General features: G+C 46.5%; 58 protein-coding genes (2 of these 58 only partly in view). 26 read left to right on the top strand and 32 right to left on the bottom strand.

The features are described 5' to 3' along the window. Both EDD67_RS11980 and EDD67_RS11975 read right to left on the bottom strand, forming a co-directional pair. Positions 1-204, bottom strand: the start of a protein-coding gene (locus tag EDD67_RS11980) for an AAA family ATPase (RefSeq protein ID WP_121440221.1). It extends 2,649 nt beyond the left edge of the window; the window shows 204 of its 2,853 coding nt (coding positions 1-204); the start codon lies at positions 202-204; the stop codon falls past the left edge of the window. Continuing rightward, positions 201-1,439, bottom strand: coding sequence for a metallophosphoesterase family protein (locus tag EDD67_RS11975; RefSeq protein WP_121440220.1), 1,239 nt, complete (start codon positions 1,437-1,439; stop codon positions 201-203). The genes EDD67_RS11980 and EDD67_RS11975 overlap by 4 nt, the downstream gene beginning before the upstream one ends. A 168-nt stretch (positions 1,440-1,607) precedes the next feature. Here EDD67_RS11975 and EDD67_RS11970 point away from each other — a divergent pair, with 168 nt between their 5' ends. Beyond that, on the top strand, positions 1,608-1,793 hold the full coding sequence (locus tag EDD67_RS11970) for a YhzD family protein (RefSeq protein WP_121440219.1): 186 nt from the start codon (positions 1,608-1,610) through the stop codon (positions 1,791-1,793). Positions 1,794-1,836: 43 nt separating this feature from the next. Here EDD67_RS11970 and EDD67_RS11965 read toward each other — a convergent pair whose 3' ends face one another. The 3 genes from EDD67_RS11965 to EDD67_RS11955 all read right to left on the bottom strand — a co-directional run bounded on the left by EDD67_RS11965 (position 1,837) and on the right by EDD67_RS11955 (position 4,006). Beyond that, positions 1,837-2,268, bottom strand: coding sequence for a PaaI family thioesterase (locus EDD67_RS11965; RefSeq protein ID WP_121440218.1), 432 nt, complete (start codon positions 2,266-2,268; stop codon positions 1,837-1,839). Between the two features lie 92 nt (positions 2,269-2,360). After that, on the bottom strand, positions 2,361-2,723 hold the full coding sequence (locus tag EDD67_RS11960) for a YlbF/YmcA family competence regulator (protein ID WP_093072800.1): 363 nt from the start codon (positions 2,721-2,723) through the stop codon (positions 2,361-2,363). Positions 2,724-2,848: 125 nt separating this feature from the next. Next, positions 2,849-4,006, bottom strand: a complete 1,158-nt coding sequence (locus EDD67_RS11955) for a DUF445 family protein (RefSeq protein ID WP_158638234.1) — start codon at positions 4,004-4,006, stop codon at positions 2,849-2,851. A gap of 144 nt (positions 4,007-4,150) precedes the next feature. On the opposite strand from EDD67_RS11955, the gene EDD67_RS11950 reads away from it, so the two are divergent. From EDD67_RS11950 to EDD67_RS11935, 4 genes are all read left to right on the top strand, one after another. Beyond that, positions 4,151-4,363: a DUF5342 family protein gene (locus EDD67_RS11950; protein ID WP_121440216.1), complete on the top strand. Its 213-nt coding sequence runs from the start codon at positions 4,151-4,153 to the stop codon at positions 4,361-4,363. Positions 4,364-4,402: 39 nt separating this feature from the next. Continuing rightward, complete coding sequence (locus tag EDD67_RS11945) at positions 4,403-5,305, top strand: PucR family transcriptional regulator (protein ID WP_121440215.1); 903 nt, start codon at positions 4,403-4,405, stop codon at positions 5,303-5,305. Positions 5,306-5,431: 126 nt separating this feature from the next. After that, positions 5,432-6,523 carry an ABC transporter ATP-binding protein gene (locus EDD67_RS11940; RefSeq protein WP_093072736.1) on the top strand — a complete coding sequence of 364 codons (1,092 nt, stop codon included), beginning with the start codon at positions 5,432-5,434 and terminating at the stop codon, positions 6,521-6,523. Positions 6,524-7,040: 517 nt separating this feature from the next. Then, entirely contained in the window at positions 7,041-7,685 is a 645-nt protein-coding gene (locus EDD67_RS11935) for an NAD(P)-dependent oxidoreductase (protein ID WP_121440214.1), read from the top strand. Between the two features lie 54 nt (positions 7,686-7,739). Here EDD67_RS11935 and EDD67_RS11930 read toward each other — a convergent pair whose 3' ends face one another. Next, complete coding sequence (locus EDD67_RS11930) at positions 7,740-8,357, bottom strand: response regulator transcription factor (RefSeq protein ID WP_121440213.1); 618 nt, start codon at positions 8,355-8,357, stop codon at positions 7,740-7,742. Positions 8,358-8,611: 254 nt separating this feature from the next. Between EDD67_RS11930 and EDD67_RS11925 the strand changes: the two genes are divergently transcribed. From EDD67_RS11925 to cydS, 3 genes are read left to right on the top strand one after another with little or no spacing between them, the layout of a single operon-like run. After that, entirely contained in the window at positions 8,612-9,991 is a 1,380-nt protein-coding gene (locus EDD67_RS11925) for a cytochrome ubiquinol oxidase subunit I (protein ID WP_093072739.1), read from the top strand. Beyond that, positions 9,988-11,001: a cytochrome d ubiquinol oxidase subunit II gene (locus tag EDD67_RS11920; RefSeq protein ID WP_121440212.1), complete on the top strand. Its 1,014-nt coding sequence runs from the start codon at positions 9,988-9,990 to the stop codon at positions 10,999-11,001. The genes EDD67_RS11925 and EDD67_RS11920 overlap by 4 nt, the downstream gene beginning before the upstream one ends. Positions 11,002-11,016: 15 nt before the next feature. Next, on the top strand, positions 11,017-11,172 hold the full coding sequence (cydS, locus tag EDD67_RS14005; protein ID WP_154718764.1) for a cytochrome bd oxidase small subunit CydS family protein: 156 nt from the start codon (positions 11,017-11,019) through the stop codon (positions 11,170-11,172). A gap of 46 nt (positions 11,173-11,218) precedes the next feature. Here cydS and EDD67_RS11915 read toward each other — a convergent pair whose 3' ends face one another. After that, positions 11,219-12,109, bottom strand: coding sequence for an NAD-dependent epimerase/dehydratase family protein (locus tag EDD67_RS11915; RefSeq protein WP_093072741.1), 891 nt, complete (start codon positions 12,107-12,109; stop codon positions 11,219-11,221). 176 nt (positions 12,110-12,285) lie between these two features. Here EDD67_RS11915 and EDD67_RS11910 point away from each other — a divergent pair, with 176 nt between their 5' ends. From EDD67_RS11910 to EDD67_RS11885, 6 genes are all read left to right on the top strand, one after another. Further along, positions 12,286-12,675, top strand: coding sequence for a GntR family transcriptional regulator (locus EDD67_RS11910; protein ID WP_121440211.1), 390 nt, complete (start codon positions 12,286-12,288; stop codon positions 12,673-12,675). Further along, on the top strand, positions 12,672-13,544 hold the full coding sequence (locus tag EDD67_RS11905; RefSeq protein WP_121440210.1) for an ABC transporter ATP-binding protein: 873 nt from the start codon (positions 12,672-12,674) through the stop codon (positions 13,542-13,544). The genes EDD67_RS11910 and EDD67_RS11905 overlap by 4 nt, the downstream gene beginning before the upstream one ends. Then, entirely contained in the window at positions 13,537-14,547 is a 1,011-nt protein-coding gene (locus EDD67_RS11900) for an ABC transporter permease subunit (RefSeq protein WP_121440209.1), read from the top strand. Before EDD67_RS11905 ends, EDD67_RS11900 begins: the two co-directional genes overlap by 8 nt. A 268-nt stretch (positions 14,548-14,815) precedes the next feature. Next, complete coding sequence (treP, locus tag EDD67_RS11895) at positions 14,816-16,234, top strand: PTS system trehalose-specific EIIBC component (RefSeq protein ID WP_093072745.1); 1,419 nt, start codon at positions 14,816-14,818, stop codon at positions 16,232-16,234. A 120-nt stretch (positions 16,235-16,354) separates the two neighbouring features. Continuing rightward, the gene (locus tag EDD67_RS11890; protein WP_121440208.1) at positions 16,355-18,001 is read left to right on the top strand and encodes an ABC1 kinase family protein; all 1,647 of its coding nucleotides are present in this window, start codon (positions 16,355-16,357) and stop codon (positions 17,999-18,001) included. Positions 18,002-18,034: 33 nt separating this feature from the next. Further along, a complete protein-coding gene (locus EDD67_RS11885; RefSeq protein WP_093072747.1) occupies positions 18,035-18,352 on the top strand; it encodes a phasin family protein in 318 nt (105 codons plus the stop codon). A gap of 75 nt (positions 18,353-18,427) precedes the next feature. Here the strand turns inward: EDD67_RS11885 and EDD67_RS11880 are convergent, their stop codons facing one another. Both EDD67_RS11880 and map read right to left on the bottom strand, forming a co-directional pair. After that, complete coding sequence (locus EDD67_RS11880; protein WP_121440207.1) at positions 18,428-19,291, bottom strand: STAS domain-containing protein; 864 nt, start codon at positions 19,289-19,291, stop codon at positions 18,428-18,430. 71 nt (positions 19,292-19,362) lie between these two features. After that, on the bottom strand, positions 19,363-20,133 hold the full coding sequence (gene map, locus EDD67_RS11875) for a type I methionyl aminopeptidase (RefSeq protein ID WP_121440206.1): 771 nt from the start codon (positions 20,131-20,133) through the stop codon (positions 19,363-19,365). 257 nt (positions 20,134-20,390) lie between these two features. On the opposite strand from map, the gene EDD67_RS11870 reads away from it, so the two are divergent. After that, the gene (locus EDD67_RS11870; RefSeq protein WP_123875845.1) at positions 20,391-21,707 is read left to right on the top strand and encodes a peptidoglycan-binding domain-containing protein; all 1,317 of its coding nucleotides are present in this window, start codon (positions 20,391-20,393) and stop codon (positions 21,705-21,707) included. 295 nt (positions 21,708-22,002) lie between these two features. On the opposite strand, the gene EDD67_RS11865 is transcribed toward EDD67_RS11870, so the two are convergent. Further along, the gene (locus EDD67_RS11865) at positions 22,003-22,986 is read right to left on the bottom strand and encodes an aldo/keto reductase (protein ID WP_121440205.1); all 984 of its coding nucleotides are present in this window, start codon (positions 22,984-22,986) and stop codon (positions 22,003-22,005) included. Positions 22,987-23,002: 16 nt separating this feature from the next. Further along, positions 23,003-23,317, bottom strand: coding sequence for a hypothetical protein (locus EDD67_RS11860; protein ID WP_093072752.1), 315 nt, complete (start codon positions 23,315-23,317; stop codon positions 23,003-23,005). A 252-nt stretch (positions 23,318-23,569) separates the two neighbouring features. Here EDD67_RS11860 and EDD67_RS14000 point away from each other — a divergent pair, with 252 nt between their 5' ends. The 10 genes from EDD67_RS14000 (at position 23,570) to leuD (ending at position 34,251) form a co-directional block, all read left to right on the top strand. Continuing rightward, entirely contained in the window at positions 23,570-23,794 is a 225-nt protein-coding gene (locus EDD67_RS14000; protein WP_143057136.1) for a hypothetical protein, read from the top strand. After that, the gene (pgeF, locus tag EDD67_RS11855) at positions 23,787-24,599 is read left to right on the top strand and encodes a peptidoglycan editing factor PgeF (RefSeq protein WP_158638232.1); all 813 of its coding nucleotides are present in this window, start codon (positions 23,787-23,789) and stop codon (positions 24,597-24,599) included. Before EDD67_RS14000 ends, pgeF begins: the two co-directional genes overlap by 8 nt. Before the next feature lie 289 nt (positions 24,600-24,888). Further along, positions 24,889-25,797 carry a branched-chain-amino-acid transaminase gene (gene ilvE / locus EDD67_RS11850; RefSeq protein ID WP_121440203.1) on the top strand — a complete coding sequence of 303 codons (909 nt, stop codon included), beginning with the start codon at positions 24,889-24,891 and terminating at the stop codon, positions 25,795-25,797. Between the two features lie 371 nt (positions 25,798-26,168). Next, on the top strand, positions 26,169-27,890 hold the full coding sequence (gene ilvB / locus EDD67_RS11845) for a biosynthetic-type acetolactate synthase large subunit (RefSeq protein ID WP_121440202.1): 1,722 nt from the start codon (positions 26,169-26,171) through the stop codon (positions 27,888-27,890). Next, the gene (ilvN, locus tag EDD67_RS11840; protein ID WP_093072756.1) at positions 27,887-28,408 is read left to right on the top strand and encodes an acetolactate synthase small subunit; all 522 of its coding nucleotides are present in this window, start codon (positions 27,887-27,889) and stop codon (positions 28,406-28,408) included. Before ilvB ends, ilvN begins: the two co-directional genes overlap by 4 nt. A gap of 34 nt (positions 28,409-28,442) precedes the next feature. Next, positions 28,443-29,474 (top strand): ketol-acid reductoisomerase, encoded by a 1,032-nt coding sequence (ilvC, locus tag EDD67_RS11835; RefSeq protein ID WP_093072757.1) that lies wholly within the window; start codon positions 28,443-28,445, stop codon positions 29,472-29,474. After that, a complete protein-coding gene (locus EDD67_RS11830; protein WP_121440201.1) occupies positions 29,461-31,011 on the top strand; it encodes a 2-isopropylmalate synthase in 1,551 nt (516 codons plus the stop codon). Before ilvC ends, EDD67_RS11830 begins: the two co-directional genes overlap by 14 nt. Positions 31,012-31,085: 74 nt before the next feature. Beyond that, entirely contained in the window at positions 31,086-32,192 is a 1,107-nt protein-coding gene (gene leuB, locus EDD67_RS11825) for a 3-isopropylmalate dehydrogenase (RefSeq protein WP_121440200.1), read from the top strand. Between the two features lie 34 nt (positions 32,193-32,226). Next, complete coding sequence (gene leuC / locus EDD67_RS11820; protein ID WP_121440199.1) at positions 32,227-33,648, top strand: 3-isopropylmalate dehydratase large subunit; 1,422 nt, start codon at positions 32,227-32,229, stop codon at positions 33,646-33,648. 15 nt (positions 33,649-33,663) lie between these two features. Further along, positions 33,664-34,251: a 3-isopropylmalate dehydratase small subunit gene (gene leuD / locus EDD67_RS11815; RefSeq protein WP_121440198.1), complete on the top strand. Its 588-nt coding sequence runs from the start codon at positions 33,664-33,666 to the stop codon at positions 34,249-34,251. A gap of 307 nt (positions 34,252-34,558) precedes the next feature. On the opposite strand, the gene EDD67_RS11810 is transcribed toward leuD, so the two are convergent. From EDD67_RS11810 to EDD67_RS11800, 3 genes are read right to left on the bottom strand one after another with little or no spacing between them, the layout of a single operon-like run. Further along, positions 34,559-35,257 (bottom strand): P-II family nitrogen regulator, encoded by a 699-nt coding sequence (locus EDD67_RS11810; RefSeq protein ID WP_121440197.1) that lies wholly within the window; start codon positions 35,255-35,257, stop codon positions 34,559-34,561. Further along, the gene (locus EDD67_RS11805) at positions 35,254-35,985 is read right to left on the bottom strand and encodes a DUF1538 domain-containing protein (protein ID WP_121440196.1); all 732 of its coding nucleotides are present in this window, start codon (positions 35,983-35,985) and stop codon (positions 35,254-35,256) included. Before EDD67_RS11805 ends, EDD67_RS11810 begins: the two co-directional genes overlap by 4 nt. Further along, positions 35,982-36,674 (bottom strand): DUF1538 domain-containing protein, encoded by a 693-nt coding sequence (locus tag EDD67_RS11800; RefSeq protein ID WP_121440195.1) that lies wholly within the window; start codon positions 36,672-36,674, stop codon positions 35,982-35,984. Before EDD67_RS11800 ends, EDD67_RS11805 begins: the two co-directional genes overlap by 4 nt. A 162-nt stretch (positions 36,675-36,836) precedes the next feature. Between EDD67_RS11800 and EDD67_RS11795 the strand changes: the two genes are divergently transcribed. Continuing rightward, positions 36,837-38,384 (top strand): peptide chain release factor 3, encoded by a 1,548-nt coding sequence (locus tag EDD67_RS11795; RefSeq protein WP_121440194.1) that lies wholly within the window; start codon positions 36,837-36,839, stop codon positions 38,382-38,384. Between the two features lie 39 nt (positions 38,385-38,423). On the opposite strand, the gene EDD67_RS13995 is transcribed toward EDD67_RS11795, so the two are convergent. The 18 genes from EDD67_RS13995 to EDD67_RS11710 form a co-directional block, all read right to left on the bottom strand. Beyond that, positions 38,424-38,567: a hypothetical protein gene (locus EDD67_RS13995; RefSeq protein ID WP_154718763.1), complete on the bottom strand. Its 144-nt coding sequence runs from the start codon at positions 38,565-38,567 to the stop codon at positions 38,424-38,426. A 122-nt stretch (positions 38,568-38,689) separates the two neighbouring features. After that, a complete protein-coding gene (locus EDD67_RS11790; protein WP_121440193.1) occupies positions 38,690-38,890 on the bottom strand; it encodes an aspartyl-phosphate phosphatase Spo0E family protein in 201 nt (66 codons plus the stop codon). A 123-nt stretch (positions 38,891-39,013) separates the two neighbouring features. Next, positions 39,014-40,747: a phospho-sugar mutase gene (locus tag EDD67_RS11785; protein ID WP_121440192.1), complete on the bottom strand. Its 1,734-nt coding sequence runs from the start codon at positions 40,745-40,747 to the stop codon at positions 39,014-39,016. 87 nt (positions 40,748-40,834) lie between these two features. Then, positions 40,835-42,499, bottom strand: a complete 1,665-nt coding sequence (locus tag EDD67_RS11780; RefSeq protein ID WP_121440191.1) for a glycerol-3-phosphate dehydrogenase/oxidase — start codon at positions 42,497-42,499, stop codon at positions 40,835-40,837. Between the two features lie 148 nt (positions 42,500-42,647). Continuing rightward, positions 42,648-44,183: a glycerol kinase GlpK gene (gene glpK / locus EDD67_RS11775; RefSeq protein ID WP_121440190.1), complete on the bottom strand. Its 1,536-nt coding sequence runs from the start codon at positions 44,181-44,183 to the stop codon at positions 42,648-42,650. Positions 44,184-44,214: 31 nt separating this feature from the next. Next, on the bottom strand, positions 44,215-45,063 hold the full coding sequence (locus tag EDD67_RS11770) for an MIP/aquaporin family protein (protein ID WP_121440189.1): 849 nt from the start codon (positions 45,061-45,063) through the stop codon (positions 44,215-44,217). Positions 45,064-45,266: 203 nt separating this feature from the next. Next, positions 45,267-45,830, bottom strand: a complete 564-nt coding sequence (locus tag EDD67_RS11765; protein WP_093072771.1) for a glycerol-3-phosphate responsive antiterminator — start codon at positions 45,828-45,830, stop codon at positions 45,267-45,269. Positions 45,831-45,930: 100 nt separating this feature from the next. Next, entirely contained in the window at positions 45,931-47,466 is a 1,536-nt protein-coding gene (locus tag EDD67_RS11760) for a GNAT family N-acetyltransferase (protein WP_121440188.1), read from the bottom strand. Positions 47,467-47,504: 38 nt separating this feature from the next. Further along, the gene (locus EDD67_RS11755) at positions 47,505-49,106 is read right to left on the bottom strand and encodes a Na/Pi cotransporter family protein (RefSeq protein ID WP_121440187.1); all 1,602 of its coding nucleotides are present in this window, start codon (positions 49,104-49,106) and stop codon (positions 47,505-47,507) included. A gap of 17 nt (positions 49,107-49,123) precedes the next feature. Further along, entirely contained in the window at positions 49,124-49,759 is a 636-nt protein-coding gene (locus EDD67_RS11750) for a phosphate signaling complex PhoU family protein (RefSeq protein ID WP_121440186.1), read from the bottom strand. A gap of 118 nt (positions 49,760-49,877) precedes the next feature. Beyond that, positions 49,878-50,333, bottom strand: a complete 456-nt coding sequence (locus EDD67_RS11745) for a chemotaxis protein CheX (RefSeq protein ID WP_121440185.1) — start codon at positions 50,331-50,333, stop codon at positions 49,878-49,880. Positions 50,334-50,354: 21 nt separating this feature from the next. Continuing rightward, positions 50,355-51,059, bottom strand: coding sequence for a DUF2225 domain-containing protein (locus EDD67_RS11740; RefSeq protein WP_158638231.1), 705 nt, complete (start codon positions 51,057-51,059; stop codon positions 50,355-50,357). 159 nt (positions 51,060-51,218) lie between these two features. After that, a complete protein-coding gene (locus EDD67_RS11735; RefSeq protein ID WP_121440183.1) occupies positions 51,219-51,578 on the bottom strand; it encodes a hypothetical protein in 360 nt (119 codons plus the stop codon). A gap of 60 nt (positions 51,579-51,638) precedes the next feature. After that, the gene (locus EDD67_RS11730; RefSeq protein ID WP_093072777.1) at positions 51,639-52,604 is read right to left on the bottom strand and encodes an ABC transporter permease; all 966 of its coding nucleotides are present in this window, start codon (positions 52,602-52,604) and stop codon (positions 51,639-51,641) included. After that, positions 52,605-53,672, bottom strand: a complete 1,068-nt coding sequence (locus tag EDD67_RS11725) for an ABC transporter permease (RefSeq protein ID WP_121440182.1) — start codon at positions 53,670-53,672, stop codon at positions 52,605-52,607. It lies immediately after the preceding gene. Next, positions 53,669-55,195: an ABC transporter ATP-binding protein gene (locus EDD67_RS11720; RefSeq protein WP_121440181.1), complete on the bottom strand. Its 1,527-nt coding sequence runs from the start codon at positions 55,193-55,195 to the stop codon at positions 53,669-53,671. Before EDD67_RS11720 ends, EDD67_RS11725 begins: the two co-directional genes overlap by 4 nt. A 93-nt stretch (positions 55,196-55,288) precedes the next feature. Next, positions 55,289-56,434: a BMP family lipoprotein gene (locus EDD67_RS11715; RefSeq protein WP_121440180.1), complete on the bottom strand. Its 1,146-nt coding sequence runs from the start codon at positions 56,432-56,434 to the stop codon at positions 55,289-55,291. Positions 56,435-56,899: 465 nt separating this feature from the next. Continuing rightward, positions 56,900-57,671: the 3' portion of an ethanolamine utilization protein EutH gene (locus EDD67_RS11710; RefSeq protein ID WP_121440179.1), read on the bottom strand. It continues 305 nt past the right edge of the window; only the last 772 of its 1,077 coding nucleotides appear in the window; its start codon lies beyond the right edge, outside the window — the gene reads right to left on this strand; it ends in the stop codon at positions 56,900-56,902.

Below are 57,671 nucleotides of genomic sequence, written 5' to 3'. Positions count from 1 at the left end.
GAAATTTCCGCCGTTCCGGGGTTTCAAACGTTCAACTTCTTCTTTTACAAATCCGAACAAAACAGCATGAATTAATTGCATAACGGATGATTTGCCCGTTTCATTCTCGCCTAAAAAAACGGTGAAACGTGAATCCGCAGATAAATCCCATTCTGTATCACGCCATTTTCCGAACCCGTGAGCTTTCACCTTTTTTAGCCTCATAAACCGCGCTCCTCATCGATTAAATTCGCGAGAATAAGCTGTTCAGCTTCATCCCAAACAGCTTCCCATTCTTTTTCCGACCATGTTTCTGTTTCACGCATGACCCGCCGGAGCTTGGCGTTTTTTCGCCACGCATCAATTATTTCGATTTTATCCGCTTCTGTAATCTCTTCGCGGATGCGGATGATATCCCCGTAAAGATGATCTTCATTGCGCCAAACTTCACGGTCAATCACCGGCTTTGTTTGAACACGAACTTGATCGACCCATCTGCCGTCACCGCTCAGCTCTTCGCGCAACAGCTCGATCCACTCGTATTTTTTATCTATATCTGAGAGTTGTTCATGAAGGGCCGTTTCACCTGTAACTGTAATTGTGAAAACTGCGGTTTCAGCGCCGAAGCGTTCAGCAGTCAACGTTTCTGCTTTGCTGATAAGTTCTGCTTCTGTTGTGACATCTTCCGCCCCGACAGTGACTTCTGCCCAGACGATGGGCGCTGTCTGAACAAAGGTGCAATGCGCACCGGAACTGTCGAGCCGGACAACGTCAACCCCTTTTGGGCCTTGTTCTTTCCGGTTGGCGCCCTGAATACATCCGGAATAACGAATCGGCGGATCGTCTTGAAGAACCTGTCTGTCATGGATATGACCGAGCGCCCAATAATCGTATTCCAACGCAGCCAGCTCCCGCGCCCGAAAAGGGGCATAAGGTTCATGCCCGTCCAGCGTCCCCTCTTGGCCGTGCAATATGCCGATATGGTAATCGTTGTTTGACCTGGCAGGAAACCGCGCTATAGGGGATTCTGTAAACACCGTTTGTGGATAGCTGAAGCCGGACAGCGCAGCTTTTTCACCTGATTTCCCAGTGTGAACAACCGTTTCACCCTCCGCTGAAAACACCGTGACATTCGCCGGCAGATCGGCTGACGACGAAACGGACGATGTTAACGGATCGTGGTTGCCGTGAACCGCGTAGACATGAATCCCGTATTCTTGCAGGCGGCTGCAAGCTTGCTGAAATTTATATTTTCCTTTTACTGAACGCTCAGCTTCATCATAAATATCACCGGCAATCACGATAAAATCCACTTGTTGATCGATCGCCGTTTCAACAGCATTATCCAAAGAACGGTATACAGCATCAAGCGCTTTTTTTCGCGCATGGTTATCATTCGTTACATTCGTTTGAAAAACCCTGCCAAGATGCAGATCGGCCATATGTATAAACGTGATCATAAATAATCTGATCTCCTTTCTATTTGCCGCTATTATAGCACAACCGTGCGAATATACGTTCTTACACACTGCGATGTTTGATGATTTTTTATATTTTGTTTTTTATCCGCGTTTTCGTGGTATAGCTTGAAACAGGGATAATTTTCTTAAACGAAAGGCCGTGATCAAATGCAAAAGTTTTTTGTTACAGCGTTTCAAGCTGACGGGACAAAGCTGGTAAACGAGTCGTTCCAAGCGGAAACGATCGACGCTGCACACGAACAAGGCATGACGCGTCTTAAGGAAGCACAAGCTGAGTCATCTCCGGCGAGAATTGTCCGCTCGGACGGGACTTGGGTTTATTTCCGCCCGTAGCCAGCGTAAAAATAACGGCCAAAGGCTCAATGCCTTTGGCCGTTTATGTTTTCACTGCATAAAACGTCCCCGTTGTTTCCGCCAAACAATGGTCACTCTCATCGAAAATCCTGCATACAGCAAACTGAACGTTTTTGCCCTTTTTTTGAAACGTCGCAATCGCTTTTAAGCTCCCGTGATTTACGGTACGGAAAAATTGGGTCTTTAACTCTAACGATACAGACGGCTGGTCTAAAAAAGCCGCACATAAATGTCCTAATGCTGTATCTGCCATATAGGTGATCACGCCGCCGTGAATGAACCCGACAGGATTAAACATAATTTCAGAGACCGGTGCTGTTAATACGACGGCTTCTTTTTCTTCATCATAATCAAATGCAAAATCAAGCATCGAATACAAAAACAGCTGCGGTGTTCCTTCTTCGTGGTCTTCCATTGCTTTTTCTAACTTTTCCCGCCACATCTCTTTATCCACTGTCATCACCCTTTCGCTTTTATTATACGCGATCTGCAAAAAAATTAGAAAAAGAAAACTCCGGAGCTGAAAGCTCCGGAGTTTAAATTCGTTTATTGCTCTTCGCCTTGATCCACGCCGTAAAGCGCTTCAAGCGGTTCAGTGATAATTCGGTTCAAGTCGCCGACGAGCTGGCTCATGCGCTGCTCTTCTTCCATCAGCTGAGAAATCGTTTCGTGCTGCTGCACAACTTCGAATTGCTGCTGCGCGTTTTGTACTTCTTCTTCCGTAATTTGTTCACCTTGGCTTTGCTTTTGCTGCAAGTCCATTTGAATTTGACGGAAGTTATCGAGCATACGCTTCGCAACGTCGTCCGCATTTACTTGATTGTGCAAGTCTTGCAGTTTTGTGAACTCTTCAGATTGTTTAAGCTCATTCGCTAGTTCGTGAGCCTTGTCGTAAGGGTTAGCCATAATAATTGATCCTCCTCTAATTTCCCGCGCACGCAAATAAAATACAGAAATCTGCTGTTTGCGTTCGCAGATTAAGTCAATCTCGACTATAACACGAAATTAAATTGAATACACCCGTTCAAAAAAATTTAAATGAAAAAAATTATAACGCCGCCTTGAATAAGCCCGATTAAACCGCCGATAATTGCGCCGAGAAGGGCGATCATCTTTAATTCGCGAATGGCGATCATGACAAGCATTTCTTCGAGTTTATAAATTGGAAAATCATTAACCTGCCTGCGGACAACATCGCGAATCCCGACTTGATGCATCACGGTTGCTAAATAGCGGGAGAGCATCGTCGCCGCTGCCCCCATAACGGCCGGCAACACATGGCGTTCAATCGCATCACGGTATTCGCCGCTCCATTCGTTCAGCGGTTTATTCCACTCGCCGACGATCGGCACCTCGTCAACCACCATTTGCGTCAAACGTTCAATCCGCTGACTTAATACATTGCTGTCAAACAATTCTGCCGGAGCTTTCAGTATCGTTTTGTCCCATTCGCTTTTAAGCAGTTCGCTCAACATTTTAACGGTGTTCGGTTCATTGAGAAACTTTGTGATTTCTTTTGTCACGAAGTTCGCTAACGAAAAACGGCTGGCCATACGGCCGAACATATTGGTCATACTCCCTTTTGACCGAAAGAAATGATCAATCATATTTTGGAGCTGTTCCTGGCCTTCTGGACTGTGCAGGTACTTGTCGACACGGCTGATAATTTCTCCCGACAAGTGCGGAATCCGCTCGTTAATTTTAGTCTGCCATTCAGGCGGAATGGTTTCATTCATCGGCAAGTTTTCGTATTCTTTTACGAAAGCCGTTAATTTATTGCGAATTGCGGTTTCCAGTGCCCGGCGGATTTGTTCCGGACGCCCTTTTGTATCAAAATTTTCTTCAAGCCACTCGTCGATTGTGATTTCTTCCAGCACCAACCTGTTGACAGCTTCACCAATACGGCGTTCTAACTCCGGAAAAATCGCCCCCTCTTCGAGTTTCGTTTGAATGCCTTCGGGGGTGAGAAGGTGTTCTTCCACCATTTTTCCGAGCCGATCAGCGATTTCGCCCCGCCTTTTAGGGATTAATCCGGGTGTGAAAGGCAGGCGGGCTTTGCCGATGTACAACGGCTTGTGCGGCCGAAAGATCATGCGAATCGCGAGTATATTCGTTCCTCCGCCGACAACGGCGCCAATAAAAATCAGGAGCAAAATGATCCAGAAGCCTTCCATAAACAAAACCCTTTCCATTTTCGACATATCCTCTATATCGTTTAGTTTATCATTTCCCGCAAATCTCTTCCCTTCAAACAGCCCGATTGCCGGCTGTCTTTCTTCTCTTACTCCTTCATGATAGTATATGGGCAGACTCTTTCAAAGAAAGGACTCGTTAGCATGCTTGAACATTTCCAGCTGAAAGAACTTAAAAACAACCTTGTCAATCAAGAATGGGAATTTACATTTTACTATAAAAAACGCCGCTTTCGCGGACGGTATTATAAAAACGGAGAGATACGCTGGATCTATCGAGAACCAGCCGACAATGAAGAAGCTGAATTTCTCCATTCAGCTGTCCACGACTTAATGCTTTATCATGTTTATGAATAGCGTTAATAACCATAGAATAACGGAAGGACGGAACAACGAATGTATGAACGACTGAAAACACGTTACGCCCATGCTTTTGCCGAAACTGAATCGATTGCCCGCGAGCATCGTCTAACACTGCAATTGCCTGATGGGAGCGAATGTACGTTAGACCGACGGGAGTTAAACGAAGCTGAAATCGCTGTGTTAAGCCAGCTCTTTGATGAGAATGTACCTTCTGATGTAATCGATGTTGGTGATCAATCAATGTATAACTGGCTTAAAAACAGTCAAGAGCCTCCCGCTTCGATCAATGCTTATTTCCCGCTTCGTTTCGTTTATATTCACATCCCGGCAGGAAAAAATGACATGAACGGGGCCGAAGAAGCGCTTCCAGAAATTTTTCCTGGCACAGTTTCGCTTTTTTGGCTATCCGCCCAAGACGGTGTACTCATCCAGACGATCGATGAAGAGTTCGATGAAACGCCGTCGCTTGCTTCCGTTGTCGATACGCTGGCATCTGATTTATATACAAAATCCGCCATCTGTGCCGGGTCTCCTGTGTCGTCTATGCGCGAGATGTACGACCGTTTTCAGCTGGAAATTCACCTGTATGAGACGATTAAGCCGTGGTTTAACAAAAAGGCCGCCTTTTCTGAGCAAGAAATGACACTTTTTTATTTAATTAAATTTATCCCGGAACATTCGTTGCAAACATCAATGGGCTGGATCCGCGATGTGAAAAATGATCCTTCTCTCACCGATTCAGTGCGGACATATTTACAGAGCAACCTAAACATCAGTTCGGCAGCGAAACAGCAATTTATGCACCGAAATACGATGCAGTACAGAGTCGATAAATTCATCGAAAAAACCGGAATCGATATTAAACAATTTCCCAATGCTGCGGTTGTATACATCCTGTTGAGTGTGCTCGATCTGCAAAAACACGACCATGACTGACTTTCTGACAATGTGCACAACTTTTGCGGACGTATTTTGTGCAAGTTTGCCATAGATTTGCAAGCCTTTTCACGATAGAATGAAAGCAGTTTCACAGAGATGTTCTCATACTTAGGAGGTATTCAAATGGCAGATATAACATTCGACAGCTTGTACAAAATTTACGACGGTGACGTCCAAGCCGTAACTGATTTTAATTTGGATGTGGAAGATAAAGAATTTATCGTATTCGTTGGACCGTCCGGGTGCGGAAAATCAACGACACTCCGAATGGTCGCAGGATTGGAAGAAATCTCTAAAGGCTCCCTGTTTATCGGTGACGATAAAGTAAACGATGTAGCACCTAAAGACCGCGATATTGCGATGGTATTCCAGAACTATGCGCTTTATCCGCACATGAATGTTTATGAAAACATGGCGTTTGGTCTTAAACTGCGTAAATTTAAAAAAGAAGATATCGATGAGCGCGTTCGCGAGGCAGCGAGAATTCTCGGGCTGACAGAAATGCTTGACCGCAAACCGAAAGCGATGTCCGGCGGTCAGCGTCAGCGTGTCGCACTCGGCCGTGCGATTGTCCGTAACCCGAAAGTGTTTTTAATGGATGAGCCGCTCTCGAACTTGGACGCGAAACTGCGTGTTGCTATGCGTGCGGAAATCATCAAACTTCACCGTCGCCTACAAACAACAACGATTTACGTTACGCACGACCAAACAGAAGCTATGACAATGGCGACCCGAATCGTTGTTATGAAAGACGGCTATATTCAACAAGTCGGCGCGCCAAAAGAAATTTATGATTATCCGAACAACGTTTTCGTCGGCGGCTTTATCGGTTCACCGGCAATGAACTTTTTCCACGGTACACTTAACGACGGCCACTTCGAAGTCGGCGAAATGACAATCGAAGTGCCGGAAGGTAAACTGAAAACGCTCGACGGCTATGAAGGCAAAGAAATCATCCTCGGGATCCGTCCGGAAGAAATTCATGACGAGCCGGTTTTCCTTGAAGCACACCCAACATCAAAGTTCACTGCAAATATCGAAGTATCTGAACTGATGGGAGCAGAATCCTACCTGTATTCAAAAATCGGCGATCAGGACTTCACAGCGCGGGTTGATTCCCGAACAGATGTTTACGGCGGCGACAAACTTGAACTGGCTTTTGATATGAACAAAGTTCACTTCTTCGACCCGGAGTCTGAAGAGCGCATTAAATAACTAACCAAACTGACGCCTCCGCGATTTAAAGCGGAGGCGACAGTTTGTAGACAAATTATTATTTTGACGTAAGCCACGCAACCACTACCCTCCGCTTGCCCCGGGCAAGGACTCAGCTAGTATTCGGCGGCCTGAGACCGCCGAATCCGGATCTTCGTCTCTTGCTTTCCCGGAGGCGTCGGAGGCGTGGAGGCGTGGCTTCCTTTATGATGAATACACTCGATTCAAAGAATGAGGATGACCCAGCATCCCGGCTTAATCCTGCGGGATAGCGAGACAGACGAGACCCTGCAGGGCATCAGCCCGAAGCGGCTCGGCGCTCGCCCGCGGAAAGAAGCCGGACGATGCGTCGTCATCCGTTCCTTTTAACTATGACATCTATCGATGTCATGACTTTGTCAACAATCTAGCGCCTCCGCGATTTAAAGCGGAGGCGTTTTTTTACTGCGAACGTTTGAATTTTGTTATTGCGGGAACTGCCCGTTATAATCTTTTATTTTTCGGGAGGGAAAACATCATGAACATCACTGTATTCGGAGGGACCGGACGCACCGGGCGAAATTTTGTAACGCAAGCTATTGCTGCGGGTTACCAAACGACCGTGCTGGTCCGCGATCTTGCACGGGCCAAAAGTTTGCTCCCTGATTCGAAGAAGCTCATCCTAATCGAAGGAGATGTTCTTGACCCGGATTCTATTAAAAAAGCCATTACGCCTGAAACCGAGTTGGTTTTCAGCGCTTTATCAACAGATAAACAAAATGTGTTATCACGGAGCATCGGTCATATTCTCTCCCGTATTGAAGAGGCGACAACGGCTGATTTTGCCGCCATCAGCACTGCCGGCATTTTAAATGCCCGGCACGAAGCTGGCAAATACCGCTTTCAATCTTCTGAATCAAAACGTAAATCGACCGAAGCTGCCAAAGATCATTTAACCGTTTACGAGCGCCTGAAAGAGAGTTCGATCGGCTGGATTTTATTTTGCCCGACTTACATACTGGATGGACCGGCGAAAGGGCCGGTTGTTTGGGAATTCGATCTGCTTCCTGAAGGGGTCAGGCAAATCACACCGGAAAGCATAGCAGCATTCGCTTTTGAGAACATCTGTAATACGTCTTTTCACAGCCGCCGGATCGGAATCGGGGAAAAGACAGAGCAATGACCGTCTAAAAAGAAGGACGAAGGTTGCTGATTTTATTTGCAGTCCGCGGCCGTCTTACAAAAGGCCAAATGCTTTGGCGCGGTCGATCCATTCCTCATTTTTAACGATTTTTAGTTTTTTCTTAATGTTTCTGCGGTGATTATCCACCGTTTTATTTGAAATGTTCAGTATCGATGCCGTATCATAGACTGAGTATCCTTGTACTTTCAGCTGAAAAATTTCAAGTTCCCGCTCAGATAGAGAAATCTTCTCAGCCGGGCCTTCGTTATCTTTTTCTCCGTGCTGCACTTTTAAATACAGACGTTCCCCTAAGATGATTCGGTCAAAAAACATCATCATTTCATCAAGAGACGTTTCTTCATGGAACAGACCGTCAATTTCCTTTTTCTCAAATAGTGATTCCAGCGTCGAGAGCGGTTCAGTATACATAACGACCCGCTTGCATGAACGCCTGTCAGAAAACTCGGGAAAAGAAAAAAGTGTTCGGTAGCTTCCAATTCCTTTTAGCGACGCGTCAAGCAGCACCATATCAAACGGATACTTCCCTGCCGCCGTTTTCAGTTCTTCCTGTGAACGAGCTGTCACCATGTACTCTAGCGAACGGACATCTTTTAATAATTGAATCAGCCCGTATCTGAGCAGTTCGTGTTCCATACCGATCAGGATGCGCATTGATTGTTCCCTCCAATTTTTTGACACATTTTTTTTGCAGCGGCGTATCACAGGCAAATATAGATATAGAGAGGCTTCGCTTTTATTTTTTCACATTTAACTCACACGTCGTTCATTAAATGCTCAAAATTTCACGTAATGATAGGGGTAATCACCTATAAACGCGGATTGAAAATTTTATTACTATATAGATAGTGTTATTGTTCATTCGAACTTCTGTATGATTATTATACCTTTGAAAGGAATGAAGAGCTATGTTTGAATACGATCCGGTCTTATTCAGCCGCATCCTCACATACGTCACGCTCGGTTTCCACGTGATTTTTGCCACGCTCGGTGTCGGGGTTCCGCTGATGATTGCTATAGCTGAATGGATGGGAATTAAACGCGGCGATCCGCACTACACGTTAATGGCGCGCCGCTGGGCACGCGGATTTGTTATCACTGTCGCCGTCGGTGTTGTGACCGGGACAGCTATTGCGTTGCAATTGGCCCTCCTGTGGCCGAACTTTATGCAGGCTGCCGGCCATACAATCGGACTGCCGATGTTTATGGAAACGTTCGCCTTTTTCTTTGAAGCGATTTTCCTCGGTATATACTTATACACATGGGATCGTTTTAAAAGCAAGATGAAACACTTTTTACTCGTAATCCCGATTGTTATCGGCGCCACGGCAAGCGCTTTTTTCATTACGTCAGTCAACTCTTTTATGAACGCGCCGCAAGGTTTTAATATCGTTGACGGTGTTCTTACCGACGTCAGTCCGCTCGCAGCAATGTTCAATGCCGCGACGCCGACAAAAATTTCGCACGTTATCATTACCTGTTACTTAACTGCAGCCTTTATTCTCGGCATGATTGCTGCATATAAAATCTTGCGCGGGAACAAACATGTCTATCATAAAAAAGCTTTGCATATGACGATGGTTTCAGCACTTGTATTTGCTGTCGCTACGGCTGCAATCGGTGACTTGTCCGGTAAATATCTCCATGAGTATCAGCCGGAAAAACTCGCAGCTGCGGAATGGCATTTTGAAACGGAGACGGAAGCGCCGCTTATACTCGGCGGTATATTAACTGAAGATAACGAAGTAGAATACGCCTTAGAAATTCCTTTTGCTTTGAGTATTCTTGCCGGCGGAACACCGGATACAGAAGTCATCGGCTTAAACGAATATCCGGAAGATGAACTTCCGCCGTTGTGGGTTCATTACTTCTTTGACGCAATGGTCTTTATCGGCATGTATTTAGCAGCTGTCTCAGCCTTGTTTGTCTTGTTCAATTGGCAAAACCGGCGCAACCCGCTGCGCAAACTTAATCCGTTTAAATCTTGGATGCTTCGTTTAATTGTATTGGGCGGACCATTGTCCATGTTCGCGATTCAGTTCGGCTGGATTTTTGCAGAAGTCGGCCGGCAGCCATGGATCCTGCACAGTGTCATGACAACTGCTGAAGGAGCAACAACATCCGATCATGTTGATATTATGCTTTGGATCTTTATCTTGCTTTACGCCGTTCTCGGCGTGACAAGCTACCTCGTGCTCCGGAAAATGTTCCTGCACAATCCGGTAGAACATGAATTGGAAAGACGCGGTATTCCTTATCACACCGTTGAAAAGGATGTGGAATCATGACATATGAACTCTTAGGTATCACAGTACTTTGGACATTTCTGTTCGGCTATCTGATCGTTGCATCGATTGATTTTGGTGCCGGCTTTTACAGCTATTATTCGAAGGCGACAAATAAAGCTCACATTATCCACAATATTGTCCAGCGTTATTTGTCGCCTGTCTGGGAAGTTACCAACGTCTTTCTTGTCTTCTTCTTGATCGGCATTATCGGTTTCTTTCCGGACACCGCTTATTATTACGGAACAGCTCTGTTAATTCCCGGCAGTATCGCGATTATTTTGCTCGCGATCCGCGGTTCGTATTACGCCTTTTCAACCTACGGCGCAAAGGACAGTCACTTCTTCTCCTTTCTTTACGGGGCGACTGGTCTTTTGATTCCTGCCTCACTGACGGTTGTGCTGACAGTTTCTCTCGGCGGGTACATCGTCGTTGATAATGATCAGATTCAGCTTCTTTACGGTGAATTATTCGGAAGCGCCTATTCGTGGAGCGTCGTTATTTTGGCCATTGTCAGCGTGCTGTTTATCTCCGCTTCATTTTTGACCTATTACGCGGCGCGCGCTAATGATAACAGAGCATTGGAACTGCTGCGAAAGTATACTATCACATGGTCGTTTCCGACGATTATCATGGGAATTGTAGTGTTTCTGCTCCTCAGTAAACGCAACATAACTCAGTTTGAAAATATGCTTGAAATCGGTTGGGTGTTCGCCGTTTCGTTTATCGCATTTGTTGCCGCCGTTGTGCTCATCTGGAAGCGCCAACGGTACGGAACAGCCTTTACGCTCGTCGTTATTCAATATTTCACGGCATTTTTTGGTTACGGCGTCGCTCATTTGCCTTACTTGCTTTATCCTCATTTAACGATTTATGACGGTTTTACAAATGAATCGATGGCGATTGCGCTGATCATTGCTTTTGTTGCTGGTTTATTTTTGCTGATACCGTCTTTATACTTGCTGCTTCGTTTATTTCTGTTTGATGCAGACTACGTTCAAGGGAACAAATAACTTGGAGGGAAAGCTATGGATTTAACTTATTTTTTGATCATGATCGCGCCGGTACTTATTTTATTTCTCAGTATAGCGATCGTCTTCTTCTGGGCCGGTAAAGCGAAACCGCCGTCGTTTTTGCGCGAAGCTGATCCGGACGAAGAACCGCCGAGCGATGAGAATATTTAACACAACCCCCTTGTGCTTTTCCGCACAAGGGGGTCTTGTTTTGTTGTTAATTCGTTTTTTCGTATTCATAAATCCGTTTTACAAGCGCGGGGAACCATTCGCGCAACCGTTTAAATTGATAGCCGTACGATTCCGCTAATGAGACATCTTGATAATACGAAACAGGGAAGTTCATCGGCGACGGTTTCAGCGTACGTTTTGCCGGCTCGATTGTTGGCGATTCGCCGGTTTTTTCACCGATGATCGTCATCATTTCCTGCAAGGAAAAGTGATCCGGCGATGAAGCATTCACTGGGCCGGTGAACGCTTGATCGCCTGCCCAAAGCAAAAAGGACGCTAAATCTTCGGAGTGAATAAAGGATAAATGATTGTCCGGATAATCAATACCGGCCGGCTGTTGGTTCATCGTTTCCCGCACATGAAAATGAAGCCGTTCTGTATAATCGGTTTCGCCGAGTACAATTGGCGGGCGGACAGCAACCGCCGGGAAATCAGCCGTTTGTAACAGCGCTGCTTCTGCCTGGCGTTTTCCTTCGGCATAGGAAAAATTGTCTTTTCTCCCTGCCCCGACCTGTAAATTATACGGATCAAAATCTTCTTCTTTTTTTGCCGCGTTGCCTTTAAACGGATAAACACTTAAGGACGATGTAAAAATAAATCGTCCTGTCCGGCCTGAGAATATTTCACAAACATCTGTCATATCATCCGGGGAAAACCCAATTTGATCATAAATCACATCCCACTCCCCGTCTTGAAACGTTCGCTCCATTGAACCTCTGTGAAACCGGTCAACATTAAGGTGCTGCACCCGGTTGCCAAACGGCTTGCCGGAGTCGCCTCTTGTGGCAATCGTGACTTCATCTCCCCGTTTTATCAGTTGATCGACTAACTGTTTGCCGAAAAAACGCGTGCCGCCCAAGACTAAAACTTTTCTCATCAATCTGCCTCCTCTTTTCGCCCGAAATATTTGTTACATTGTAATACAAATCACAATGAAAGACACGAAGTAATTTTCTTACCAGATTGACATGCTTTGTTCCCGGATTATAAACTCACAGTGTATGACACAGCGTAAGACAGTTGATTCACTCATTTTTAGCAGGAGGGATACCGGTGTTTTTTCACACTGATTCACAATCTTCGTCCCCGATCTATGTACAGCTGATTGAACAGATTAAAGAACTCATCGTTAAAGGTGTATTACAGCCAGGTGAACAATTGCCGTCCGTAAGGGAGCTCTCAAAACAAATGGTAGTAAACCCCAATACTGTCAGCAAAGCTTATCAAGAATTAGAACGGCAAAATGTCATCTATTCAGAATCCGGTATCGGATCATTCATCTCAGCTCCTTCACAGCAGCAAGCCGCTGAGCAACAAACAAAACAAATCAAAAATGATTTGCGCAAAGTTATGATCGACGGTTTTTATTACGGCATCGAGAAAGAAACATTCCAAAAATGGATCGAGGAGATTGACAGTGAATTTAGGAGGCCGTCCACATGAAGGTAGAGCAGCTGTCAAAAAACATCAACGGTAAATCTGTGTTAAACGATATCAACTTTGATGTGTCCCCCGGAACGATCACAGGTTTAATCGGCCGAAACGGCGCGGGTAAAACGACACTTTTGCGTACGATCGTCGGGATTTATCACCCTTCGTCAGGCGACGTAGCTATTAACGGTAAAAGTGTTTATACTCACCCGGAAGTAAAACAAAAACTGTTTTTTGTTCCTGATTCATCTGACGCGCTTAAAAATTACAGCACAGCAGAACTTATCAGACTTTATCAAAGGGTTTATCCGGACTTTGACGCCGAGTATTTGCATTCATGCATGGAGCGGTTCGCACTCCCGCAAGTTAAACGCATCTCTCACTATTCCAAAGGCATGAAAGCCCTGTTTTCGCTATTCGTCGCTTTTGCGACAAAGGCGGATTATATTTTACTCGATGAACCGACGGACGGATTAGATGTTATTGTAAAAAAGCAAGTTCAACAGCTCTTGCTTGAACAAGTTTCCGAAAACGGGACCTCGGTGATTATCTCCTCTCACCGCCTCGATGAGCTCGAATACATGGCAGAAAATATGCTGGTGATCCGCGACGGCTGTTTAGATGATCACTATGAACTGTCCGACCTTAAAAACCGCTACAAAAAAATTCAAGCAGCGTTTTCAGATCAAATACCTGAAGAGCTGGAAAATAAAGCTAGTATATTGAATCAAACCGGACGCGTATATACGCTGCTGATGGACAACGAGTCTTTTACTTCTCTTGATGAAATAAAAAAATATCAGCCGTTATTATTAGAAGAACTCCCTCTCTCGCTTGAAGATGTTTTTGTCGCTAAATTTGGCGGTGATCCGTATGTTTGATAAAGGACTTTGGCTGCAAAATTATAAACAGACTAAACTCGTCATCGGGTTAATGTTCGCACTTTATCTCGTACATATGCCTTTTCAAGCTGTTCTGGCGATTGAAACCTGGATGGAACGTGAAGAAATGGCTGACAGCATCGACGATTATGTCTATGAAGTCCAGCGTTGGGATGTCCTGCAAGTTTTTTCGGAAGGAATCATCTCGGTATTTTTACTTATTACCGTTGTCGTTTTAGCCGGACTTTTGATCGGCCTTGAGCGTAATACGCGTAAAATGGACTTTGCTTTTTCCCTTCCTTATAAACGCAGAGATTTATTTTGGGCGAAATGGGCCTTCGGGAGCACCGCGATAACCGCGTTTCACTCATTTAGCTTCCTCTCGGCATTTTTGATTATTTGGTTTTCTCCTTATCAGGATGCATTTAATCAAGTAACAACTGCAGAAATTTTGATTCAGCCTTTTGTCGGTATGATTTTAATCTTTACCTTTGCGTTGTTTGTCGGTACATTTACAGGTGAAATGATCTCGCAAATGGTTGTTACTGTGTTGTTAGGTTTTTTCCCGCTCGGTATTTATCACTTAACCGAACGAATCATCGATATCCATTTGAACTTCATTTTGCCTATTCCGCGATTTTTGGATTTTATCACTCCGTTTATGTATGTCCTAGAGTCAGACCAGCATTCTTGGATGGCGGGTTCCGGTATTATAGGGATCATCATCTTCTTGAGCGCCGGCAAGCGGATTTATGAACGAAATGAACTTGAGCACAACGGAGAGTTTTTAATCTTTAAATCACTTCACCGTCCGGCATATATCGTCATCGTCTTAATGATTTCCATGTTCGGCGGGACGATTTTATCTTCGCTAGCTCCTTGGAATGCAGATATTTTGCAAATTTTATCTTACTGGATCGGCTTTTTCGGGTTTCTCTTGTTCGCGTTGTTAATTACCCGCAAAGTTCTGGAAATGAATGTGCTGATAAAAAGTCAATCTTGATCCGATACGCAAAGAACGCTGCAAAATTGCTCCAAAATAAAGTAAGCTATGCATCCGCTCCTCCGATGCCTCCGAGAAAGCAAGCGGAGGTTAGCGGCTGCGCGGCTTACGTCAATATAATCCTTTGTCTACAGTTTGGAAGCTTCTTCTTAGGAAGCTTTCTTTTTTTGAATGAGAAAAATTATATAAAACGGTTGCAAAACTTGTATATACAAATTATAATGAACCCATCATTAAATGAAAACGATTTATTTTGGGAGGGTCAATCATGGCAAAGTACGAACAGGAAGTTCGTGACATTCTCGACGCCATCGGCGGCGAGGAAAACGTCGATAAAGTTACACACTGTGTTACGAGGCTTCGTTTTGCATTAAAAGACGAGTCTAAAGTCGATGCCGATAAGCTCGAATCTTTAGATATCGTAAAAGGACAATTTTCTTCTGGCGGACAGTTCCAAGTCATCATCGGTCAAGGAACCGTTGACCAAGTTTACCGCGACATAATGGAATTAACTGACTTGGGGGAAGCATCCAAAGATGAGGTCAAAGAGGCATCCGCGAAGAAAATGAATCCGCTCCAGCAATTTGTAAAAGTTCTTGCAGACATTTTCATTCCGATATTGCCGGCAATTGTAACGGCCGGTTTGCTTCTCGGGGTTCATAATTTGCTGACCGGTGAAAATATCTTTTTTGATGACGCTGGTCTCGTTGATGTGTATACGCAGTGGGCCGACTTTGCTGATATTATCTTTGTCATTGCCAATGCGGCGTTCGCTTTCTTACCGCCTTTAATCGCTTGGTCGGCAGTTAAGCGTTTTGGCGGAAGTGATTTATTTGGTATCGTTCTCGGTCTTATTCTCGTACACCCTAACTTGTTAAGCGCATTTGAATATGCCGGCGCTCAAGCTGACGGCGAAGTACCCGTATGGAATTTGTTCGGACTTGAAATTGAAGCTATCGGTTATCAAGGACAAGTTCTCCCGACACTCGTCGCCTCCTGGATTTTAGCGAAAAGTGAGCTTTGGCTCCGGAAAAAAACGCCGGATGCGATTCAACTGCTCGTTGTCGCGCCAGCCGCTTTACTGTTTACAGGACTGGTAACGTTTATCATTATCGGACCGATCACTTTTACAATCGGTACGAGCATTACCGACTTTTTTGTTTGGCTCTTTGATGTCACACCTGCACTCGGCGGTCTCGTGTACGGTATTGCTTACGCGCCGCTCGTTGTCACCGGTATGCACCACGTATTCTTAGCCGTTGACTTGCAGTTAACAGGCGCAGGTCAAGGCACGTTCTTATGGCCGATTCTCGCACTGTCAAACATGGCGCAAGGTTCTGCCGCACTGGCGATGATGTTCCTTGCGAAAAACGAAAATCTTCGCGGACTTTCCGGGACATCAGCGCTTTCTGCCTACCTCGGTGTAACAGAACCGGCGATGTTCGGTGTTAATATCCGTTACCGCTTTCCGTTTGTCATGGCGATTATCGGTGCAGCATCAGCCGGTATGTTTATCTCCATCAACAACGTGCTTGCAGCTGCTGTCGGTGTCGGCGGTGTTCCGGCGATCTTTTCGATCTTCCCGGAAGACTGGGGTCCATTCTTTATCGGCATGCTGATCGCACTTATCGTTCCGCTTGTATTGACTTATCTCTACGGCAAAATGATCTCCAAAGAAGAAATTTAATCTTTCATGAAAAAGCCCGTGCTGAAAAACAGCGCGGGCTTTTATTTTTCTCGTTTGATCCTGTATTTTAAAAGGGTATAATGTCATTAGATATGTATTAGAGGCGTCAGGAGGATCATTGTGAAAAACTTCTCATTATACCGTATATATATTACGGTCTACATGACTGTAAAATTTATTTTTCAACTTTACTTATTTCACAAACGCAACCCTTCCTGGGACGCAACAACATATGAACAATGGGAAGAATTGTTGCGCAAGCAAGCCCAAGAATACCGTGAACGTGCTGTCCAACTTGAAGGGCTGTTAATCAAAGTCGGGCAGTTTCTCTCAACAAGAGCCGATATCATGCCGCAAGTCTTTCTTGATGAGTTAGCTGATTTGATTGACCAAGTTCCCCCTGTCCCACCCGGTCTCTCAATGCAGCTGCTTGAAAAAGAGTGGGGGCAGCCGTACACAAATTATCTGTCGGAAATCAGCGAACAGCCTGTCGCTTCCGCATCGATCGGCGAAGTATTTAAAGGCCAGCTGCTAAACGGTCAAGATGTTGCCATAAAAATTCAACGCTTTAATATTGATAAAATCATTAAAGCAGACTTTAAATCGTTGCGGATCGTGCTGTGGATCACAAGGAAATTCACTAAGTTCGGCAGAGAAATCGATACAAAAGCACTGTATAAAGAAGTTGTCTCAACTATCGGAGATGAGTTAAATTACTATAAAGAATTAAAAAACGGCCAGTATTTTAAAAAGAAATTTGAGGACAAAGAAAATTATTACATTCCGCAGTTTTATGAAGAATATTCTACGCGCAGAGTTCTTGTGATGGAGTGGGTGGATGGCCGTAAAATTACAGACATGGCTTTTCTTCGGCAAAACAACATTGATCCGATCGCCACTTCAGAAAAGCTTTTCTCCTTTTTTCTAGACCAACTGATTGATTCCGGCAAGTTTCATGCCGATCCTCACCAGGGGAACATTTTTGTTACGGCAGAAGGTCAAATTATCATTCTCGATTTTGGCATGATCGGAGAAATTACACGAAGCGATTCAGAAAATATTCGAAAAATGGTCCAAGGCTTTGTCTTGGAGGATTACGAGCTTGCAGTTGACCAATTACAAGAACTTGGATTTCTCCTTCCGCATGCTGATAAACAGCGAATGCAAAACCTGCTCAAGTATTATATCGATCTGTATCTGGAACAAGATTTAAATGAACTCGATCAAGCAACTGTCGAAGAAATATTTGAAGACTTACAAGCCATTGTCCGTGAACAGCCAATCCAGCTCCCGGCTGAGTTTGCCTTTCTCGGACGGGCCGCTAGTATCGGCCTCGGCGTTTTAGCGACTCTGAATCCGAATATCGACTTTCTTGCCTTAGGCAAACCTGTCGTATCAGAATGGCTCGAAGAGAAAGGCAGCGAATCAGGACCGACATGGCAAAAGCAAGTGCTAACAGAATCGGCCCGTCCGCTTTTAGCTTTACCGAAAAATATTAACAATTACTTAGAGAGCCCTAAGCTCGATCGATACCAAGCCGATCAACACCAATGGAGAGTAATCAATCATCAACGCAGCATGCTTGGCTTATCAGCTGCTGTTGCGGTATTTATTCTCTTTTTAATTGTTGCAGCAGTCTTTTATTATTTAGAAGCGATGTTTTTATCACTGTCTTTTGGGGTATTGGCGATTGCGTCGCTTTTTTTATCGCTCATATTATACAAATCTCACAAACGATGGGTTAATAAATTTTATCAAGGGAATTAAACAGTAAGGAATTATATTTAGGAGGGATTACAAATGAGTAATGTTTTAAAAACCGGTTTCTTGCTAGGATTAGGAGCAGCTGTATCATCTAAAGAAAAAGTTGACAAATATGTCGATGAACTGCTCGTTAAAGGAAAAGTCACACCAAAAGAAGCAGATGAGCTTTATCACTCGCTATTGCAAAAAGGTGAAGAAACCGAAGAAGAATGGCACCGCCGCACGAAAGAACGAATGCAGGAAACGATGGAAGAACTGAATTTGTTTACGCGTGAAGAATACAACGAACTGAAAGGCCGGATCGATGATTTAGAAAAACGGCTGGCGAAATTTGAAAACCAAGACAGCGAATAACCAAAATCGCCTGCACGGCAAACGTGCAGGCGATTTCTTTCTGTTATTGACAGCCAATGAAAGGTCTTCACATACTTAGAACGGATGTTTCGAGGTCTTCCCTTCTTCGATCACGAGTCCTGTTAACTCAAGCGCCCGCTGCAAATTACTGGTGACTGTCATGTGTTTAAAAGAAATACCGAGACTGACGATTGTTTGCGCCAATTCAGGGCGCAGACCGGAAAAAACAGCTTTGATGCCGACAACACTCAAAGCATCGTTTAGCTGAAACAGGTTATGAGCAACGGCAGTATCGATCATATGCACACCGGAAAGATCAACGATCAAGTAAGACAATCCCAGCTCGCGCCCTTTGTTTAACGATTTATCCAACAGCTCCGCTGACCTGCGCGTGTCGATTGTTCCGATGATCGGTAAAATCGCGACATCAGACGTCAATGGCACAACGGGAACGGAAAGTTCGAGCAATTCTTCTTTCGCGTGATTAAACGTTTCGTTATTATGTTCCACATACGCTTCGGTAAAAGCATAAACAGCTCTATCTATGAACGGATTAACTGTATCCGCGACTTGAAAATAATCATCTAATCGGCCTTCCCGATTCTCAAAAGCTGTACGTATGTAATTAAACAACACCGTTCTGAAATAAGGGAGGATCGTCATTGCTTTTGCAACAGAAACTCCTGATTTAACCGCTTTTCCTCCGAAGTCTTTTCCCCATTTTTCCGCTGAAACTTCATTGAATCCTTGTTCTGAAGTCAGTAAATCGTTTCCGATCATTTCAATTAAGTTCGATAAATGAGTATGAAGTTCACTTTCTTGTATCCGTTCGTAAGTCGTTCCTTCATTTTGCCGAAAACGAAGAGAAATATCCTCAGCCATCGCTCCAGCTGATGCAATAAAATCTCGGCCTATTTCATCAATAAATTCTCGTGCCACGAAGCCACCCCCAAAATATATATTCGAGAACCATTACCACTTACTGTAACTTATAAAACAGGGAATTTTACTTAATTCGTGTTTACGGCCGACTGATTTTGCTCCGTCGTTATAATTGGACGCCCTTTCGTGACGATGAGAGTGTGTTCAAATTGAGCAGACAAAGAGCCGTCTTTTGTCCTCGCTGTCCAACCGTTTTCGTCCATCTTCGAGCGCCATTCTCCGGCATTGATCATCGGTTCAATCGTTATCGCCATCCCTTCTTTTAAACGCAAGCCTTTGCCTGTAATTCCAAAATGAGGGATATTCGGTTCTTCATGTATCGTCGGGCCGATACCGTGACCGGCAAAATCACGTACAACGCTGAAGCCGGCTCCTTCTGTATAAGACTGGATCGCCGCCCCGATATCGCCCACACGATTACCAGCCCGCGCTGCTTCAATCCCTTTGTAAAGCGCCTCCTTTGTTACGCTCATCAACTCTAAAGCTTCCGGCGAAAGCTCACCGACAGCATACGTCCAAGCTGAATCTGCTAAAACGCCCTTATATCTCACGACAAAATCGATTGTAAGCAAATCACCGTCTTGTAATTTTTCGTTACGGGGAAAACCGTGGCAAATTTCATCATTTACAGAAGCACATGTTGCAAAAGGATAGCCGTGATAGCCTTTTTGAACGGCTTTTGCCTGATAACCGTTCAATGTATTCTCAACAAATTGATCGAGTTCAAGCGTTGTTACTCCCGGTTCAATCATCTCAGCTAACCTCTTATGAATACTTGCAAGCAGTTGCCCTGCTTCAATCATATATTGTTTTTCACGCTCCGATTTTCGCTCTATCATGACAACGTTCTCCCCTTTTCGCTTATATAATTGCTTCGTTTACAGTTTACCAGCATTTTTAAATTTCCTCCAATTTAAATAAAAGACGCAGGCGAATTGTAATTTTTTGACGTTTCCATATGACAAAACCATTTCAATCATAACAAGGTGATTGCAACATATTAAATCCGTTCGAAACCCATTGTCTCTTTCATAAGGCGTTGTTAAGATAAGCCTTGTTGAACACATTGCAACAAAAAAAAGGAGGTCATTAAATAATGACAACACAATTGCGCACGACACTACAGCGTGCCGGAGTATCCGTACTAGCTGCAGGAGCCGTTTTCTTCACAGGATCAGCGGTATCTGCTGCTGAGAACGACGGCAGCCTCGGGGACGAGCTACTATACGAAGGAAAAAGCAGCCAAGATGTAGAAAACTTCAAAGAGCTTCTCGATGAGACGAAATTTTACAGTGTAGACAACCCGTCCAGTCAATACAGTAACCAAACCGCTCAAGCCGTTAAGGAGTTTCAGCAAAACTACGATCTCCTCGTTGACGGTTTAGCCGGTCCGCAAACGATCGGTGCATTAATGGGATTAGAAAACGGCGACCAAGGTCAAGTCGTTGAAGCCCTGCAAGAAGATCTGCAAGCAGCCGGCTACTATCAAGCAGGCCTTGACGGAATTTTCGGTCCTTTGACTGAAGAAGCGGTTGTTGAGCTGCAAAACGATTACGACGTTGATGAAAAAAGCGGAGTAGCTGGACCGAAAACTTACTCAGCTCTTCATCAAGTAACTGAAGGAACAGTCGAAGAAGAACCTGCTCAAGAAGAACAACAAGCTGCTGAAGAAGAAGCTGCGCAAGAAGAACAACAAGCTGCTGAAGAGCAGGCTGCTCAAGAAGAACAACAAGCTGCTGAAGAGCAGGCTGCACAAGAAGAACAACAAGCTGCTGAAGAGCAGGCTGCGCAAGAAGAACAACAAGCTGCTGAAGAAGAAGCCGCGCAAGAAGAACAACAAGCTGCTGAAGAAGAAGCCGCGCAAGAAGAACAACAAGCTGCTGAAGAGCAGGCTGCGCAAGAAGAACAACAAGCTGCTGAAGAGCAGGCTGCGCAAGAAGAACAACAAGCTGCTGAAGAGCAAGCTGCGCAAGAAGAACAACAAGCTGCTGAAGAGCAAGCTGCGCAAGAAGAACAACAAGCTGCTGAAGAACAAGCTGCGCAAGAAGAACAACAAGCTGCTGAAGAGCAAGCTGCGCAAGAAGAAACAGCAACGTCGACATCTTCCGATGCTGATGGTCAAACAATGTCCCTTGAAGCAACTGCATACACAGCAGATTGCGAAGGCTGCACAGGTGTAACGTACACGGGCATCGACCTAAATGCTAACCCTAACAAAAACGTTGTTGCGGTTGACCCGGACGTCATCCCTCTCGGCTCGACGGTTCATGTTGAAGGTTACGGCCAAGCTGTAGCTGGCGACATCGGCGGAGCGATCCAAGGCGAGCGTATTGACTTGCACATGGCATCAAATGCTGAAGCTGTCAACTTCGGACGTCAGCAAGTTGAAGTAACCGTTATCGACACACCATAAACTTAACAGTGAAATAAAGCCTTGAACCTTAGTGGTTCAAGGCTTTCAGATTGTAGACAAATTATTATTTTGACGTAAGCCGCGCAGCCACTACCCTCCGCTTGCCCTGAGGCGTCGGAGGAGTGGATGCGTGGCTTTCTTTATTATGAATACCTCGATTCAAAGAAGGAGAATGACCCAGCATCCCGGCTTTTTCCTGCGGAATAGCGAGACAGACGAGACCCTGCAGGGCAAGCCCGAAGCGGATCGGCGCTCGCCCGCGGACTAGTAAGACACGAAGAAGGCTTTTTTCGTTTTAATACGAGCCGCGTATATGAGCATGGACACGCTCATCATAAAACGATTTTAATTGCTCCATTTCAGTTTGGCTGAATCCGGGTACATCAATCGCTTTTAAATTATCTTCTACTTGCTTCGCTGTTTTAAATCCCGGGATAACGGCTGAAATTGCGTCATGCTCTAAAATCCACTTCAAAGCGGCAGCAGCCATCGTTTCGCGATTATCTTTAATCCATTCAATATCTTGGCTTAAGTCCACCCCTGTTTCAAAAGGAAGTCCGGCAAATGTTTCACCGACATTGAAGGCTGCTCCATCCCGATTAAAATTGCGGTGATCATCAGCAGCAAAGGCCTGTGATGGTTGAAATTTTCCTGTCAGCAGACCGCTTGCCAGGGGTACTCTCGCCAATATCCCGACTCCTTGGTCGATCGCTTTCGGGAACAATTCATCCACCGGTTTCTGCCTGAATAAATTAAATATGACTTGCAGCGCCTTCACATTCGAGTATTTAAGAGCTTCCAAGCCCTCTTCCGTCGATTCGACGCTCACGCCGCTGTATCGAATCTTTCCTTCTTTTTGCAATTTTTCAAGCACACTGAATATTTCGCCGTCTTGAATGATTTTCATCGGCGGGCAATGAATTTGATACAAATCCAACGTATCTCGGCCGATGTTTTTCAATGTCCGATCGAGAAAAGAGCGAACTTGTTTTTCTTTGTAAGTATCCGGATCTGTAAAATCAAGTCCCCGGCCGAACTTGCTCGCTATATAGATTTCTTCTTGCCGCTCCTTTGCTTTCCGGCCTATCAGCTTTTCTGCATGGCCATCACCATAAACATCCGCTGTATCAAAGAAGTTTACCCCTTTATCGATCGCCGTCTCAAGTCCCTTGAGAGCCTCTGTGTCATTTGTGCTTCCCCAAGCACCGCCAATCGCCCAAGTTCCGAAGCTTAACTCGCTGATCGTTAAATCCGTGCTTCCCAGTTTCCGATAATTCATAACCTCATCTCCTTATCTATCTATTTTCCCTTTTTTTACGCTCAAGTATTCGTTTTTCTAATTGTTTAAACGCTTGAATAAACTCTGACGGATCAGATTTAACGTTGTATGAGAAAACACCTTTACTCGTGTGTACATAAAGCATCCCTTCACCGCCGGATAATTCCCGGTAAGACATGTCAAAAATATGCTCTGCCGAAAATTCACGGTGCTGCGTGACCAGCTTATCTTCATACAGCACAAGCATACGCTCGTACTCGACATTTTTTTGTTCGATCACGTTTACTTCTCGTTGAACTTTATAATATGGATGCTTCGCAATGACTTCCAAGTGCTCGCCTCCTTTATTTCGTATTTTTACATTCCCTTTAAATATCCTGACTCCATTTTATTGTACTGCCTTTTTGCCAAGAAAGAAAAACGAATTTTTTTACAATACAGCCCAACCAGCCTATGAGCTCTGGCAAACGCTTATGAACATGCTTGTCATGAAATTATTTTTATCCGGGCAAATAGTAAGTGAACATAAGCGATATCTGATAAAATATTGGTGTCTGAATTCCTTAGAAAGGTCGTGAAGACAATGGATATTTTTTACGTCCCCGACCCAGGCGATCCTGGCATGGGCTATGCATATCTCGCAATGACTCTCGTTTTTATCGCTGCCTCCATTACCGTCTACCGGTTAAAAAAGCGAAGTAAACGAAAGCAGGAGGCCAAAGCTGAACCGGAATCCTTTGAAATGTATGCTCCGCCCCGCACCGATAAAGAAAACGACCGTTCAAATGGAGGACGAAACAATGAGTGAACCGTTAAAATTGAACACTGATCAGCAGCTGAAGATAAACGTTTGTGATCACGTTTCTGCCGGTTTTTCCACTAAGCTTAACGGCTTCAGCCGTCCGCCTTACGACGCAAATAACCTCGGCATGCATGTCGATGACACCCCCGAAGATGTGGTCGCGAACAGACGCAAATTCGCTTCGAACATCGGTATCCCCTTATCTGACTGGGTTTGGGCAGAGCAGACGCACAGCGACCAAATTGTCAAGGTTCATTCTGCAATGAAAGGGATGGGCGGCGAAGACTTAGCTACAAGAGTCCGAGCGACTGACGGGCTTTATACGAAAGAAACAGGTGTCGTGTTAAGCCTTCTGTTTGCCGATTGCGTGCCTGTTTATTTTTCTGCCCCGTCATCGGGTATCGTAGGTGTTGCTCACGCAGGATGGCAAGGCACTGTTAAAAACATCAGCGGGAAAATGGTTCAGCTTTGGACGGAGTATGAACAGATTCCGTTTGAAGATATCCATGTCTTAATCGGCCCCGCGATCAGCAGCTGCTGTTATGAAGTTGATGAAAATGTGATCCGCCACGTGGACGAAGTCATGACAGAACTTGATATTTCAGCATCTGTCTACGAAAAACAGCCGAACGAGAGATTCATACTTGATTTGAAATCGTTGAACTTTCATTTGTTAGTGAAACACGGTATTTCCCCTGAGCACATTGATACATCGGCTTATTGCACAAAATGCCGCAGCGACTTATTTTTTTCCCACCGCCGGGACGGCAGCGAAACCGGGAGAATGGCCGCTTGGATTTATCAAGAATAAGCGTTTGAACTGGTACACAGTCATTGTACCAGTTTTTTATCAGCTTTTTGAAAGCGCTTCACAAAAATTAATAATTTATTCTGAAAATTCACTCTTACCTTACAACCGCAGTGATGTTAACGTTATCAAAAAGTGTAACAGTTCAGATTTGTTAGAATTTTTAACAATCGGCTGTTGATTTTACGGCTCGTTGGTTGTAGTATAACCATCAACATTAATTTTACGAGCGACGGACAAATGTCTTTCCTCCAAGAGCAAAAAATTATTTACAGAAAGGAGTTGGGTCGATGTGAGCAGTCAATGGATTTTTCTCGGCGGATCTTTCGTCCGCAAAGAGGATGCGGTTGTTTCCGTTTTTGATCACGGATTTTTATACGGAGACGGCGTGTTTGAAGGCATTCGCGTTTACGAAGGCAATGTTTTCAAACTCGACGAGCATCTGGAGCGGCTTTATCAATCTGCACAGTCCATCATGTTGGACATACCGTACGGCAAGGAGGAAATGCAGCAGATTATTGTCGATACAGTCAAAAAGAATGAATTGACTTCTGCTTACATTCGCGTAGTCATCTCACGCGGTCCCGGCAATTTAGGACTTGATCCTTCTTCTTGTTCAACACCGCAAATCATTGTTATTGCTGAGTCGCTGGCTTTGTTTCCGAAAGAACTTTATCAGCGCGGCTTAAGAATCGGATCGGTAGCGAGCCGGCGAAACCGGCCGGATGTACTCAGTCCGCAAGTCAAATCATTAAACTATTTAAACAATATTCTCGTTAAACTGGAAGCGAATCAAGCCGGTGTCGATGAAGCGCTGATGCTGAACGATCAAGGTTATGTCACCGAAGGCTCAGCGGATAATATTTTCATCGTCAAAAACGGCAAAATCATGACACCGCCGGTCTACTTAGGGGCGCTTGAAGGGATTACCCGCAACGCCATTATTGACTTGGCGAAAAAAGAAGGATATACCGTCGAAGAAACGCCGTTTACGCGTCACGATGTGTATGTTGCCGATGAGGTTTTTCTCACCGGAACGGCTGTTGAAGTGATTGCCGTAGTTGAAGCTGACGGACGGAAAATCAATGACGGTAAGCCTGGTGAAATTACCGATCATTTACTCGATTCTTTCCGCAAAGTAGTTGCATCTGACGGTGTACAATGTTATGATTCGAAATCACAGAGAGCAATTGTCAGTTAATTCGAAATTATAAGTCTAAAACGATGATGGGATAAAAGGATTTAGATTATGCTGTTACAGAGAGCCGGTACTGCTGGAAACCGGCACTGCACCTTCATCCGACATCTTCCCTGAGTGTTTTGCTGAAAAGATCTTCTCAGTAGGCAAAGCCGGGTCCGTAACGACCCGTTACCAAAAGAAGCCGCACAGAGCAGCTTCATGAGGACCGTCTTGCGAAGGGCGGTTAAATCCGGGTGGTACCGTGAAAAGCAAAGCCTTTTCTCCCCGTCAGTGGTTTAATCCAAATCACTGCGAGGAGAAGAGGCTTTTTTTTCTTTGACAGAAATGCACAATGCTCAACAAATTGAGCGGATAATCAGGAGGGATCATAGATGAAAACAGAAACGAAGCCGCAAACGCAGGCCAAACAAACCGTTCAAACAGGTGCTGATGTGTTGGTTGAGTCGATTGTCGAGCAAAACGTTGATAAAATATTCGGCTATCCCGGCGGTGCGGTCCTTCCGATCTACGATGCTTTATACCGTTCTGACGGGGATTTTGACCATATCCTCCCCCGTCATGAACAAGGAGCGATTCATGCCGCGGAAGGATACGCAAGAGTATCCGGACGGCCCGGAGTGGTGATCGGTACGAGCGGCCCCGGCGCAACAAACCTTGTTACAGGAATTGCCGACGCGATGATGGATTCCCTTCCGCTCGTCGTCATTACCGGCCAAGTTGCCACCGCTGTAACCGGAACGGACGCTTTTCAGGAAGCAGATGTGATGGGCATCACTACCCCGATTACGAAACACAACTATCAAGTGCAATCAAGCTATGAAATTCCGCGGATTATTAACGAGGCGTTTCATATCGCTTCGACCGGCCGGCCGGGTCCAGTTGTTGTCGACATTCCAAAAGACATTTCAGCCGGTATCTGCGAAGAGAAAGGCCCGAAAACATTTGATTTGAAAGGCTATCAGCCGACCATCAAACCGAACCCGCTGCAGATCAAAAAGCTTGCTGATGCCATCAAACAAGCGAAGAAGCCCGTTGTTCTTACCGGAGCCGGCATTATCCACGGTCAAGCTTCCGAAGAAATCACGTCGTTAGCTGAACAATATTCCTTGCCGGTCACGTCAACGCTCTTGGGCCTCGGCGCTTTTCCGGGTCAGCATGAACTGTTTCTCGGAATGGCAGGAATGCACGGCACGTATACAGCCAATATGGCGATTGCCGACTGCGACTTGCTCGTCAACATCGGGGCACGATTCGATGACCGCTTAACCGGCAATTTGCAGCATTTTGCCCCTGAAGCGAAAATCGCACACATCGACATTGACCCGGCTGAAATCGGCAAAAACGTGCCGACAGACATCCCGATCGTTTCCGATTCCAAAGCGGCGCTTGAAGAACTTCTCCGACAAATGACAGAAGGTCCGGAACACGATGAATGGATGACACACTTGCGGGAGAATATGGCGGAATATCCGCTTTGGTATAACGATCACGACGAAGAGATGATTCCGCAATGGCTGATTGAGTCGATTTATCATGCGACGAAAGGCGATGCGATCGTGACAACCGACGTCGGCCAGCATCAGATGTGGGCCGCGCAATATTATCAGTTCAACCGGCCGAACCGCTGGGTCACATCAGGCGGACTCGGAACGATGGGCTTTGGCTTTCCGGCTGCGATCGGCGCACAGTTGGCCGCACCCGAGGATACGGTTCTTGCTGTTGTCGGCGACGGCGGATTTCAAATGACGCTGCAGGAGCTGTCTTTGCTGCAAGAAAGACAAATTCCGGTGAAAGTCATCATTGTCAATAACGCAGCGCTCGGGATGGTCCGGCAGTGGCAAGAATCCTTTTACGAAGAGCGTTATTCAGAATCACTGATCGGCACCCAGCCGGATTTTATCAAGCTGGCTGAAAGTTACAGCATCCGCGGCTTCAAAATCGAATCACAGCAAGAGTTCAATGAAACGATGCCGGAGATTCTTGCCGATGATCAGCCTGCTGTCATTGATTGCCGTGTCCTGCAGCAAGAGAACGTCTACCCGATGATTGCACCCGGCAAAGGGATTCATGAAATGATTGGGGTGAAACCATGAAACGGATCATAACTGCAGAGGTACAAAACCGCAGCGGCGTTTTGAACCGGATTACCGGCCTTATGCAAAAGCGCCAATTTAACATTGAAAGTATTTCTGTCGGCCGGACCGAAACAGAGGGCATCTCAAAAATGACATTTGTTGTCGATGTCGCTGATAACGCCAAGTTAGAACAGCTCACCAAACAGCTGAACAAACAAATTGATGTGATAAAAGTCCACGATTTATCTGATAAAGCTGTTGTGGCGCGAGAACTTGCTTTAATCAAAGTAGTCAGCACCGCGCACGACAGAAATGAAATTCAAGGCATCATTGAACCGTTTCGCGCGTCTGTGATTGATGTCAGTAAAGACAGCCTCGCGATTCAAGTAACCGGTAAACCGGACAAAATTGAAGCATTAATTGAGCTTCTCCGTCCGTACGGGATTAAGGATATAGCGAGAACAGGGCTGACTGCATTTGCCCGGGGACATCAGCCGCAAGCTGCTGAGCTCCCGCAATACTCGTTATTAAAATAAATATTTTACCCAAATCAGAAAGGATGACATTTACATGACAAACGTAATTTACAACCACCAAATCGAGGATCAAGATCTCAAACAAAAACAAATTGCCGTGATCGGCTATGGTTCGCAAGGACGCGCGCATGCACTGAATCTTAAAGAAAGCGGCTTTCAGGTAACTGTCGGCCTTCGTAAAGGAAAGTCCTGGGAAAAAGCGGAAGAAGACGGCGTCCACGTTGCACCGGTAGATGAGGCAGTTAAAAAGGCTGATGTCGTCATGGTTCTCCTTCCGGATGAGCGTCAGCCGGAAATTTACGCAGAAAGCATCAAACCGAATTTAGACGCAGGCAACGCGCTCGCGTTCGCACACGGCTTCAATGTCCACTTCAGCCAAGTTGTTCCCCCGTCCGATGTCGACGTATTCCTCGTCGCTCCGAAAGGACCGGGACACCTTGTTCGCCGCACATTTGAAGAAGATGCCGGCGTACCGGCGCTGTACGGTATTTATCAAGATTATACCGGCAATGCCGCTAAAACCGCACTGGCTTATTCAAAAGGGATCGGCGCAGGACGTGCCGGCATTTTGGAAACATCGTTCCAAGAAGAAACAGAAACCGACCTGTTCGGCGAGCAAGCTGTACTTTGCGGCGGTGTCACCAGCTTAATTAAAGCCGGGTTTGAAACATTGACAGAAGCCGGTTATCAGCCGGAAGTTGCTTACTTCGAGTGTATGCATGAAATGAAACTGATTGTTGACCTGCTTTATGAAGGCGGACTTGAGAACATGCGCTACTCGATTTCCGACACAGCGCAATGGGGCGATTTCGTTTCCGGCCCGCGCGTCGTTGATGCAGATACGAAAGCGCGCATGAAAGATATTCTCGCAGACGTTCAAAACGGTACGTTTGCAAAGAGCTGGATCACTGAAAACCAAGCGAACCGCCCGCAGTTCAATGCAATTAACGCCCGCGAAAACGAGCATGAAATTGAGCAAGTCGGCCGAAAACTTCGCGAATTGATGCCGTTTGTCAATCAGCCGATCGATAAAAAAAAGGATGTGGTCAATAATGACTCACGTTAAGGTTTTTGATACGACGCTGCGCGACGGAGAACAGTCTCCCGGCGTCAATTTGAACCAGCCTGAAAAGCTGGAAATCGCCAAACAGCTTGAGCGCTTCGGTGTTGATGTGATGGAAGCAGGCTTCCCTGCTTCCTCACAGGGTGATTTTAACGGTGTTCGTGAAATTGCCCGCACGGTTCGTAACGTTTCTGTCACCGGCTTGGCCCGGGCGAAAAAATCGGATATCGATACCGCTTGGGAAGCTTTGAAGGAAGGTTCTGATCCGCGGCTTCACATCTTTTTAGCCACGTCTCCGATTCATATGGAGCATAAACTGAACAAAACCCCGGATGAAGTCGTTGCGATTGCCGAAGAGATGGTCGCATATGCCCGCGAAAAATTCCCGAAAGTTGAGTTCTCAGCTGAAGATGCCTCCCGCTCTGAACCGGAATTTCTCGTCCGCATTATTAATGCCGTCATTGAAGCGGGCGCTACGGTGATCAACCTGCCTGATACGGTCGGCTACACGACACCGCACGAGTACGGTGAGCTTTTCCGATACGTCCGTACAAACGTCCCAAAAATCGATCAAGTTACACTCTCTGCTCATTGTCACGATGATCTCGGCATGGCGGTAGCGAATTCGATCGCTGCAATTGAAAACGGGGCGACACAAGTCGAGGGAACCATTAACGGCATCGGCGAACGTGCCGGAAACGCTGCATTGGAAGAACTCGCAGTTGCATTGAATATCCGTAAAGACTACTATCAGTTCGACACCGATCTTGTTTTAAACGAAATCAAACGAACGAGCGACCTTGTCAGCCGCTTGACCGGTATGTCTGTTCCGCGAAATAAAGCGGTTGTCGGTCAAAATGCGTTTGCACACGAATCCGGAATTCATCAAGACGGCATGCTGAAAAATGCCTCTACGTATGAAATCATCACACCGGAGATGGTCGGCGTCCAATCGAACAACTTAGTGATCGGCAAACATTCAGGCAAGCACGCATTTAAAGACAAAGTTGAACACCTCGGTTACGAACTGTCTGAAGAAAAACTGCTCGAAGCTTTCACGACGTTCAAACAGCTGACCGATAATAATAAGGAAGTCACCGATGACGATTTGTTTACCATATTGACCGACATCACGACTGATACAAGCGACATTCCGAAATATGAGCTGTCCTCCTTTCAAGTTCATTACGGCTCAACCAATACACCGCTTGCAACGGTTACGATGTTTGCTCCGGACGGCAGTAAACTAGAAGCTGCGACAACCGGTTCCGGAAGTGTCGAAGCGCTTTATAATACGCTCGATGAAATGACGGTTGAAGAGGTCAAACTGACAGATTACCATTTAAACTCCATCGGCAGCGGTGAAGATGCCTTGGCGCATGCGAACGTAAAAATGGTTGTTGACGGCAAGCCCGTCAACGGACGAGCTTCATCACAGGACGTGCTCGAAGCTTCAGCAAAAGCGTTTGTTAACGGCGTCAACCGGGCGATTTATCAAAAAGAAAGTGAACAGCAGCAGATCGCTCATATTCAATCTTAAGTTCTCACCCGGACGGCCGGTATTTCCGGTTCGTCCTTTCTCTTATCATCTCTTTTTGAAAGGTGTTTTCGTATATGAAAAAAAACATTGTTCTCCTGCCCGGCGACGGGATCGGTGAAGAAGTCACCGCTTCAGCGCAGCGTGTCTTAGACGCTGTCGCTCATCAATTTAATCACACCTTCACGTATCAAACGGAAGCGATCGGCGGCGCAGCGATCGATGAGTTCGGCACACCGCTTCCAGAAGCGACGGAAACGGCTTGTCATGCCAGTGATGCTGTTCTGTTAGGCGCTGTCGGCGGACCGAAATGGGATGAAAACCCGTCACACCTTCGTCCGGAAAAAGGCCTGCTCGGCATTCGCAAATCGCTTGGGCTTTTCGCAAACTTGCGGCCGGTTCAAGGATTTGCCGAGCTGTTGCATGCCTCGCCGTTAAAACATGAAGTCGTCAACGACAGCGATTTGCTTATCGTCCGTGAGTTGACGGGCGGACTGTACTTCGGCACACCGAGCGAACGCCGCAATGACGGTACCTCTGTCGTCGATACGCTCGCTTATGAACGATCGGAAATTGAACGGATCGTCCGCAAAGGTTTCGAAGCCGCGAGCGTGCGGCGCAAACAGTTAACATCGGTTGATAAAGCGAATGTTCTCGAATCAAGCAAAATGTGGCGTGAAGTCGTGAATGAAATTGCTCCCGAATACACTGACGTCACAGTGGAACACATGCTCGTCGACGCAGCAGCGATGAAGCTGATTACCGCCCCGACAGATTTTGATGTGATTGTGACAGAAAACATGTTTGGCGATATTTTAAGCGATGAAGCGTCTGTTCTGACCGGGTCGCTCGGCATGCTCCCTTCTGCAAGCCTGCGTGAAGACGGCTTCGGTCTCTATGAACCCGTTCACGGTTCTGCACCTGACATTGCCGGCCAAGGATTGGCCAATCCGTTTGCGACGATTCTCTCGGCAGCAATGATGCTTCGCTATTCTTTTGCGATGCAAAAAGAAGCGGAGACGATCGAGAAAGCTGTCGACAGCGTCTTAAAACAAGGCTATCACACCGGTGATTTAAACGTGAAAAACGGCCAAAAAGTCGGCACAAAAGAAATCACGGATTATGTGATTGAAATGATCGAAGACCATTCAGCAACCGAAAGCATTAAGTCCTGTTACGCATAATAAGTGATTAGAACGAAGGGAAAGGTGAAACACGATGAGTGATAACAACCGAAAAACGATTATCGAAAAAATTTGGGACGAACACGTCGTTCATGAAGAAACAGATAAACCGGACCTCCTCTATATCGATCTGCACCTCATTCATGAAGTGACGTCGCCGCAAGCGTTTGAAGGCCTGCGGATGAAGAACCGATCCGTCCGCCGGCCGGACCGCACGTATGCGACGATGGACCACAATGTCCCGACAGTCGCGCGGCACTTGATTTACGATGAAGTTTCGAAAAAGCAAATGGATACACTGGAAAATAACTGTGAAGAATTCGACATTCCTCTGGCCGGCATCGATCATCCTGATCAAGGGATCGTCCACGTGATCGGCCCGGAAATGGGTTTGACACAGCCCGGAAAAACAATCGTTTGCGGCGACAGCCACACCGCGACACACGGTGCATTCGGAGCCTTGGCTTTTGGCATCGGCACGAGTGAAGTCGAGCACGTTCTCTCAACGCAAACGCTTTGGCAGGCCAAGCCGCGTACGATGAATGTGAAAGTTAACGGTCAGTTAAGCCCGGCTGTCACATCGAAAGACTTAATTTTAGCCATCATCGGCAAATTCGGTGTCAATTTCGGCAACGGTCACGTCGTCGAGTACACCGGCGAAGCGATCCGCAACTTGACGATGGAAGAACGGATGACGATTTGCAACATGTCGATTGAAGGCGGTGCGCGAGCCGGCTTAATCAGCCCGGACGAAACTACCTTTAATTATTTAGAAGGCAAACGGCATGTCCCTAAAGGCGAAGCTTTTGACGAAGCCGTCAACTACTGGAAGTCGCTTGCAACCGATGAAGGTGCTGAGTACGACACGACATTGGAAATTGACGCAGCGGAAATCGAACCGCAAGTCACGTGGGGAACGAACCCGTCGATGTCGATACCGGTCAGCGCCAATATTCCGACACCGGAAGATGCCAATACCGAAGCGGAAAAAGAAGAAATCGGCCGTGCACTCGAATACATGGGCCTGAAAGGCGGCGAACCGATCTCCTCGGTCGAAATCGGCCACGTCTTTATCGGCTCCTGTACCAATTCACGCTTAAGCGATTTGCGCCGCGCTGCGAGCATTGTTGAAGGCCAACAAGTCAAAAACGGGATCCGCGCGATGGTTGTGCCCGGCTCGCAATCGGTTAAAACCGAAGCGGAAAAAGAAGGACTCGACGAAATTTTCAAAGCTGCCGGATTTGAATGGCGTGAAGCCGGCTGCAGCATGTGTCTGGCAATGAACGATGACATCGTCCCGTCCGGTGAACGTTGCGCCTCGACGTCCAACCGCAACTTCGAAGGCCGCCAAGGCAACGGCGCGCGAACGCATCTTGTTGCACCGGAAATGGCTGCGATTGCCGCGATTAACGGCCATTTCACTGACATCCGCACGTATGAACCAGCACCAGTCTAAAACGGAGGAGATACAATGGAACCGATTAAACACCATAAAGGAACGGTCTATCCGTTATACCGTTCGAATATTGATACTGACCAAATCATTCCAAAACAGTTTTTAAAACGGATCGAACGCCAAGGATTCGGGCAATTCTTGTTTTTCAACTGGCGTTTTGACGATAATAACGAACCGCGCAGCGACTTCTCGCTGAACCGTCCGGAATTTAATGATGTCTCGATCATGGTCAGCGGCGAGAACTTCGGCTGCGGATCATCCCGCGAACACGCGCCTTGGGCGATTCAGGACTTCGGTTTCCGCGTCGTCATTGCTCCGAGCTTTGCCGATATCTTTTACAACAACTGCGTAAAAAACGGCATTTTGCCGGTTGTCCTGCCAAAAGAACAAGTCGAAGAACTGGTGGCGAAGAGTGAAAACGGCGGTTATGAACTGAATGTTGATCTTGAAAACCAGCGTGTCTATGATGAAGACGGCTTTGATGCTTCGTTTGATATTCCTGATCACTTAAAGCAAATGCTGATTAACGGCTGGGATGAAATTTCGATTACGCTCAATATGGCTGACAAAATTACAGCCTTTGAGACGTCACGAGCTGAATAATAACAAAAAAGAAGAGCGCCGCGGCGCTCTTCTTTGACTGCAGACAAACTCGTATTTTGACGCAAGCCGCGCAGCCGCTAACCTCCGCTTGCCCGGGGCAAGGACTCAGCTAGCCTTCGGCGGTCTCGGACCGCCGAATCCGGATCTTCGTCTCTTGCTTTCCCGGAGGTGTCGGAGGAGCGGCTGCGCGGCTTTCTTACGTTGCAGAACAATATTGACAACGCACTATTTGAAACAGAGAGGATGCCACAGCATCCCGGCTTAATCCTGCGGCGACAGTCTGAGAAGAGCGTTTTAGCGCTCTTCTTTATTTTTGTACGAGATGCGGCAAACCGATCGTTTCTTCTACCGGCAGGACAAAGGCAATCCCGTTTCCAGGCTTGTTAATTTCAACATCCTCTTCAATCGCTTTTAAAACATCTTTCGTCAGCGAACGTTTGATCAGCGTTAAGACAACGTCTTTTTCCGGCTCAATATCAATCGCAAGCAATTTCGCTTTTTCGTGAATCCCGCTGCCGCGGGCGTTCATCACGGTACCGCCTTCTGCGCCGCCGCGATTTGAAGCGTCGATCACTCTGCCGGCGCGGCCTTTATTAACGATTGTTAAAATTAAGTTAAATCCTTCGTGTTTTACGTCGTCTGTCATCTCGTCGATATCCTCCTTTACTTCTTCATCATAATCCATATGCGCCATTCCGACCGTTTTTTTTATATCAATCACAAACCCGACACCTTTGCCGGGCTCATTCAGCTTCGCTTTTGCTGTAATCGCATCGACAGCTATGGGAAGAAGATCTTCAGGCACGAGATGAAGAATCAGTTCCTTTTCGTAGAGTGCATCAATTCCGAAGACTTTCTTCTTTTCATGTATACCGACACCGGATCCGAGCATGATCGTCTGCCCTTCGACACCGACCGCTTTCGCGGCTTTACAAACCGTTTTTGCTTTTCCTTTTTTAACGATCGTTATGAGTAATTTATGATCACGCATGATTTGACTGATCATTCTCTCACCCGCTCTTTCATATTAAAAATGAGTCCAAGTATTAACACAGACAGAATCGGCATTAAAGCCACTAACGCTATCATACCAAATCCGTCAAGCAATGGGTCACGGTCTTGTGTCACATCGGCAATGCCGACAGCGATCGCCATAATAAATGTCACCGTCATCGGCCCCGTCGCCACTCCGCCGGCATCGAAGGCTATCGAAATAAACCGATCGCTCGAAATAAACACAAGCACGACTGCCAGCAAATAACCCGGAATAATAAAATACATCAACGGGATTCCTAAAACAATGCGTATCATTGAGAGCATTATTGCAACAGCGACCCCGGTTGACAGGGTCAAGAGCATAACATTTTTGGAGATCGAACCGGCGGTCACTTTTTCAACTTCGTAATTTAAAATTCGAATCGCCGGCTCAGCAAACGTTGCGACAAACCCGAATAAGAAACCAAGCGCGGGCAATAAAACAATCGTGTTGTCACGCTCTGCCAAAAGCTCGCCAATCGCTTGGCCGGCGGGAAAAAAACCGACTTCCACGCCTTGCAAAAACAACGCAAGCCCGGCAAACGTGAAGGCGACCCCGATCAAAATATTTTTAATCCGTTCCTTTTCGAGCTTCAAAAAGAAAAATTGGAAGACAAAGAAAAAGACGAGGAGCGGAATAATCGCAAAGGTGACTTCCATGAGGACATGATCAAAGCCATAAAACAATTCAGCAATCATCCGTAAATCACCCCCAAAATCATCACGGCGAAGATCGGCCCGATCGACGCGAGTGCAACAAGGCCGAATCCGTCACTCGTTGACGATTTTCCGCGCAAAACCGAGGCGACACCGACACCGAGTGCAAGGATAAACGGCACCGTCATCGGACCCGTTGTGACACCGCCGGCATCAAACGAAATCGGCACAAACATGTCCGGTACGAATGTAAGCATGAAAAATACTAATCCGTAACTGACGATCAGTATGTATTTCAACGGTATGTTAAACAACGTCCGCACCATCGCCATCGCGACAAAAAAACCCACACCGATCGCAACGGAATATACCAGAACCATATTGGAAATTTCCCCGCCGGAAACTTGGTCGACCTGGGAAGCAAGCACCCGAACATCCGGTTCTGCAATGGTGACAACAACACCGAGCACAAACCCTGTGCCGATAATGAGCACCGGCTTTTTCGTTTTCGGCAAAGTCGAGCCGATCATCTCCCCGATCGGCAAGAGACCGATATGAACACCGACTAAAAATAAAAATAAGCCGAGTCCGACCATCACCACCCCGGCAATAAAACGAAAGAAAACGTCCGGAGGCATACCGATGACAGTGAACTGTAAAATAATAATCACAGCGGCCAAAGGAAGAATAGCCATGACAACTTCTTGAAATTGATCGTATATTTGTTTCATTGAACTCTTCCTTCCATTGGTAAGATAATTCTAACGATACTTGTTTTTTCCCTTGAGTTCAAGGATTCAACCTTTCGTTTTTCCTCTCGTCACATCCGCTGAATTACGTTATAATGAAATGTCAGAATGCGCGAAACGTAAAGATGGAAAGGATATGAAACAATGAGTGAAGAAAAACAACGGAAAACGTTTGCGATTATTTCGCACCCGGACGCCGGGAAAACAACCTTAACAGAAAAAGTTCTTCTTCTCGGCGGAAGTATCAGAAGCGCCGGGACAGTGAAGGGAAAAAAATCCGGCCAGTTTGCCACGTCAGACTGGATGGACATTGAAAAACAACGCGGTATCTCGGTCACGTCAAGTGTGATGCAGCTGGAATACGATGACGTTCAAATCAATATTCTTGATACCCCCGGGCACCAAGATTTCAGTGAAGATACGTACCGGACGCTGACCGCAGTTGATACCGCGGTGATGGTGATCGACAGTGTGAAAGGCATTGAAGCACAAACGTTAAAATTGTTTAAAGTTTGCCGCATGCGCGGGATCCCGATTTTAACCTTTATTAATAAGCTGGACCGTGAAGGCAAAGAACCGCTCGATTTGTTAGCGGAAATTGAAGAAACACTCGAGATGGACACGTATCCGATGAATTGGCCGATCGGCACCGGCAAACGCCTTAAAGGGATTTATAACCTTTCAGATGACACGGTAGATGTTTTCTCTGAAAAAGCCGAAGAACGCCAAATCGTTCCTTATTCAGAAGTGGACACATTGGAATCTTACGAACGGGAGGCGTTAGAAGAAGATAAGATGCTTCTCGAAGAAGCCGGCAACGATTTTTCCCTCGAGCAAATCCAAGCAGGCGAAATGACACCCGTCTTTTTTGGAAGTGCCTTGGCGAATTTCGGCGTGCAGTCGTTTCTCGATCAATTCGTTCAGCTCGCGGCCCCGCCGAAACCGCGCAAAGCTTCAGGACGCTGGATTTCGCCGGATCAACAACAGTTTTCCGGGTTCATTTTCAAGATTCAAGCGAACATGAATCCGAATCACCGGGACCGGATCGCTTTTCTCCGCGTATGCTCCGGTTCGTTTGAGCGCGGTATGGAAGTGACATTGTCCCGGACGGGGAAAAAAATGAAAATGAATCAATCGCACTCCTTTTTTGCTTCCGACCGGGAAACGGTTAACCGCGCGATGCCGGGCGACATTGTCGGCTTGTATGACTCCGGGAACTTCCAAGTCGGCGATACGCTGATTGACCGCGGCGAAAAAATTCAATATGAAGAAATGCCGCAGTTCCCGCCGGAACAATTCGCAAAAGTCACCGCGAAGAATGCGATGAAACATAAGCAATATCACAAAGGAATTGAACAGCTCGTTCAGGAAGGCACGATCCAGCTGTATAAAACACCGTACTTTGAAGATTACATTCTCGGCGCTGTCGGTGAGCTGCAATTTCAAGTGTTCGAACACCGGATGAAACAAGAATACAACGTCGATTTAGAATTTGTCCATATGAGCCACGAGCTGGCGCGCTGGGTGACAAAAGGCGATGTTTCCGACCTTGTATCCGACCACCGTAAAATGCTTGTCAACGACCAACAGGGACGGGCTGTGCTCTTATTCGAAAATGACTTTGCCCTTCGCTGGTTCCAAGACAAAAATCCGGAGATCGAACTTTCGACCGGTTGGGAAATACTCGAATAAAAAACCCGGCAGATCACAGTTATCTGCCGGGCATTTTCGTCAAGAAGGCTTCTTAAGTTTTTCAGTTTTCAGCTTCCCGGTTCCTTTACATTTCGGACAGACGATCTCTTTTGTCATGAACATCCGCTTTTGCTTCACTTTTCCTCTGCCGCTGCACTCCCGGCACAGATAGATGATCGCCATTGAAATGCCGCCTCCTCTTTTTTTACTACTATACCCCTGCTTTATCCGGCACAAACAAGGCAATATTGATCAAAAAAAAAACAGTCTTGTTGGATTGTTGAATCCTCTGGACTGTTTTTTGATCACGTGACAACGGATCGGCTATACGGTTGTTTTGGCGGACTGGCCACCGCCTCTGAGTATTTCGCGTATTCAGCAATTAACCGGTCCAGCTCTTGGCTGTATGTAATGGTAATCTTGGCTGAAAAACCGTATTGATTGGCTGCCAGCATCATTAAATTACGCTTCTTTTCGATTTCTTGCAACAAACAAGATATACTCATTGTGAACCCCGCTTAATTCTTTATTACTCGTCTGGAACACTCAATATATCACATCCTGACAGATTTTTTCCATAATAAGCAAAAAAATAGTCCTCCTGCCATCAATGACAGGAGGATAGTCCTTTATATACGATCGACTTTGGCAAGAAGGTCATGCTTGATCGTTTCAAGACGCTCATTCGCCTCTTTGTCTGAAGCGCCTTTCACACCAAAGTAAAATTTAATTTTCGGCTCCGTTCCGGACGGACGGAGGCAAAACCACGAACCGTCATCATAGAACATTTTCAAGACATTCGATGCGGGCAAATCAATCGTCTCCCGCGGACTGCCGTCAACAAAGATTCGTTCGCCCGTGTGGTAATCTTCAATTTTAACAATCCCGGCGGAGACTTCGCCGCTTGCAACATCGCGGCGAAACACGTCCATAATACGGTTGATTTTTTCGCCGCCTTCTTTTCCTTTATACGTGTAAGAAACCAAGTCTTCATAATAAAAGCCGTATTTTTCATACAGGTGCACCATGGCATCATAAAGGCTCATGCCGTGCTTTTTATAATAAGCAGCCATTTCTGCTGCCAATAATGACGGCTGAATCGCGTCTTTATCCCGCGCGAACGGCTCGATTAAATAACCGTAACTTTCCTCGTAGCCGAAAAGGAACGTATTCGAACCGTCTGCTTCATATTGACGAATCTTTTCCCCGATGAATTTAAAACCGGTCAGTACATCGATCGCAGTCATGCCGTAAGATTCAGCAATTGTCCGCCCCATTTCTGAGGTCACGATCGTTTTAATTACGATACCGTTTTCAGGAAGCGCGCCCTGTTCATGTTTCTTTTTCAGCAAGTAATCGAGCAGGAGCGCCCCGGCTTGATTGCCGTTAAACACAACGTATTGGCCCTGTTCGTTTTTCGCTGCTAAGCCGACACGGTCCGCATCGGGATCCGTCGCAATCAAAAGGTCGGCATGAACGCTTTCGCCGACTTTAATCGCTTCGGCAAATGCGCTGTGTTCTTCCGGATTTGGCGAACTGACCGTGGAAAATTCACTGTCCGGTGTATCTTGCTCGGGAACAGAATAGACATTTGTGAACCCGGCCGTTTCGAATGCGCGCATCATCGGCACTTGCGCTGTTCCGTGCAGCGGGGTGAATACGACGGAGAGCTGACCGCCGATCTCATCAATCAGCGGCTGATCCATGATCACCCGTTTCATTTCCTCGTTATAACGGGTGTCAATGCTTTCAAGCACCCATTCAAGCAATCCTGACGTTTCAAGTTTTTCCGGATCTTCACGTTCAATCGACAGTTCATCTTCAACCGCGTTGACATAACTGATTAACTGATCGGCATCTTCCGGCACTAATTGGCTGCCGTCACTTCCGTACGCTTTGAAACCGTTATATTCCGGCGGATTATGACTCGCTGTAATCATGACTCCCGCTGCGGTTTCTAACTCGCGAACCGCAAAGGATAGAACAGGCGTCGGGCGCAGCTCCTTAAATACGTAAGCTTTTACACCGTTCGCACCGAGTACAGCGGCCGTTTCAACCGAAAATTCCTTAGATTTCCGGCGGTTATCGTAGGCGATTGCGACGCCGCGCTTTTTCGCTTCTTCCCCTTTTGAAGCCACGTAATCCGCAAGACCTTTGGCTGCTTTTCGAACCGTATAAGTATTCATACGGTTTGTCCCGGAACCGATTTCTCCGCGCATACCGGCCGTTCCGAACTCTAATTTTTTATAAAAGCGGTCTTCCAGAGCTGCCTGATCATTTACCAGGCTTTCAAGTTCTTCTTTTAACACGTTGTCCAACGACGGATTCTCGATCCAGCGTTTATACTCCTGTTCCCAACTCATCATGCGTCCTCCTTTGCGATTAGCGAAATGACTTTTACTTCTAATTCTATTTAACCGCACTTTAGCTTCTAACGCAAAGGGTAATCGTTAATTTGCTTCCCGTGTTTCTACCGGATACTTGGCAAAATAAAGTTCAGTTTCCAGCTCGTTCACGTGAGCTTCTCTTTGTTCAGCTGACCAATTAAAACGGGTCGCCATGTAAGACGTCACCGCCTCTTTCCATTTTTCCACATAATCGATATCAAAGAACAAGGCACCTGTGCGGCGATTGAAAAAGTCGATCGGCGAAACCGCCATCTCTTCTTCGATGCTGTAAACGAGCGGCGCAAACACGCTTTTCGGCAAGCCGTAATGTTCGCCTTCCTCGCCGAGTGTGTCGATTAATTCATAAATCCGCGAAACGTTTGAACCGAAAAGCGATGACAAGTGACGCGCTTCGTCTTCTGTCAGCCCGCGGCGTTTTCCTTCGGCAGTTTGCTCCTTAATAAACGTGTCTAAATTTTCCGAGCCGCCGACATCTCCGCCGGAAAGGACAATTTTCGCCGTTGAGCATTTTTTCTTCACACCTTGTTCTTTGGCAACAATATCGACGATCCGTTCCGCCATTTTCCGGTAGCCTGTCAGCTTGCCGCCGGCAATCGAGAGAAGTCCGGACTCTGATTCAAACGTTTCGTCTTTGCGGGAAATTTCCGAGGCGCTTTTCCCCTCTTCAAAAATCAGCGGCCGCAAGCCGGTCCAGCTTGATTCAACGTCATCGCGGGTTAAGTCCATCCCCGGAAACATATAGTTTGACGCATCGACTAAATATTTTAAATCTTCTTCGGTCATTCGCGGCGTGGTAATGTCATCTTTATAGTACGTATCGGTCGTGCCGACATACGTCTTGTTTCCGCGCGGGATCGCAAAAATCATCCGGCCGTCGTTCTCCGTATCAAAGTAGACGGCTTGTTTCAGCGGGAAGCGCGATTGATCAAATACGACATGAACACCCTTCGTTAAATACAAATACTTGCCTGTTTTGGATCCGTCCTGTTCACGCAGCTCATCGACCCAAGGACCGGCTGCATTCACGACACGTTTTGCGTAGATGTCATACGTTTGACCGCTTTCAACATCTTTTACACGGGCGCCGATCACCTTGCCGTTTCGATACAGCAATGTCTCCGCTTTCGTGTAATTGACGGCCTTTGTGCCGCGGTAGACAGCTTCTTTCACTGTCTCAAGCGTCAGCCTCGCGTCATCAGTCTTGTATTCAACATACACGCCGCCGCCTTTTAATTTATCGCGGCGCAATAACGGTTCCCGCTCCAATGTCTCATTGAGGCTGAGCATTTTCCGCCGTTCCTTACGGCGCACCCCGGCAAGGGTGTCATATACCTTCAAACCTACAGAAGTTGCCGCCTTGCCGTACGTTCCGCCTTTGACGATCGGAAGCATCATCCATTCCGGTGTTGTCACGTGCGGAGCGTTCTCATACACGATCGCCCGTTCTTTCCCGGTTTCGGCGACGATTTTGAAATCCAATTGCTTTAAATAGCGGAGCCCGCCGTGCACGAGTTTCGTTGAACGGCTTGACGTCCCGGCTGCAAAATCTTGCATTTCCACCAGTCCGACATTTAAACCCCGGTCAGTAGCATCGAGAGCAATTCCCGCCCCGGTGATGCCGCCGCCGATCACGAGCATGTCTAGTTCTTCTTCAGCCATTTCGGCTAAATGTGTTTTGCGCTGCAGCGCTGAAAATGGTTTTACCATACATGATTCCTCCTCTAAACAATAAACAAGATACAAAAAAAGAGACCGCAACAAGACCGGTAAAATACACTCTTCACCGGGGGTGCTGCGGTCTCTCCTCATCTCAGACCTTCTTTTAACTTACTGACCAGTTTAACACATGACCGTATTATTTAACAGGGACATTCTCAGCTTCCGGCTGAAGCGCTTTCGGTTTAAATTTCATCGTTGCTTCAACCGCCGTTTTCCAGCCATTGTAAAGGTTTTGCCGCTCTGTTTCTGTCATATCAGGTTCAAACGTATGGTCGATGTGCCACTGTTTAGCAATTTCTTCTTTATCATCCCAAAAGCCGACAGCCAAACCGGCGAGGTAGGCTGCGCCGAGAGCTGTTGTCTCTTGCACTTCCGGACGTTCTACCGGCACGCCGAGAATATCGCTTTGGAATTGCATTAAGAAATTGTTTTTTACTGCTCCGCCGTCTACGCGCAATGTTTTCACATCGATCCCCGAATCAGCATTCATCGCATCGAGTACATCACGCGTTTGATAAGCGAGCGATTCGAGCGTCGCACGGATAAAGTGCTCTTTTTCCGTTCCGCGCGTTAAGCCGAACATTGCGCCGCGCACTTCGCTGTCCCAATACGGCGTGCCTAATCCGACGAAGGCCGGCACCATATACACGCCGTCTGTCGAAGCGATTCTTTCCGCATAACTCTCCGTTTCCGGCGCTGTTTTCACCATTCGCAGCCCGTCGCGCAGCCACTGAATTGCCGATCCAGCTACAAAAATACTGCCTTCCAGCGCGTATTCAACTTTGCCGTCAATGCCCCAGGCAATCGTCGTTAACAGCCCGTGTTCCGACTTCACTGCTCGTTCCCCGGTATTCATCAGCATAAAACAGCCGGTGCCGTACGTATTTTTCGCCATCCCGTCTTGAAAGCATGCTTGACCGAACAGCGCAGACTGTTGGTCACCGGCAGCACCGGCAATCGGCACTTCTTCACCGAAAAAGTGATAGTCGATCGTCTTCGCATATTCCTCTGACGAAGGCCGGACTTCCGGCAGCATTTGCTTTGGCACTCCTAGAATATCGAGCAATTCCTCGTCCCATGTTAATTCGTGAATATTAAACATTAAGGTCCGCGAGGCATTTGTATAATCGGTTACGTGCGCCCGCTGCCCCGACAATTTCCAAATAATCCACGTATCGATCGTGCCAAAGAGCAGATCGCCGTTTTCCGCACGCTCGCGGGCGCCTTCGACGTTATCTAACAGCCATTTGACTTTCGTCCCGGAAAAATAAGCGTCAATTAACAATCCAGTCTTATCGCGGAACAGATCGTTATACCCTTTGGCGCGCAAGTCTTCGCAAATTGGATCGGTTTGCCGCGACTGCCAGACAAGCGCGTTATAAATCGGCTTACCGGTATGCTTATCCCAAATAACCGTTGTTTCCCGCTGGTTTGTGATGCCGATCGAGGCGATTTCTTTCGGCGACACATCTTGATTTGCCAGCACTTCGGCGATGACCCCGAGAATAGATGACCAAATGTCATTCGCGTTATGCTCGACCCAGCCCGGTTGCGGGAAATACTGGGTAAATTCCCGCTGCGCAACATCGACAATTTTCCCTTCTTTATCGAACAAAATCGCCCGCGAACTCGTCGTGCCTTGATCTAATGCGAGTACAAATTTTTTCTCCATTTACCTTCACCCCTTGTATTGTGATAAAAACTTATTGAGCTTCTAATTTCGCTTTATTATGAACCGTTTCATCAACGTCTTCGGCAACAGCATCTTTCTTGTTTATCCAAATCGTTAAACCTTGGACGGTGATAAACAGCAGAATAAACAGCCACAATGCCGGATAAATAATCCCGTTAAAGAAAGCGACATACGACAACGTTCCTAGCGATCCGCCGATAATCGGTCCGGCAATCGGAATCCACGCGTAAGACCAGCCGGAATTACCTTTTCGCGGAATCGGCAGCAGTGCGTGGGCGATTCTCGGCCCGAGATCCCGCGCCGGGTTGATCGCATACCCGGTCGTTCCGCCAAGTGACATGCCGATGACAACAATGAGAAATCCGGTGACTAACGGATCAAGTCCGGCTGACATGTCGCCGGCCCCTAACGCCATAATACCAAAAAGCAAGACGTATGTGCCGAGAACCTCACTGAAAAAATTCGACGGTGTGTGCTTAATCGCCGGTGCCGTAGCAAAAACACCGTGTTTTGCCCCTTGATCTTCCGTCGCTTTGAAATGCGGATAATACATCGCAAAGATCAACGCGCCTCCTGTGAAAGCTCCCGTCACTTGGGCCGCAATGTAACCGGGAACCATGCTCCAGGCAAAGTCGCCGACAACGGCTGAACCGACCGTGACAGCCGGATTAATATGACCGCCGCTAATATCGCCGATCATATAAACCGACATCGCAACACCGAGACCCCAAGCAAAACTAATCAAAACCCAGCCTGCACCTTCTGACTTCGTACCTTTCAAAACAACTCCGGCAACGACTCCGCCGCCGAACACGATGAGCATCATCGTGCCGATAAATTCTGCTAACAATGGTGACATCCTTATTCCCCCTCAAGAATAAAGTAGTCATGAAGACGAAAAAAATACCAGCAAAAAATCAACCCGGCCATGGTCCGGGAACGATTTCCGCTGGTATCTCAGTGTCTCCACGAAAAAAAGCTATTAACTTTTCTGCTTTTAATTAAAGCACAAATTTGTAAGCGCTGTCAATCTTTTTTACAGTTATTAGTATAGCATCTTTGTTATGTTTCTAAACGATCCGGTTTCCAAAGTTCTCTCCGCGACGTCGTCACCGCGACAGCTCCCGCGGTTAACGCTGATGCGACTTCTTCATCTGTACGAATCAATCCGCCGGCAATCACCGGAACATTCGCTTTTTCATAAATCTCTTGGATAATGTGCGGAATCACACCGGGCAGCACCTCAATGTAGTCCGGCTGGACAGTTTCCAAAATATGAAAGCTCGATTCGAGCGCTTTCGAATCCAGTAAAAATGCCCGCTGAATTGTAAGTATTTTCGCTTTTTTAGCTGTTAACAATACATTTTTGCGCGTTGATATCAGCCCGTCCGGCTTGATATCGCGGCATAAAAACTGCGCGGCGTATTCATCGCTCGTTAATCCCTGCACAAGGTCGGCATGCAGCAGTACTTTCTTTTCGTGCTGATGAAGCTTTTTCACTACACTGCGCAACTGTCCAATGTGCATATTTAACAACGCGACATATTGAAAATCCGTTTCAACAATCTTGTCTAAATCTTTTAACTCCCGGATTGCCGGAATCACTTCAGATCCGAAACCGTTCATGATACCCTTCCCCTCTCAGAATACCTCATCTGTCAGCAATGCCTCTGTTATGAAAGAGCACTTCAAGCAAGCAGCTCGTCAAACTTGAAGTGCTTTGTGATTAATACTTGTACTGCACGTCATACAAATCCGGCCGCCGGTCTTTTAGCTGCGTGACGCTGCCGGATTTTCGGCTCCGCCTTAAAAGTTCAAGGTCGACGTCGCCGAGAACAATCGTTTCGATATTCGGGTGCGACTCACCGACAATGCCGTCGCGCGGGAACGCGAAATCTGACGGCGTAAAGATCCCCGACTGTGCGTACTGAATGTCCATATTTTCAACGTGCGTCAAGTTGCCGACTGTCCCGGTGATAATTGTGTAAAGCTGGTTTTCCACCGCCCGGGCTTGCGCTGAGTAGCGCACGCGCAAATAGCCTTGACGCTCATCGGTACAAAACGGCGAGAAAATCATATTCGCGCCTTTTTCAGCTGCAATCCGGCCTAACTCCGGAAATTGAATGTCATAACAAATTTGAATCGCGATTTTGCCGCAGTCGGTATCAAACACTTCTACCTTATCTCCGCCGTGAATCCCCCAAAACTTCCGTTCATTCGGCGTAATGTGAATCTTGTATTGCTTCTCGATCGTCCCGTCGCGCCGGAACAAGTACGCAATATTATAAATTTTTCCTTCTTCTTCAACAAAATGCGAACCGCCGATAATATTAACGTTGTATTTAATCGCCAGCTCATTGAACAGATTGATGTAATCTTCCGTGAAATCGGTCAGGCGGCGAATCGCTTGCGACGCACTCTTCTCTTCGATAAACGAGAGCAGCTGCGTGGTGAAAATTTCCGGAAACACGACGAAGTCGGAGCCGTAACTGGCGCTGACGTTGGCGTAATATTCAGACTGCTGCGCGAATTCGTCGAACGAGTCAATCTTTTTCATCATGTACTGCACCGCACAGATTCGGACCGGAAATGCGGTTTTAAAATGGCGTTTCGTCATCGGCTGATAGTCAATGTTGTTCCATTCCATCAGCGTCGCATAACGCATTGACGCGACATCATCCATTAAATATTTCGGGTTCACCCGTTTTAACGTAAAGCCGTTCATCACTTGAAACGTTAATACCGGATCGTAAATGTTGTGATGCATCACTTCTTCCACGTATTGCCGCGGAGACAGTTCATCAGCATAGTTTTTGTAATTCGGAATCCGCCCGCCAATGACAATGCTTTTTAAATTCAATTTACGCGCAAGGTCCTTTCTCGCTTCATAAAGGCGCCGGCCGATCTTCATCCGCCGGTAATCCGGGTGGACCGCGACCTCAATGCCGTACAGGTTGTATCCTTCCGGGTCGTGGTTTGTAATATAACCTTCGTCGGTGATTTCATCCCACGTATGACTGTCGTCGTACTCGTCAAAATTAATCATTAAACTTGAAGACGAGCCGATAATTTTCCCATCCGCTTCGACACAGATCTGACCTTCGGGAAAAATTTCGAGGTGGCTCAGCAGATGGCTGCGGCTCCATGCTTCCATATCCGGAAAACACGTCAGCGACAGCTCGATAATTTCGTCTATATCTTCGTGACGGATTTGCCGCACGGTAATTTTCGTTTCAAACTTGGACATATCCAGTTCGCTCATTGTCAGCCTCCTTTATTTTAGTCAAATTGATTGACGCCTTACACAATCCCCAGCATCGTTTGCGAAATGTTTACGCCGTGCTGATGAATACGCAATAAATTCGTTAACAGATCCACATACGGATCGTTGTGGACATTTTCTGTTTCTTCACGGGCGATGCGGTTATTAAAATATTCAAACCGCAAATCTTTTTCCATTTGTATAAACGCTGTGTGATTATCGATCACTTGCTTCGCTTTCTCGTTGTCTTTCTCTTTAAAGGACTCAAAAGCCGTCAGCATTGACTTTGAAACTTCTTCATACAAATTCAGAATATAAGGCCGGTCATCATCATTTAAGACAACGCCTTGCGATTTTTTCTTATCAAGCGAATCCGCGACATTTTTTACGATATCACCGATATGCTCTAAATCATTCAACACGTATAATAGCCGGATTTCCCGGTCAGACTGCTTTTCAGATAAATCTTGCTGCCCGACTTTAAGCAGGAAATTTTGAATATCTTTATAAGCACGGTCGATCCGTTTTTCTGTATCAATCACATGGTTGCGGGCATCTTCAGTATAATAAAACAATGCCGGAAGCCATCCTATCATGTCATTATACACGGTGTCGGCGATTTTTTTCACTTCAATGCTCATCTGATCGATCGCTTCTTCCGGATAATCCGCCAAGGACTGATCAAAATGAATGCCTTCCTCTTCTTCTAACGCCTCTTCTTCCGGAAACAAGCGGTTAATCATCGCTGCAAATGAGATGACAAACGGCAGGAAAAGCGCCGCGACAATCAAGTTAAACGAAGTATGAACATTGGCGATTTGTCTTTCGATTGTCCCGGGAATAACGTGAAAATAATCAGGCAATACATAGATAAGCGGCAAGAGCAGGAGCGCGCCGCTGAATTTAAATATAAAATAGGAAAAAGCCACTTTTTTCCCTTCTTTTGAAGAAGCAAGGCTTGAAATCAGCGCGGGGAACGTGCTGCCGATATTGGCCCCTAACAAGAGCGGCAAAATGCCGGCTGCCGTCAGCGCACCTGTTGCCGCGAGCGACATCCCGATGACAATGACCGTCGCACTGCTGTGCGTGGCCACGGTTAACAACCAGCTGATTGCAATAAGCACAAGCGGCAATTCTTGCAACGAACTGAAAAACTGTAAAAACGCATCGCTCTCGCTGAGCGGTTCCAAGGCATCAGACATCGTTTTGATCCCGAAAAATATAAAACCGAAGCCGACAAACGCTGAACCAACCGAGCGCGCTTTTTCTTTTTTTACAAAGACCGTTAAAATCACACCGATAAAGATAAAGATCGTCGAATATTCCGTTATATCCAAGGCCAGGAGCTGAACAGTGAATGTCGTCCCGACAGCCGAGCCCATGACGATACCAAGCGCTTGCCATAACGCGATAACTGAACTGCCGACGAGACCGACAGCAATCACCGACGTTGCAGCGCTTGATTGCATCATAAACGTTGAGATCATTCCGACAAAAAATCCTTTAAACCGGTTATCTGTTATGCCGGAAATGTACTCTTTCATTTTCGTTGCAGCTACCCGCTGCATCCCTCTGCTGAGTAAGTACATACCGTACAAAAAGATACCGATCCCGCCGATAAAACTCAGTAATACACTCATTTTCAAGATCCCTTCAATCAGCTTTTAAAATCTAAATACGCCTCACCGATGTTGACAATATGATCGCCGAGCCGCTCTAAAAAGCGCAGTATCATAATCAGTTCCGCTCCTGTATCTGCATCGATACCCGATTCTTTCATATCCCGGACCAGTTTTTCAAACAGCACCATATGAGAGTGATCAATCTGATCATCCATCGCAATCGTCTCTTTAATGACTCGATCATTCTCATCTAAGATACCATCTTTTATTTTTTCAAGCATCTTTCTTTCCATGCTGATGATCGAATCTAATTCCTCAAGCATCCATGCCGGAAGGGATCCTGTCCGCTGAAAGGTATTTAACAGACTGATAATATGATCGCCGATTCGCTCTAAATCGCGGCTCATCTTCATCTTGCTTAAAAAATCGCGCATATCTTTAACGGTCGCATGCTGCACGGAGAGTAAATCGATCACCGTCTGTTCAAGCGATTTTTCTTTCTTGTTAATCTCTTCTTCGAGTTTTGTTATTTCATCCGCCTTTGACGGCTTTTTTTCCGCTTTATAACTGCTTAAATCTGCGAGCATTTGATCAAGAATCGTAAACATTTGAACGAGCTGACGATTCATATCCTTTTTCTGTTTATCATACCGGTTGTGTCGATGCAGCATCGCTCTCAGCCTCCTTGAATACAATTACTCTATCACCGTTGAAACACCCATACAATAGCCAATTCCCTCTTTTAGCAGATTAAAAAAGCCTGATCCATACAGGATTCAGGCTTGATGCTTATTGAGCAAGCGAGATGTGCACAGAAAGCAGTCCTAATGAAGAATCAATCGGAATCGTAATGAACTTGCTGCTGGAATGAAATTTGGATACACCCTCATTCACAATCGGGGGTGAAACATCCGTAAGATAATTGACTTCTGAAAGTTCTGTTGCCGTCGATCCCGCGATCCAGTTACCGAACTCTTGAATCGCGCTCCAGCCCATTTCGTCAATCTGCTCGACTTTGGCACCGCCCATCATCGCAGCGATTATTTTTTGCGCTGTCTGGTATGTGAGCGAACAAATGATTTGTCCCGCGAGCTGACCTTTCACCCCTAAAACAACTGACACGTCATCGGATGGAATCGAAGCCCCGGAGATGCTCGGCTGACCTCTCGTTATGTCTGCGCCAAAATGATTGGCCATGATCGACTTTGTTGCTTTGTATACCGCATTAATTTGATCTGCTTCCAATGTTTTGCCCCTCTTCTTATTTTATCGGCCGGTCTTTTGCTCGCTGCGTAGTTCATACCATTGGTTTCTTACCGCTTCAACGATTTTTGGTTCTAAGTGACGGTTTTTATGTTCGATCACGTTAGAAAAATATCGTTGCGCGTCGGTGAAATTAGCTTCCTGCCGGTTGTACTCACCGAGTAAAAACAGCAAGGCCAGTTCACTCATCCCTTTATCGCGAAAATCTCCGCTTAAATAAGAACGTTTGTAATGCTCGAGCATTTGTCTGCGAAAACGCGCTTCTTCGCGCTGATTATTAAGAAAACGGCTGATCCACACGAGCCGCATGCAGACAGCACCGCGTACAACGTACGGCTGCTCTGTCAGCTCAGAAGCAACAAGCGCTAATTTATAAGCATCAGACGCATCTTCATAACTGCGTTCAGCCGAAAAGTCCCGATGTCCCCAGTTAGCAGAGATTTTATCTTTAAACGCTGCGATACATTCTGCTTCTGTAACATCATCAAATTGATCGGTGAAACTGTATCCGCATGCCGGACATACGTAAACTTCGTATAACAGCGGATTCAACAAAGGATCTTTATATTCTTTGTGAAAATCCGCATGGTTTTCTTTCAAACGGATGTAACGTGATCGTAATTTTTTTGAAGAAAAAGCGGAATGACAAATCCTGCATGTACAGCCTCTACGATAAAAGTACGGGATACTTACTCCCAAATAACCCACCCCTCTCTGCTCCTCATATAGTATAAAAGACCTTCAGTGAAAATGATATCCTTTTGCACGATTTTTTCGAATCAGGACTTGAATATATAAAAGAGCGCGGACTCCTCCGCGCTCTCAAGGTGTAGACAAACTATTATTTTGACGTAAGCCATGCATCCACTACCCTCCGCTTGCCCCGGGCAAGGACTCAGCTAGGATTCGGCGGCCCGAGACCGCCGAATCCGGATCTTCGTCTCTTGCTTTCCCGGAGGCGTCGGAGGAGTGGATGCATGGCTTCTTTTTTATCAATACACCCGCTTCAAAAAGAGGATGACCCAGCATCCCGGCTTTCTCCTGCGGGACAGCGAGACAGGCGAGACCCTGCAGGGCATAAGCCCGAAGCGGTTCGGCGCTCGCCCGCGGACTAGTAAGACACGGCGAAGTCTTTTTGAGCCGATGTCGCAGTGATACCTTCAGGTGAAAGAAGCCGGACGATGCGTAGTCATCCGTTCCTTTTAATAGGACATCTAACGATATCATGACTTTGTCAACACTCTGAGAGCGCGGAATCCTCCGCGCTCTCAGGTTTGATCATTCGTATTATCTTGAACCTTTTTCGTAATGCGTATTCATCGCTTTCGGCGGTGTCGCTCTTCCGACAACTCCGGCAAGCGCAAGAATTGTCACGACGTAAGGCAAGATGAGCATGAAGACTTGCGGAACATCCTGCAAGCCGGGAATCGATTGAGCAGAAATACTGAGCGCCTGCGCTAAACCGAAGAACAACGCCGCGCCAAAGGCGCCAAACGGATGCCACTTACCGAAAATCAAAACGGCGAGTGCCATAAAGCCTTGGCCGGTAATCGTTCCGCCGGAGAAGCTTCCCGCTGCAGTAATCGCATAAATCGCGCCGCCCATGCCGCCGAAGAGTCCACTGAGCATGACGCCGATATAGCGCATTCTGTTTACGTTGATTCCCATTGTATCCGCCGCTGCCGGATGCTCACCGACTGAGCGGAGCCGAAGGCCAAACGGTGTCTTAAAGACGACGAACCAGACGACAATCACGAGTAAAAAGGCGACCCATGTCGTCGGATACACGCGAGAAAAGAACATGTCGCCGATAATCGGGATTTCGCTTAACAGCGGAACATCCTGACGGAACAACCGTGCTGAAATCGTCGGTGTTTGTCCGGCATCAAAGATTTCACGTGTGATATAAACCCCTAGACCGACAGCAAGAATGTTCAAGGCAACACCGCTGACAATCTGGTCGGCACGCAGAGAAATTGATGCAACCGCGTGGAACAGAGAAAAGATCATGCCGATAATTGCCGCTGTCAAAATCCCTAGCCATGGTGACAGCATGCCAAAGCCTAACGATTCGAAAAACAATGTTCCAAGTATCCCGGAAAAAGCTCCGAAAACCATTAAACCTTCCAAACCAATGTTAACAACACCGGAACGTTCACTGAACAATCCGCCCATCGCTGTTAATAAAAGGGGAGTCGCTGAAATGAGCGCAGCCGGGACAATCGTGTAAAGGATTATCAGAAATAAATCCATTTATTTCTCCCCCTTTCGGATGCTGTCCAGCCGTTTGTAAATCCATCTGATCAAATAACTGGATGCAACAAAGAAAATAATCAAGGCAATGATAATTTCAACCAATTCAGGTGCAACGCCGGCAGCCGCCTGCATATTCCCGGAACCTTCGCTCAAACCGCCGAATAAGAAAGCGGAGAGGACGATACCGATCGAGCTGCTGTTACCGAGAAGCGCAACGGCAATTCCATCAAAGCCTAAATTCGTAAACGTATTGAAAATTTCAATATAGCCGTACGTTCCGAGTCCGCTGACCGCACCGGCTAAACCGGCAAACGCTCCGGAGATCGACATCGAGCTCGTAATATTGCCGCTGACATTCATCCCGGCATATAAGGAAGCGTTTTGGTTAAAGCCGACCGCACGGAATTCAAACCCTTTTTTCGTTTTCCAAAGCAAAAACCACATCACTACAGCTGCAGCCAATGCAATCAAAAAGCCCCAGTGCAGCCGGGAAAAGTCTGTAACTCCCTGCAGCCATTCAGACGACAACGAAGCCGAGTCCGGTACAAACGCTGTCCGCTGGCCGGTATCAAGAAAGACCCCTCGAATTAAACTGTTGACAACGTGCAAGGCAATATAGTTCATCATAATTGATACGATAACTTCGTGAACGTGCAGTTTGGCTTTTAAAATCCCCGGGACAAACGCCCATAAAGCTCCCGCCAAGGCACCGGCCATCAACGCTGTCGGCAGATGGATGATTCCGGGCGCATCCCAAGAGATTCCGGCAATAACTGCGGCAAACCAGCCGACAATTACTTGGCCTTCCACGCCGATATTTAATAAACCGGTACGAAAAGCAAACGCAAACGCCAGCCCTGATAAAATCAGCGGTGTCATCGCCCTGAGCGTTTCACCGAAGTAATACATATCTCCGAAGATGCCGCCGATCAGACCGGAATAACCGTCAATCGGATTATTTCCGCTCAACAGCATAATCACGGCGCCGGCAATCAAACCGAACGCAACCGCGATTAACGGGACAACCAGGCCAAATGCCCTGCTTCTTAAAAAATCTCTGATCATTCCGCTTCACCTGCTTCCTGTTTACCGCCGGCCATAAGGAGACCGAGTTCATTTTCGTCGGTATCTTTTGCATCGACAATTTCAACAATTTTCCCTTCATAAATAACCGCAATCCGGTCGCTGACGTTCAAGACTTCGTCCATTTCCAGGCTTACGAGCAATACCGCTTTGCCGCTGTCACGTTCTTCGACTAATTTATCATGAATAAATTCAATTGCTCCGACATCCAAGCCGCGTGTCGGCTGAGCGGCGATTAACAAGTCCGGCGAACGGTCAACTTCGCGCGCGATAATCGCCTTTTGCTGGTTACCGCCTGAAAGGGAGCGCGCCAACGTATGCGAACTGGCGGTACGGACATCATATTCCTCGATTAAAGATTCTGCTTTTTCGTACAGTTTTTTATAATCCATAATGCCGTTGTTCGTGTACGGCTTTTGATAATATTGCTGCAACAAAATATTTTCACCGATTGTAAAGTCCATAACGAGTCCGTATTTATGACGGTCTTGCGGGATATGACCGACACCGGCTTCGGTTACTTTTCGCGGTTTATAATCGGTAATATCTTTGTTATTTAAGGATATCGAGCCGGATTTCACTTCGCGAAGACCCGTCAATGCTTCGACGAGTTCTGTTTGACCATTCCCGTCTACGCCGGCGACACCGAGAATTTCGCCCGACTTCACTTCCAAGTTCAAGTGATCAACGATATCATAGCCGCGGGCGTCTTCAACGACGAGATCTTTCAAATTCAAGACCGTTTCACCGACTTGTGCTTCGCCTTTTTGCACTTCAAACGTGACTTCACGCCCGACCATCATTTCCGCTAAGCCGGTTTCTGTCATCCCTTCAACATCAACAGTGCCGACACCTTTCCCGCGACGGATTACTGTGACACGGTCGCAAATCTCTTGAATTTCTTTTAGCTTATGCGTGATCAAAATGATCGATTTTCCTTCGTTAATTAAATTGCGCATAATCGACATCAATTCATAGATCTCTTGCGGGGTCAACGCCGCTGTCGGTTCATCAAAAATCAGTATTTCCGATCCGCGGTAGAGCGTTTTTAAAATTTCCGCACGCTGCTGCATCCCGACCGAAATATCTTCAATTTTTGCATCCGGATCGACCCGCAGTCCATAACGGTCAGAAATTTCTTTGACGTCTTTGCGCGCTTTATTAATGTCGATCGCGCCGCGGCTTTTTGGTTCTGAGCCTAAAATGATATTTTCTGTTACTGTAAATTTTTCGACGAGCATAAAATGCTGATGCACCATGCCGATCCCGAGTCTGTCAGCAACGTTCGGGTCCGTCACATCCACTTTCTCTCCGCGAACTTTAATCTCTCCTTGTTCAGGTTGATACAAGCCGAACAAGACGTTCATTAAAGTTGATTTCCCAGCTCCGTTCTCTCCTAACAATGCATGAATTTCGCCTTGTTTGACTTGCAGCGTAATATTATCATTCGCAACGATCCCGGGAAATTCTTTGCGGATATTATTCATCTCAATAACATAGTCCATGATTCAACACCCCTATCAGGATCATTAACAGAGGCTAGTGCTGAGACTAGCCTCTGTTAACATTTTATAAGTGGTCTAGCTTAACATCGCGGTTTAGAGATCTGCTAAGAACTCTTCCAGTTCATCTTCAGTTTGCGGCACTTCGATCTCACCGTTAAGAATCTCTGCTTCGTACTCTTCAACGGCTTCCAACGCTTCGTCAGAAACGTTGTCTTGCGTTTCGGCAATGCCGACACCTTGATCTTCAAGGTCGAATTCAAGCGTTTCACCGCCTGGGAATTCACCGTTCATCGTCATTTCAGCGACTTCATAAACGGCTTGGTCGACCCGCTTCACCATTGATGTCAAAATGACGTTGCCGTCAGAATATTCGCCTTCAGTAAGCGCCTGGTCTTGGTCGACCCCGATCGCCCAGACTTCTTCTCCGCCTTCACGTCGGTCGATCGCTTCAGTAAAGAGCCCGTTTCCTGTATCGCCGGCAGCATGATAAATAATGTCCGCATCGTTACCGTAGAAGGAGTCAGCAATTTGCTGGCCTTGGTTTGGATCGTTAAAGTCTTGTGCGTACTGCGAAGAAATTTCAATATCTTCATCAACATAGTTGACGCCGGCTTCAAAACCGTTACGGAATTTTTCAATCAGCGGGCTTTCAACACCGCCGATAAAGCCGACATGGTCAGTCTCTGTGTGCATCGCTGCAACCACGCCGGTAAGGAAAGAACCTTCATGTTCAGCAAACAGAATGTTCGCAACGTTATCGACCGGCTCATCGTCACCATCTAATACTTCATCGTCAACGAGGGCGAAGTTTTGCTCCGGGTTTTGTTCTGCAACGGTACGGATATCATCAAGCATAAGGAAACCGATTCCGAATGTGATATCTGTTCCTTCACGGGCAAGCTGGTTCAAGTTCGGCTGATAGTCAGCGGAATCATCTGATTGGATATAATCAACTTCTGTTTCAGGATAGTCTTCATTAAACGTTGTCAAACCTTCCCAAGCGGATTCGTTAAAGGAACGGTCGTCTACCCCGCCGGTGTCCGTAACCATTTTCGCTGAGAAGTCGCCTTCAGCTGCTTCTTCACCATCGTTATTTTCATTGTTTTCCGCATTGTTTTCTGCGTTGTTGTTGCCAGCGTTCTCATTAACATCGGTCGTCTCATTATTTTCTCCGCAAGCCGCTAGCACTGTTGTTGCTGCCAACACTGATGACAAAAGTACTGTTGATCGTTTTTTCATTCTTAAGATCCCCCTTAAATATAATTATATTTAACCGCAAAAATTGAATATTTATTACGGTTTCTACCCTATTATGACATAGATCTTTACAAAAGTTCATAGTTAATTTAAAAGTAAAACGTTTACAAAATCAAAAAAATAAAGGTACGATGTCTGACCTCTTTCTTTTAAAATAAAACCTTAAGCGCTTTCAAGGTAATTTCACTATACCATGTTCTCGTTTAAGAATAAACCGTTTTTTTAAAAATGATTTTTTTCAATTTATCTCAGCGTTTCATTCAGTTCACAGCGGGAATATATGTATAATAAGTGCTTATTTGGAGGGATCATGTATGCAAAAGAAACCGACAGCGCAAACATACCAAAAAAAGTGGCACCGTTTTTGGCGCGATTGGCATGAGGCAAAAACGCATTTTTACGGAAGCGGCCGCCACGACAAAAAGCGGCAGTATCACGAAGAAAAACTTAATGAGACCATCGGTAATATTGATCAGCAAGACATACAGCAAGAACACCGGACGTCAGTTTCCCCGCAATCATCGGTATAACAAGATTCGGTTCAACAGCAGCTGTAAAACCGAGGTGAGCACCAAGCACAAACGCGCCGCTGACAGAAAACGCAATATTAATCAGTTTCGCGCGCTCCCCCATCTGATCCAGTCGTTTATACATCGGAATGCTGTGCGCAAATTGCGAGATAAAGCCTGCAAGCCCTTCATCATCAAGCGGTTTTTTCCCGCAAAGCCGTTGTAAATGCGGCAGTGCCGAACGTTTGATAAAATGAACAAACGGAAACGCCCCTGCTAACACAAGTGCAATAACTCCAATAATCTCCATCGATTCTGCAAACGGGGTCATCCCTTCAACGATAACCGCGCCTGAGAGCTCCTGGACACCGACAATCCCGATTAATACCGTCGTTAAGACGATGATGCCCCGTCCGGCAATAATAAATAAACGGATCATCAGCGGTTGAACCGCCGACATCCCAATGACGAGCACAGCTGTTAAGAAGAGCACCGGAATGAGCTGCACAAAGATCGCTTGCCACGGCATTCCCATCAGCGCGCCGGCCGCAAACGCACCTGCGGGCACAGGAATCAGGCCAATAATCATGCCCTTTCCCAAAATCGAATAATCACTCGGGTTGATCAACCCCAAAGCGACCGGTATCGTAAACACAAATACCGGACCGATCATCGTTGCCAGGATGACACCAGCAAATAAACCCGCTTCC

It is taken from the genome of Salisediminibacterium halotolerans, from assembly GCF_003814815.1.
GTDB classification, from domain to species: Bacteria; Bacillota; Bacilli; order Bacillales; family Salisediminibacteriaceae; genus Salisediminibacterium; species Salisediminibacterium halotolerans.
The sequence above is the reverse complement of the archived record's forward strand: the minus strand, read 5'-3'. Positions and strand labels throughout refer to the sequence as shown.

What these genes read in the sequence shown, in the direction of transcription:
- pgeF (WP_158638232.1), top strand. Translation starts at nt 23,787, where the DNA reads ATGAGTGAACCGTTAAAATTGAACACTGATCAGCAGCTGAAGATAAAC.
- EDD67_RS11785 (WP_121440192.1), bottom strand. Translation starts at nt 40,747, where the DNA reads ATGAGTTGGGAACAGGAGTATAAACGCTGGATCGAGAATCCGTCGTTG.
- EDD67_RS11725 (WP_121440182.1), bottom strand. Translation starts at nt 53,672, where the DNA reads ATGATCAGAGATTTTTTAAGAAGCAGGGCATTTGGCCTGGTTGTCCCG.
- EDD67_RS11765 (WP_093072771.1), bottom strand. Translation starts at nt 45,830, where the DNA reads ATGAACGGTTTCGGATCTGAAGTGATTCCGGCAATCCGGGAGTTAAAA.
- EDD67_RS11830 (WP_121440201.1), top strand. Translation starts at nt 29,461, where the DNA reads ATGACTCACGTTAAGGTTTTTGATACGACGCTGCGCGACGGAGAACAG.
- EDD67_RS11900 (WP_121440209.1), top strand. Translation starts at nt 13,537, where the DNA reads ATGTTTGATAAAGGACTTTGGCTGCAAAATTATAAACAGACTAAACTC.
- EDD67_RS11885 (WP_093072747.1), top strand. Translation starts at nt 18,035, where the DNA reads ATGAGTAATGTTTTAAAAACCGGTTTCTTGCTAGGATTAGGAGCAGCT.
- EDD67_RS11950 (WP_121440216.1), top strand. Translation starts at nt 4,151, where the DNA reads ATGCTTGAACATTTCCAGCTGAAAGAACTTAAAAACAACCTTGTCAAT.
- EDD67_RS11805 (WP_121440196.1), bottom strand. Translation starts at nt 35,985, where the DNA reads ATGATTGCTGAATTGTTTTATGGCTTTGATCATGTCCTCATGGAAGTC.
- EDD67_RS11790 (WP_121440193.1), bottom strand. Translation starts at nt 38,890, where the DNA reads ATGAGTATATCTTGTTTGTTGCAAGAAATCGAAAAGAAGCGTAATTTA.
- EDD67_RS11770 (WP_121440189.1), bottom strand. Translation starts at nt 45,063, where the DNA reads ATGTCACCATTGTTAGCAGAATTTATCGGCACGATGATGCTCATCGTG.
- EDD67_RS11735 (WP_121440183.1), bottom strand. Translation starts at nt 51,578, where the DNA reads ATGATATCGTTAGATGTCCTATTAAAAGGAACGGATGACTACGCATCG.
- EDD67_RS13995 (WP_154718763.1), bottom strand. Translation starts at nt 38,567, where the DNA reads ATGGCGATCATCTATCTGTGCCGGGAGTGCAGCGGCAGAGGAAAAGTG.
- ilvB (WP_121440202.1), top strand. Translation starts at nt 26,169, where the DNA reads ATGAAAACAGAAACGAAGCCGCAAACGCAGGCCAAACAAACCGTTCAA.
- map (WP_121440206.1), bottom strand. Translation starts at nt 20,133, where the DNA reads ATGATAGAGCGAAAATCGGAGCGTGAAAAACAATATATGATTGAAGCA.
- EDD67_RS11870 (WP_123875845.1), top strand. Translation starts at nt 20,391, where the DNA reads ATGACAACACAATTGCGCACGACACTACAGCGTGCCGGAGTATCCGTA.
- EDD67_RS11945 (WP_121440215.1), top strand. Translation starts at nt 4,403, where the DNA reads ATGTATGAACGACTGAAAACACGTTACGCCCATGCTTTTGCCGAAACT.
- EDD67_RS11780 (WP_121440191.1), bottom strand. Translation starts at nt 42,499, where the DNA reads ATGGTAAAACCATTTTCAGCGCTGCAGCGCAAAACACATTTAGCCGAA.
- EDD67_RS11720 (WP_121440181.1), bottom strand. Translation starts at nt 55,195, where the DNA reads ATGGACTATGTTATTGAGATGAATAATATCCGCAAAGAATTTCCCGGG.
- ilvN (WP_093072756.1), top strand. Translation starts at nt 27,887, where the DNA reads ATGAAACGGATCATAACTGCAGAGGTACAAAACCGCAGCGGCGTTTTG.
- EDD67_RS11975 (WP_121440220.1), bottom strand. Translation starts at nt 1,439, where the DNA reads ATGATCACGTTTATACATATGGCCGATCTGCATCTTGGCAGGGTTTTT.
- EDD67_RS11915 (WP_093072741.1), bottom strand. Translation starts at nt 12,109, where the DNA reads ATGAGAAAAGTTTTAGTCTTGGGCGGCACGCGTTTTTTCGGCAAACAG.
- EDD67_RS11955 (WP_158638234.1), bottom strand. Translation starts at nt 4,006, where the DNA reads ATGGAAAGGGTTTTGTTTATGGAAGGCTTCTGGATCATTTTGCTCCTG.
- EDD67_RS11810 (WP_121440197.1), bottom strand. Translation starts at nt 35,257, where the DNA reads ATGATCAGTCAAATCATGCGTGATCATAAATTACTCATAACGATCGTT.
- EDD67_RS11920 (WP_121440212.1), top strand. Translation starts at nt 9,988, where the DNA reads ATGACATATGAACTCTTAGGTATCACAGTACTTTGGACATTTCTGTTC.
- EDD67_RS11905 (WP_121440210.1), top strand. Translation starts at nt 12,672, where the DNA reads ATGAAGGTAGAGCAGCTGTCAAAAAACATCAACGGTAAATCTGTGTTA.
- EDD67_RS11930 (WP_121440213.1), bottom strand. Translation starts at nt 8,357, where the DNA reads ATGCGCATCCTGATCGGTATGGAACACGAACTGCTCAGATACGGGCTG.
- EDD67_RS11730 (WP_093072777.1), bottom strand. Translation starts at nt 52,604, where the DNA reads ATGGATTTATTTCTGATAATCCTTTACACGATTGTCCCGGCTGCGCTC.
- EDD67_RS14000 (WP_143057136.1), top strand. Translation starts at nt 23,570, where the DNA reads ATGGATATTTTTTACGTCCCCGACCCAGGCGATCCTGGCATGGGCTAT.
- EDD67_RS11865 (WP_121440205.1), bottom strand. Translation starts at nt 22,986, where the DNA reads ATGAATTATCGGAAACTGGGAAGCACGGATTTAACGATCAGCGAGTTA.
- EDD67_RS11795 (WP_121440194.1), top strand. Translation starts at nt 36,837, where the DNA reads ATGAGTGAAGAAAAACAACGGAAAACGTTTGCGATTATTTCGCACCCG.
- leuD (WP_121440198.1), top strand. Translation starts at nt 33,664, where the DNA reads ATGGAACCGATTAAACACCATAAAGGAACGGTCTATCCGTTATACCGT.
- treP (WP_093072745.1), top strand. Translation starts at nt 14,816, where the DNA reads ATGGCAAAGTACGAACAGGAAGTTCGTGACATTCTCGACGCCATCGGC.
- EDD67_RS11750 (WP_121440186.1), bottom strand. Translation starts at nt 49,759, where the DNA reads ATGCTGCATCGACACAACCGGTATGATAAACAGAAAAAGGATATGAAT.
- EDD67_RS11760 (WP_121440188.1), bottom strand. Translation starts at nt 47,466, where the DNA reads ATGAGCGAACTGGATATGTCCAAGTTTGAAACGAAAATTACCGTGCGG.
- EDD67_RS11935 (WP_121440214.1), top strand. Translation starts at nt 7,041, where the DNA reads ATGAACATCACTGTATTCGGAGGGACCGGACGCACCGGGCGAAATTTT.
- EDD67_RS11715 (WP_121440180.1), bottom strand. Translation starts at nt 56,434, where the DNA reads ATGAAAAAACGATCAACAGTACTTTTGTCATCAGTGTTGGCAGCAACA.
- EDD67_RS11925 (WP_093072739.1), top strand. Translation starts at nt 8,612, where the DNA reads ATGTTTGAATACGATCCGGTCTTATTCAGCCGCATCCTCACATACGTC.
- ilvC (WP_093072757.1), top strand. Translation starts at nt 28,443, where the DNA reads ATGACAAACGTAATTTACAACCACCAAATCGAGGATCAAGATCTCAAA.
- EDD67_RS11755 (WP_121440187.1), bottom strand. Translation starts at nt 49,106, where the DNA reads ATGAGTGTATTACTGAGTTTTATCGGCGGGATCGGTATCTTTTTGTAC.
- leuB (WP_121440200.1), top strand. Translation starts at nt 31,086, where the DNA reads ATGAAAAAAAACATTGTTCTCCTGCCCGGCGACGGGATCGGTGAAGAA.
- cydS (WP_154718764.1), top strand. Translation starts at nt 11,017, where the DNA reads ATGGATTTAACTTATTTTTTGATCATGATCGCGCCGGTACTTATTTTA.
- EDD67_RS11940 (WP_093072736.1), top strand. Translation starts at nt 5,432, where the DNA reads ATGGCAGATATAACATTCGACAGCTTGTACAAAATTTACGACGGTGAC.
- EDD67_RS11800 (WP_121440195.1), bottom strand. Translation starts at nt 36,674, where the DNA reads ATGAAACAAATATACGATCAATTTCAAGAAGTTGTCATGGCTATTCTT.
- EDD67_RS11970 (WP_121440219.1), top strand. Translation starts at nt 1,608, where the DNA reads ATGCAAAAGTTTTTTGTTACAGCGTTTCAAGCTGACGGGACAAAGCTG.
- glpK (WP_121440190.1), bottom strand. Translation starts at nt 44,183, where the DNA reads ATGGAGAAAAAATTTGTACTCGCATTAGATCAAGGCACGACGAGTTCG.
- leuC (WP_121440199.1), top strand. Translation starts at nt 32,227, where the DNA reads ATGAGTGATAACAACCGAAAAACGATTATCGAAAAAATTTGGGACGAA.